Source organism: Streptomyces sp. NPDC047061, assembly GCF_040643955.1.
In the GTDB taxonomy this organism is placed as follows: Bacteria; Actinomycetota; Actinomycetes; order Streptomycetales; family Streptomycetaceae; genus Streptomyces.
This window is the reverse complement of the sequence record NZ_JBEYVI010000011.1, coordinates 168,557-224,986: the sequence shown is the minus strand read 5'-3', so window position 1 is coordinate 224,986 and position 56,430 is coordinate 168,557. Positions and strand designations below refer to the sequence as shown.

General features: G+C 70.3%; 55 protein-coding genes (2 of these 55 only partly in view). 29 read left to right on the top strand and 26 right to left on the bottom strand.

Annotated features, from left to right (window positions below; all coding sequences use genetic code 11):
* The 5 genes from ABZ887_RS18965 to ABZ887_RS18945 all read right to left on the bottom strand — a co-directional run.
* Window positions 1-1,990: the 5' portion of an ATP-dependent DNA helicase gene (locus ABZ887_RS18965; RefSeq protein ID WP_361290421.1), read on the bottom strand. The gene continues 251 nt to the left of window position 1, outside the view; 1,990 of the gene's 2,241 nt are visible here — the first part of the coding sequence; its start codon is at window positions 1,988-1,990; its stop codon lies off the left edge, out of view.
* Window positions 1,991-2,180: 190 nt separating this feature from the next.
* Complete coding sequence (locus ABZ887_RS18960) at window positions 2,181-2,540, bottom strand: thioredoxin family protein (protein WP_361290418.1); 360 nt, start codon at window positions 2,538-2,540, stop codon at window positions 2,181-2,183.
* Window positions 2,537-2,965, bottom strand: coding sequence for a MerR family transcriptional regulator (locus tag ABZ887_RS18955; protein WP_361290415.1), 429 nt, complete (start codon window positions 2,963-2,965; stop codon window positions 2,537-2,539). Before ABZ887_RS18955 ends, ABZ887_RS18960 begins: the two co-directional genes overlap by 4 nt.
* A 29-nt stretch (window positions 2,966-2,994) precedes the next feature.
* Window positions 2,995-3,768, bottom strand: a complete 774-nt coding sequence (locus ABZ887_RS18950) for a DUF2127 domain-containing protein (protein ID WP_361290412.1) — start codon at window positions 3,766-3,768, stop codon at window positions 2,995-2,997.
* Between the two features lie 214 nt (window positions 3,769-3,982).
* The gene (locus ABZ887_RS18945) at window positions 3,983-5,392 is read right to left on the bottom strand and encodes a cation:dicarboxylase symporter family transporter (protein ID WP_361290466.1); all 1,410 of its coding nucleotides are present in this window, start codon (window positions 5,390-5,392) and stop codon (window positions 3,983-3,985) included.
* A 121-nt stretch (window positions 5,393-5,513) separates the two neighbouring features.
* On the opposite strand from ABZ887_RS18945, the gene ABZ887_RS18940 reads away from it, so the two are divergent.
* Together ABZ887_RS18940 and ABZ887_RS18935 are read left to right on the top strand one after the other, a co-directional pair.
* The gene (locus ABZ887_RS18940) at window positions 5,514-7,139 is read left to right on the top strand and encodes a sensor histidine kinase (protein WP_361290409.1); all 1,626 of its coding nucleotides are present in this window, start codon (window positions 5,514-5,516) and stop codon (window positions 7,137-7,139) included.
* A complete protein-coding gene (locus ABZ887_RS18935; RefSeq protein WP_361290406.1) occupies window positions 7,136-7,819 on the top strand; it encodes a response regulator in 684 nt (227 codons plus the stop codon). Before ABZ887_RS18940 ends, ABZ887_RS18935 begins: the two co-directional genes overlap by 4 nt.
* Here the strand turns inward: ABZ887_RS18935 and ABZ887_RS18930 are convergent.
* Both ABZ887_RS18930 and ABZ887_RS18925 read right to left on the bottom strand, forming a co-directional pair.
* Window positions 7,704-10,106: a tetratricopeptide repeat protein gene (locus ABZ887_RS18930; protein WP_361290402.1), complete on the bottom strand. Its 2,403-nt coding sequence runs from the start codon at window positions 10,104-10,106 to the stop codon at window positions 7,704-7,706. The genes ABZ887_RS18935 and ABZ887_RS18930 overlap by 116 nt on opposite strands.
* 52 nt (window positions 10,107-10,158) lie before the next feature.
* Window positions 10,159-10,719, bottom strand: coding sequence for a hypothetical protein (locus tag ABZ887_RS18925; protein ID WP_361290399.1), 561 nt, complete (start codon window positions 10,717-10,719; stop codon window positions 10,159-10,161).
* 112 nt (window positions 10,720-10,831) lie between these two features.
* Here ABZ887_RS18925 and ABZ887_RS18920 point away from each other — a divergent pair, with 112 nt between their 5' ends.
* From ABZ887_RS18920 to ABZ887_RS18905, 4 genes are all read left to right on the top strand, one after another.
* Window positions 10,832-11,074, top strand: a complete 243-nt coding sequence (locus ABZ887_RS18920) for a hypothetical protein (protein WP_361290396.1) — start codon at window positions 10,832-10,834, stop codon at window positions 11,072-11,074.
* The gene (locus tag ABZ887_RS18915) at window positions 11,068-11,517 is read left to right on the top strand and encodes a DNA-binding protein (RefSeq protein WP_361290393.1); all 450 of its coding nucleotides are present in this window, start codon (window positions 11,068-11,070) and stop codon (window positions 11,515-11,517) included. Before ABZ887_RS18920 ends, ABZ887_RS18915 begins: the two co-directional genes overlap by 7 nt.
* Window positions 11,518-11,574: 57 nt before the next feature.
* Window positions 11,575-12,429 carry a 5'-methylthioadenosine/S-adenosylhomocysteine nucleosidase gene (locus ABZ887_RS18910; protein WP_361290390.1) on the top strand — a complete coding sequence of 285 codons (855 nt, stop codon included), beginning with the start codon at window positions 11,575-11,577 and terminating at the stop codon, window positions 12,427-12,429.
* 169 nt (window positions 12,430-12,598) lie between these two features.
* The gene (locus ABZ887_RS18905) at window positions 12,599-14,389 is read left to right on the top strand and encodes a tetratricopeptide repeat protein (RefSeq protein ID WP_361290463.1); all 1,791 of its coding nucleotides are present in this window, start codon (window positions 12,599-12,601) and stop codon (window positions 14,387-14,389) included.
* A gap of 5 nt (window positions 14,390-14,394) precedes the next feature.
* Here ABZ887_RS18905 and ABZ887_RS18900 read toward each other — a convergent pair whose 3' ends face one another.
* Window positions 14,395-14,871: an ATP-binding protein gene (locus ABZ887_RS18900; RefSeq protein ID WP_361290387.1), complete on the bottom strand. Its 477-nt coding sequence runs from the start codon at window positions 14,869-14,871 to the stop codon at window positions 14,395-14,397.
* A gap of 234 nt (window positions 14,872-15,105) precedes the next feature.
* Between ABZ887_RS18900 and ABZ887_RS18895 the strand changes: the two genes are divergently transcribed.
* Together ABZ887_RS18895 and ABZ887_RS18890 are read left to right on the top strand one after the other, a co-directional pair.
* Window positions 15,106-15,957: a helix-turn-helix transcriptional regulator gene (locus tag ABZ887_RS18895; protein WP_361290384.1), complete on the top strand. Its 852-nt coding sequence runs from the start codon at window positions 15,106-15,108 to the stop codon at window positions 15,955-15,957.
* Window positions 15,958-15,967: 10 nt separating this feature from the next.
* Entirely contained in the window at window positions 15,968-16,159 is a 192-nt protein-coding gene (locus ABZ887_RS18890; RefSeq protein ID WP_361290381.1) for a hypothetical protein, read from the top strand.
* Here ABZ887_RS18890 and ABZ887_RS18885 read toward each other — a convergent pair.
* Entirely contained in the window at window positions 16,156-16,608 is a 453-nt protein-coding gene (locus ABZ887_RS18885; RefSeq protein ID WP_361290378.1) for a PPOX class F420-dependent oxidoreductase, read from the bottom strand. The two genes, ABZ887_RS18890 and ABZ887_RS18885, sit on opposite strands and share 4 nt — an antisense overlap.
* A 148-nt stretch (window positions 16,609-16,756) precedes the next feature.
* Between ABZ887_RS18885 and ABZ887_RS18880 the strand changes: the two genes are divergently transcribed.
* The 4 genes from ABZ887_RS18880 to ABZ887_RS18865 all read left to right on the top strand — a co-directional run bounded on the left by ABZ887_RS18880 (window position 16,757) and on the right by ABZ887_RS18865 (window position 20,680).
* Entirely contained in the window at window positions 16,757-18,124 is a 1,368-nt protein-coding gene (locus ABZ887_RS18880; RefSeq protein WP_361290375.1) for an extracellular solute-binding protein, read from the top strand.
* Between the two features lie 20 nt (window positions 18,125-18,144).
* Window positions 18,145-19,029, top strand: coding sequence for a sugar ABC transporter permease (locus ABZ887_RS18875; protein ID WP_361290372.1), 885 nt, complete (start codon window positions 18,145-18,147; stop codon window positions 19,027-19,029).
* 9 nt (window positions 19,030-19,038) lie between these two features.
* Window positions 19,039-19,869, top strand: coding sequence for a carbohydrate ABC transporter permease (locus ABZ887_RS18870; RefSeq protein WP_361290369.1), 831 nt, complete (start codon window positions 19,039-19,041; stop codon window positions 19,867-19,869).
* A gap of 91 nt (window positions 19,870-19,960) precedes the next feature.
* Window positions 19,961-20,680: an XRE family transcriptional regulator gene (locus ABZ887_RS18865; RefSeq protein ID WP_361290460.1), complete on the top strand. Its 720-nt coding sequence runs from the start codon at window positions 19,961-19,963 to the stop codon at window positions 20,678-20,680.
* 66 nt (window positions 20,681-20,746) lie between these two features.
* Here ABZ887_RS18865 and ABZ887_RS18860 read toward each other — a convergent pair whose 3' ends face one another.
* On the bottom strand, window positions 20,747-21,772 hold the full coding sequence (locus ABZ887_RS18860; protein ID WP_361290366.1) for an ATP-dependent 6-phosphofructokinase: 1,026 nt from the start codon (window positions 21,770-21,772) through the stop codon (window positions 20,747-20,749).
* Window positions 21,773-21,986: 214 nt separating this feature from the next.
* Here ABZ887_RS18860 and pta point away from each other — a divergent pair, with 214 nt between their 5' ends.
* From pta to pyk, 3 genes are all read left to right on the top strand, one after another.
* Complete coding sequence (pta, locus tag ABZ887_RS18855) at window positions 21,987-24,149, top strand: phosphate acetyltransferase (RefSeq protein ID WP_361290363.1); 2,163 nt, start codon at window positions 21,987-21,989, stop codon at window positions 24,147-24,149.
* The gene (locus tag ABZ887_RS18850; protein WP_361290360.1) at window positions 24,146-25,381 is read left to right on the top strand and encodes an acetate kinase; all 1,236 of its coding nucleotides are present in this window, start codon (window positions 24,146-24,148) and stop codon (window positions 25,379-25,381) included. The genes pta and ABZ887_RS18850 overlap by 4 nt, the downstream gene beginning before the upstream one ends.
* Window positions 25,382-25,454: 73 nt before the next feature.
* Entirely contained in the window at window positions 25,455-26,882 is a 1,428-nt protein-coding gene (gene pyk, locus ABZ887_RS18845; RefSeq protein WP_361290357.1) for a pyruvate kinase, read from the top strand.
* Between the two features lie 76 nt (window positions 26,883-26,958).
* Here the strand turns inward: pyk and ABZ887_RS18840 are convergent, their stop codons facing one another.
* From ABZ887_RS18840 to ABZ887_RS18820, 5 genes are all read right to left on the bottom strand, one after another.
* The gene (locus ABZ887_RS18840) at window positions 26,959-27,516 is read right to left on the bottom strand and encodes a hypothetical protein (RefSeq protein ID WP_361290354.1); all 558 of its coding nucleotides are present in this window, start codon (window positions 27,514-27,516) and stop codon (window positions 26,959-26,961) included.
* A 128-nt stretch (window positions 27,517-27,644) separates the two neighbouring features.
* Window positions 27,645-29,006: a hypothetical protein gene (locus ABZ887_RS18835; protein WP_361290351.1), complete on the bottom strand. Its 1,362-nt coding sequence runs from the start codon at window positions 29,004-29,006 to the stop codon at window positions 27,645-27,647.
* On the bottom strand, window positions 28,996-29,574 hold the full coding sequence (locus tag ABZ887_RS18830) for a DUF6114 domain-containing protein (protein WP_361290348.1): 579 nt from the start codon (window positions 29,572-29,574) through the stop codon (window positions 28,996-28,998). Before ABZ887_RS18830 ends, ABZ887_RS18835 begins: the two co-directional genes overlap by 11 nt.
* A 143-nt stretch (window positions 29,575-29,717) precedes the next feature.
* Window positions 29,718-30,365: a DUF6230 family protein gene (locus tag ABZ887_RS18825; protein ID WP_361290345.1), complete on the bottom strand. Its 648-nt coding sequence runs from the start codon at window positions 30,363-30,365 to the stop codon at window positions 29,718-29,720.
* Window positions 30,366-31,011: 646 nt separating this feature from the next.
* On the bottom strand, window positions 31,012-31,983 hold the full coding sequence (locus tag ABZ887_RS18820) for a tetratricopeptide repeat protein (protein WP_361290343.1): 972 nt from the start codon (window positions 31,981-31,983) through the stop codon (window positions 31,012-31,014).
* Between the two features lie 232 nt (window positions 31,984-32,215).
* Here ABZ887_RS18820 and ABZ887_RS18815 point away from each other — a divergent pair, with 232 nt between their 5' ends.
* The gene (locus ABZ887_RS18815) at window positions 32,216-32,845 is read left to right on the top strand and encodes a TetR/AcrR family transcriptional regulator (RefSeq protein ID WP_361290340.1); all 630 of its coding nucleotides are present in this window, start codon (window positions 32,216-32,218) and stop codon (window positions 32,843-32,845) included.
* Between the two features lie 156 nt (window positions 32,846-33,001).
* On the opposite strand, the gene ABZ887_RS18810 is transcribed toward ABZ887_RS18815, so the two are convergent.
* From ABZ887_RS18810 to ABZ887_RS18795, 4 genes are all read right to left on the bottom strand, one after another.
* Window positions 33,002-34,702 (bottom strand): methylmalonyl-CoA mutase family protein, encoded by a 1,701-nt coding sequence (locus ABZ887_RS18810; protein WP_361290337.1) that lies wholly within the window; start codon window positions 34,700-34,702, stop codon window positions 33,002-33,004.
* A gap of 90 nt (window positions 34,703-34,792) precedes the next feature.
* Window positions 34,793-35,137, bottom strand: coding sequence for a DUF3817 domain-containing protein (locus ABZ887_RS18805; protein WP_093499022.1), 345 nt, complete (start codon window positions 35,135-35,137; stop codon window positions 34,793-34,795).
* A 66-nt stretch (window positions 35,138-35,203) separates the two neighbouring features.
* Window positions 35,204-35,713, bottom strand: coding sequence for a MarR family transcriptional regulator (locus ABZ887_RS18800; RefSeq protein WP_361290333.1), 510 nt, complete (start codon window positions 35,711-35,713; stop codon window positions 35,204-35,206).
* A 98-nt stretch (window positions 35,714-35,811) separates the two neighbouring features.
* Window positions 35,812-37,014 carry an MFS transporter gene (locus tag ABZ887_RS18795; protein ID WP_361290331.1) on the bottom strand — a complete coding sequence of 401 codons (1,203 nt, stop codon included), beginning with the start codon at window positions 37,012-37,014 and terminating at the stop codon, window positions 35,812-35,814.
* 79 nt (window positions 37,015-37,093) lie between these two features.
* Here ABZ887_RS18795 and ABZ887_RS18790 point away from each other — a divergent pair, with 79 nt between their 5' ends.
* On the top strand, window positions 37,094-38,083 hold the full coding sequence (locus ABZ887_RS18790) for a DUF5937 family protein (protein WP_361290328.1): 990 nt from the start codon (window positions 37,094-37,096) through the stop codon (window positions 38,081-38,083).
* Window positions 38,084-38,181: 98 nt separating this feature from the next.
* Here the strand turns inward: ABZ887_RS18790 and ABZ887_RS18785 are convergent, their stop codons facing one another.
* The 5 genes from ABZ887_RS18785 to ABZ887_RS18765 form a co-directional block, all read right to left on the bottom strand.
* Window positions 38,182-38,832 (bottom strand): TetR/AcrR family transcriptional regulator, encoded by a 651-nt coding sequence (locus ABZ887_RS18785; protein ID WP_361290325.1) that lies wholly within the window; start codon window positions 38,830-38,832, stop codon window positions 38,182-38,184.
* The gene (locus tag ABZ887_RS18780) at window positions 38,829-39,509 is read right to left on the bottom strand and encodes a DUF4166 domain-containing protein (protein ID WP_361290321.1); all 681 of its coding nucleotides are present in this window, start codon (window positions 39,507-39,509) and stop codon (window positions 38,829-38,831) included. The genes ABZ887_RS18785 and ABZ887_RS18780 overlap by 4 nt, the downstream gene beginning before the upstream one ends.
* Window positions 39,506-40,249 (bottom strand): hypothetical protein, encoded by a 744-nt coding sequence (locus ABZ887_RS18775; protein ID WP_361290318.1) that lies wholly within the window; start codon window positions 40,247-40,249, stop codon window positions 39,506-39,508. Before ABZ887_RS18775 ends, ABZ887_RS18780 begins: the two co-directional genes overlap by 4 nt.
* Window positions 40,250-40,408: 159 nt before the next feature.
* Complete coding sequence (locus ABZ887_RS18770) at window positions 40,409-40,702, bottom strand: MTH1187 family thiamine-binding protein (protein ID WP_361290315.1); 294 nt, start codon at window positions 40,700-40,702, stop codon at window positions 40,409-40,411.
* On the bottom strand, window positions 40,699-41,043 hold the full coding sequence (locus tag ABZ887_RS18765; protein WP_361290312.1) for a DUF3817 domain-containing protein: 345 nt from the start codon (window positions 41,041-41,043) through the stop codon (window positions 40,699-40,701). The genes ABZ887_RS18770 and ABZ887_RS18765 overlap by 4 nt, the downstream gene beginning before the upstream one ends.
* 294 nt (window positions 41,044-41,337) lie before the next feature.
* Here ABZ887_RS18765 and ABZ887_RS18760 point away from each other — a divergent pair, with 294 nt between their 5' ends.
* The 4 genes from ABZ887_RS18760 (at window position 41,338) to ABZ887_RS18745 (ending at window position 43,994) form a co-directional block, all read left to right on the top strand.
* Window positions 41,338-41,970 (top strand): AIM24 family protein, encoded by a 633-nt coding sequence (locus ABZ887_RS18760; protein WP_361290457.1) that lies wholly within the window; start codon window positions 41,338-41,340, stop codon window positions 41,968-41,970.
* 1 nt (window position 41,971) lies between these two features.
* A complete protein-coding gene (locus tag ABZ887_RS18755; RefSeq protein ID WP_361290309.1) occupies window positions 41,972-42,622 on the top strand; it encodes an AIM24 family protein in 651 nt (216 codons plus the stop codon).
* A 47-nt stretch (window positions 42,623-42,669) separates the two neighbouring features.
* Entirely contained in the window at window positions 42,670-43,425 is a 756-nt protein-coding gene (locus ABZ887_RS18750) for an AIM24 family protein (protein WP_361290306.1), read from the top strand.
* 92 nt (window positions 43,426-43,517) lie between these two features.
* Window positions 43,518-43,994, top strand: a complete 477-nt coding sequence (locus ABZ887_RS18745) for a MarR family transcriptional regulator (protein ID WP_361290303.1) — start codon at window positions 43,518-43,520, stop codon at window positions 43,992-43,994.
* Between the two features lie 261 nt (window positions 43,995-44,255).
* Here the strand turns inward: ABZ887_RS18745 and meaB are convergent, their stop codons facing one another.
* Window positions 44,256-45,212 (bottom strand): methylmalonyl Co-A mutase-associated GTPase MeaB, encoded by a 957-nt coding sequence (gene meaB / locus ABZ887_RS18740; protein WP_361290300.1) that lies wholly within the window; start codon window positions 45,210-45,212, stop codon window positions 44,256-44,258.
* A gap of 39 nt (window positions 45,213-45,251) precedes the next feature.
* Complete coding sequence (locus tag ABZ887_RS18735; RefSeq protein ID WP_361290297.1) at window positions 45,252-46,457, bottom strand: acetyl-CoA C-acetyltransferase; 1,206 nt, start codon at window positions 46,455-46,457, stop codon at window positions 45,252-45,254.
* Between the two features lie 149 nt (window positions 46,458-46,606).
* Between ABZ887_RS18735 and mce the strand changes: the two genes are divergently transcribed.
* The 8 genes from mce to ABZ887_RS18695 form a co-directional block, all read left to right on the top strand.
* Entirely contained in the window at window positions 46,607-47,047 is a 441-nt protein-coding gene (gene mce / locus ABZ887_RS18730; RefSeq protein ID WP_093499037.1) for a methylmalonyl-CoA epimerase, read from the top strand.
* A gap of 222 nt (window positions 47,048-47,269) precedes the next feature.
* A complete protein-coding gene (gene scy / locus ABZ887_RS18725) occupies window positions 47,270-51,118 on the top strand; it encodes a polarized growth protein Scy (protein ID WP_361290293.1) in 3,849 nt (1,282 codons plus the stop codon).
* Between the two features lie 195 nt (window positions 51,119-51,313).
* Window positions 51,314-52,249, top strand: coding sequence for a cellulose-binding protein (locus ABZ887_RS18720; RefSeq protein WP_089098739.1), 936 nt, complete (start codon window positions 51,314-51,316; stop codon window positions 52,247-52,249).
* Between the two features lie 161 nt (window positions 52,250-52,410).
* On the top strand, window positions 52,411-52,713 hold the full coding sequence (locus ABZ887_RS18715; protein WP_361290289.1) for a hypothetical protein: 303 nt from the start codon (window positions 52,411-52,413) through the stop codon (window positions 52,711-52,713).
* A 74-nt stretch (window positions 52,714-52,787) separates the two neighbouring features.
* A complete protein-coding gene (locus ABZ887_RS18710) occupies window positions 52,788-53,744 on the top strand; it encodes an ATP-binding cassette domain-containing protein (protein WP_361290286.1) in 957 nt (318 codons plus the stop codon).
* A 1-nt stretch (window position 53,745) separates the two neighbouring features.
* Window positions 53,746-54,522 carry an ABC transporter permease gene (locus ABZ887_RS18705; protein WP_361290283.1) on the top strand — a complete coding sequence of 259 codons (777 nt, stop codon included), beginning with the start codon at window positions 53,746-53,748 and terminating at the stop codon, window positions 54,520-54,522.
* A gap of 132 nt (window positions 54,523-54,654) precedes the next feature.
* Window positions 54,655-55,938 (top strand): ATP-binding cassette domain-containing protein, encoded by a 1,284-nt coding sequence (locus ABZ887_RS18700; protein ID WP_361290280.1) that lies wholly within the window; start codon window positions 54,655-54,657, stop codon window positions 55,936-55,938.
* Window positions 55,935-56,430, top strand: the 5' portion of a protein-coding gene (locus ABZ887_RS18695; RefSeq protein WP_361290277.1) for an ABC transporter permease subunit. It continues 389 nt past the right edge of the window; the window shows 496 of its 885 coding nt (coding positions 1-496); the start codon lies at window positions 55,935-55,937; the stop codon falls past the right edge of the window. The genes ABZ887_RS18700 and ABZ887_RS18695 overlap by 4 nt, the downstream gene beginning before the upstream one ends.

Below are 56,430 nucleotides of genomic sequence, written 5' to 3'. Positions count from 1 at the left end.
GGTCGCGGGGGGCGATCACGGCCAGCCGGCCTTCGGTGGGGGCCAGTTCGGCGACGGCCTTCTCGACGGCGCCGGGAAGGTCGTCGTGGACCTGGCGCACCCACGGCCGTACGCCCGTCGAGCGGACCGAGCTCGGCGGCTCGAAGTCCGGGTGCTCGGCGCGGACCACGGCCGCCGCGAGGTCCATGATCTCGGACGGGGTGCGGTAGTTGACGGCGAGGCGGGTGTGCTCCCAGCGGTCCTCGACGTACGGCCGGAGGATGTCCGCCCAGGAGCCGACGCCCGCCGCCTCCGCGGTCTGGGCCGGGTCGCCGACCAGGGTCATCGAGCGGGTCGGGCTGCGCCGCATGAGGAGCCGCCAGGCCATCGGGGAGAGCTCCTGCGCCTCGTCCACGATGATGTGGCCGAACGCCCAGGTGCGGTCGGCCGCCGCGCGCTCGGCCGCGCTGCGGAAGTCCTCCTCCTCCTGGCGCTCGGCGAACCGCTCGGCGTCGATGATGTCGTGCGCGGACAGCACCTCGGAGGAGTCGGGGTCGCTGTCCTCCTTGTCGTCGAACTCGTAGGTGCGGGAGGCGTAGGACACGTCGAGGACGCCCTGGGCGTAGGCGATCTGGGTCTCGCGCTCGCGCTCGGCGCGGGCCCGGGCGACCCGCTCGTCCACGCCGAGGATCTCCGCCGCCTCGTCGAGGAGGGGCACGTCGGAGACCGTCCAGGTCCGCGTCACCGGGCGGCGGATCGCGGCCGCGTCCTCGTCGCCCACGTAGCCCTCGGGACCGGCGAGGAAGTCGGCGACCAGGCGCTGCGGGGTGATCCGCGGCCACAGCTGGTCGATGGCGGACCAGACCTCGGGGTTCTCGGCGAGTTCGTCGCGGATCTGGGTGACGTCGGAGGGGTCGAGCAGGCTGCTGCCGTCGAAGGGGTCGGTGCCCACGCGTTCGGCGTACAGGTCGGTGAGGGTGTTGAGGATGTGTCCCTCGAAGTGCTCGCGGGCCACGTTGTGCGGGAGCCGGGCGGCGCGGGTGCGCTCGCGGGCCATGTTGACCAGGCCGTCGTCGAGCATCAGCACCTCACGGTCGTGCTCGATCGTGAGGACCGGGTCGGGCAGCGCCTGCCGGTCGCGTACGACGGCGGCCAGCACGTCGGCCATGTCGGAGCGGCCCTTCACGGCGGCCGCCTCGGGGGTGTCGGCCGCGGTCGCCTTCACGCCGGGGAACAGCTCGCCGACGGTCGCCAGGAGCACACCCGTCTCGCCCAGCGAGGGCAGCACCTCGCCGATGTAGCCGAGGAAGGCGGGGTTGGGGCCGACGATCAGCACGGCCCGCTTGGCGAGCAGTTCCCGGTATTCGTAGAGGAGAAATGCGGCGCGGTGCAGCGCGACCGCCGTCTTTCCGGTGCCCGGTCCGCCCTCGACCACCAGGACCCCGCGGTACGGCGCCCGGATGATCTCGTCCTGCTCGGCCTGGATGGTCTGCACGATGTCGTTCATCCGGCCGGTGCGGGCCGAGTCGAGCGCGGCGAGCAGCACCGCGTCGCCGGACGGGTCCTCGTGGCCGGTGCGCTCGCGGTCGCCGAGGTCGAGGATCTCGTCGTGCAGGGAGGCGACCCGGCGGCCGTCGGTGGCGATGTGCCGGCGGCGCCGCAGGCCCATCGGGGTGTGGCCGGTGGCCAGGTAGAAGGGGCGGGCGACCTCGGCACGCCAGTCGACGAGGACGGGGGTGCGCTCGGCGTCGTCCAGGCGCAGTCCGATCCGCCCGATGTGGTGCTTCGTACCGGAGGTCAGGTCGATGCGCCCGAAGCACAGCGACCCGTCCACGGCGTTCAGCGCGGCGAGCAGCCCGGAGCGCTCGGCGACCAGGATGTCCCGCTCCAGGCGGGCCTGCATCGGCTTGTCGCCGAGGGCGAGGGCGTCCGCGACCGAGTCCTCGGTGTCGCCGCGCAGGGCGTCCACCCGTGCGTACAGTCCGTCGATGAATTCCTGCTCGTGACGCAATTCATCGTCCGGAAATTCGGTGTTTGACAATTCCACTCCCGCCCGGATATACTGTGCCCACTGAACTTCTTCGTGACCTCGTCGACTTCGCCTCGACCTGAAGTCACGAACTCTTGAATATACGCAAAGAAATCCCCCGGACGCAATTGTCCGGGGGATTCTTCGTATTACCGGTCGGTTCGGCGTCGGTTCAGCGCAGTACGTCGGGCAGGACGTCCGGCAGCGCGTCGGCCAGTTCCTCGAGCAGCCGCCGCCTGGGCCGGGCGCCCACCATCGACCGCACCGGCTCGCCGTCCCGGAACACCATGAACGTCGGCATCGACAGCACCTTGTAGGCGTTCGTCGTCTCCGGATTGGTGTCCACGTCCAGCTGCACCACCTTCAGCCGCTCGCCCTCCTCCGCCGCGAGGGCCGTGAGCACCGGTCCCATCTGCCGGCACGGCGGGCACCAGTCGGCGGTGAACTCCACGAGCACCGGCCGCTCCGCCCCGATCACCTCCGCCGCGAAGTCCGCGTCCGTCACCTCGGCCACACCCGCAGCCTTGATCATTGCCCGGTCCCTCCCAGTTCGCAGGTCGGCTCCGGACCCCCCGGAGCCAGCGCCTCGACGGCCAGCGCGTCCCGGGCCCGCTCGGCCCGCTCCAGCTGGGCCCCGACCGTCGCCCGCACGGCCTGCAGCTCGCCGATGAGCGAGTCCAGCTCCGCCAGCTTGCGCCGGTAGACCGCGAGCGACGCCGGGCAGGTGTCGCCCTCCGGGTGCCCGGCCCGCAGGCACTCCACGAACGGCCGGGTCTCCTCCAGCTCGAACCCGACGTCCTGCAGCGTCCGGATCTGCGTGAGCAGCCGCAGATCGCTCTCGTCGTACGTCCGGTGCCCGTTCCCGGCCCGCCGTGCGGGCAGCAGCCCGCGCGCCTCGTAGTACCGCAGGGCGCGCGTGGTGGTCCCGGCCCGTGCGGCCAGCTCGCCGATTCGCATGCCTACGACGGTAGGACCTGACGCCGACGTCAAGGCAAGCTCGGCTCGACCCCCGCGGACTCCTCGACCTCGAGGAGCGAGGCGCTGTGCCGCTCCTCGTCGAAGGCCCTGCGCCCGCCCCGCAGCCCGAACAGCCGCTTGGCGAGGGCGATGTAGAGCACGGCGAGGATGTTCAGCGCGAGGGTCGCGATCTTCAGATAGCTGACCTTCTCGGTGAGCTCCCAGATCTCCAGCGGCAGGAAGGCGGCCGTGGCGACCACGGTCAGGTACTCCGCCCACCGCTTGGCGTACCAGAGCCCGACCGCCTCGACGAGTTCGATCAGCGCGTACGCCAGCAGCAGCCCGGCCACCAGCAGCAGCGTGGAGTGCTTGTACCCGAAGGCCTTCTGGATCGACCCGACGACCGGTGAGTGGTCGAGGTCGTAGTGGAAGTGCCTGAAGACCGGCCGGAACGTGTCCAGATACTCGTTGAACAGTCTGCGCACCGCGTCCTGGCTGTTGCTGAACTTCCACACCGCGACCGCGACCAGCACGATGAACACCCCGCGCACGGCCCGCTCGATCGCCAGGAAGCGCAGGATGAACAGGTCCCGCAGCACCTTCCCGCGCGGCACCAGCGGGGCGTCCGCGGCCGGTCCCGAGCCGTGCGGCTCGCCGAGCGCGAAGTCCCCGCAGCGCAGACAGCGCCAGGCCTCCCCGACCGCGGTCTGCGCGTGCAGCCGCACCCGCAGCCGCGGGTCGTCCGGGGCGTAGGTCACATGCCCCTTGCGTGCGCAGTGCCGTCGATCCCAGTCGATCGCCATCCCCCGTGCCTCCAAATGCCGATGTGCCGTTCCCGTTGAACAGGAACGGCACGTTAGTGGATACGTCTGACAGCCGTGGCCGAGGGGTCGGCGCACCTGTGGAGAACCGGGCGGCTGGGCAACGGGGGGAGTTCCCAGCCGCCCGGAGAGCGGTGGCCGGACGGCCGGCCCGGGTTCAGGCCGAGCCGGACGTCCGGCGGCTTCTCGCGAGGTGCTAGGCCTTGGCCAGTTCCTCGCGCTGCTCGGGCAGTTCCGGCGTACCGGCCGCGCCCTCGTCCAGCAGCGTGGTCTCGTCGAACGGCAGCTCACCGGCGAGCACCTGCTGCATCCGGCCCTTGTCGATGTCCTTGGTCCAGGTGCCGATCAGGACGGTGGCGACGGAGTTGCCCGCGAAGTTCGTCAGGGCACGGGCCTCGCTCATGAAGCGGTCGATGCCGACGATGAGGCCGACGCCGTCCACCAGCGCGGGCTTGTGCGACTGCAGGCCGCCGGCCAGCGTGGCGAGCCCCGCACCGCTGACGCCGGCCGCGCCCTTCGAGGCCAGCAGCAGGAAGAGCAGCAGCGGGATCTGCTCGCCGACCGACATCGGCGTGCCGAGGGCGTCGGCGATGTACAGCGACGCCATGGTCATGTAGATCATGGTGCCGTCGAGGTTGAAGGAGTAGCCGGTCGGGACGGTGATACCGACCACGGCCTTGCTGACACCCAGGTGCTCCATCTTCGCGATGAGCCGCGGCAGCGCGGACTCGGAGGAGGAGGTGGACAGGATCAGCAGGAACTCACGGGCGAGGTACTTGAACAGCGTGAGGATGTTCAGTCCGGCGACGATCCGCAGCAGTGCGCCGAGCACGACGAAGACGAACAGCACACAGGTCACGTAGAAGCCGAGCATCAGCACGGCGAGACTCTTGAGCGCGTCGAGCCCGGCGGAGCCGACGACCGCGGCGATCGCGCCGAACGCACCGATCGGCGCGGCCCACATGATCATGCCCAGGATGCGGAAGACGAGCCGCTGGATGTGCTCGACACCGCGCAGCACGGGCTGGCCGACCGACCCCATGGCCTGCAGCGCGAACCCGGCGAGCAGCGCGATGAGCAACGTCTGCAGCACCTGGCCCTCGGTGAAGGCGGAGACGAAGGTGGTCGGGATGATCGACAGCACGAAGTCGACCGGGCCGAGCGCCTCGGAGTCGACCTGGCTGTGTCCGGTGGCCTTGAGGGCGTTGGTGAGGTGCAGCCCGTCACCGGGGTGCAGGATGTTGCCGACGACGAGACCGATGCCCAGCGCGACCAGGGACATCACCAGGAAGTAGCCGAGCGCGATACCGCCGACGGCACCGACCTTGGCGGCCTTCCGCACGGACCCGATCCCGAGCACGATCGTGCAGAAGATGATCGGCGAGATCATCATCTTGATGAGGTTGACGAAGCCGGTACCGAGTGGCTTGAGCTCGACCCCGGCGTCGGGCCAGACCAGCCCCACGACGATGCCGAGCGCCACCGCGGCGATCACGGCGATGTACAGGTAATGAGTGCGGTCCCGCTTGACTGCGGGTGCGGCAGGTGCCGTTTCGGGGGTGCTTGCTGCGGCCACGGCTGCCCTCCTTGACGTCTTCGTCGGCATCACCGGCGTGCGGCTCACGTCCGGGGGTTGTGGGGGATGCCGTGACTATCTCCCGGTCTGTGAGGGCGGTCACGCTTCCGTTCATTTAGTTCACGCTTAACCCGCGGGGCACACTGCTGACATGCGCTTCCCGTCCATCCCCCGCCCTCGCAGCCTCGCCGGCCAGCTCTTCGCCATGCAGGCCGTGCTGATAGCGGTGGTGGTCGCCGGTTACGCGCTGTTCACGTACGTCAGCGACCGCCACCAGGCGGAGGAGGCGGCGACCCGGCAGGCGACGGCGGTGGCCCGGTCGGTCGCCGACTCCCCCTCCGTCCGCGCGGCGATCCACACCACGAACCCTTCTTCGGAGCTCCAGCCCTACGCCCTCCAGGTGATGCGCGCCACGGAGGTCGACTTCATCACGATCATGACCCCGAACGGAATCCGCTGGACCCACCCCGACCAGACCCAGATCGGCAAGCACTACCTCGGCCACATCGGGGCGGCCCAGCAGGGCCACACCTTCAGCGAGACCTACAAGGGCACCCTCGGCGCCTCCGTCCGCACGGTGACGCCGATCACGGACAACGGCCGGGTGATCGGCCTGGTGAGCGCCGGCATCAAGGTGGAGGCGATCAGCCAGCGGGTCCAGGAGCAGGTGACGGCACTGCTGGGGGTCGCGGCGGGCGCCCTGCTGCTGGGCGCGCTCGGCACGTACGTCGTCAACGCCCGCCTGCGCCGCCACACCCACGGCATGAACGCGGCGGAGCTGAGCCACATGCACGACTACCACCAGGCGGCGCTGCACGCGGTGCGCGAGGGCCTGCTGATGCTGGACGGCCAGTACCGGGTGGCGCTCATCAACGACGGGGGGCGGGAACTCCTGGGGGTGGGCGCCGAGCAGGACGTGGTCGGCCGGTCGGTGGCCGAGCTGGGCCTGCCTGCCCCGCTGACCGGCGCACTGCTGGCCTCCGAGCCCCGGGTGGACGAGGTCCACCTGACGGCGGACCGGGTGCTGGTGGTGAACACGTCGCCGGTGTCGGGCGGAGAGCGCCGAGGAACGGTGGTGACACTGCGAGACGTCACCGAACTCCAGTCCCTGATGGGCGAACTGGACTCGGAACGCGGCTTCACACAGGCGCTGCGCTCCCAGGCCCACGAGGCGGCGAACCGCCTGCACACGGTCGTGTCCCTGATCGAGCTGGGCAGGGCCTCGGAGGCCGTCGACTTCGCGACGGCGGAGCTGGAGCTGGCGCAGGCGCTGACCGACCAGGTGGTGGCGGCGGTCAGCGAACCGGTCCTCGCCGCCCTGCTGCTGGGCAAGACCGCGCAGGCGAACGAGCGGGGCGTGGAGCTGGTGGTCTCGGACGAGAGCCGGCTGGATGACGGTTTGCTACCGGAGAGCCTGTCGGCGCGCGATCTGGTCACCATCCTCGGCAACCTGATCGACAACGCGGTGGACGCGGCCCAGGGAACGGTACGGGCGCGCGTGACGGTGACCGCGTACGCGGAGGACGCCGAGTTGGTGATGCGGGTGACGGACACGGGTGCGGGGGTCGACCCCGCCCACGCCGAGCTGGTCTTCCAGCGCGGCTTCTCGACGAAGCCGGCGGGACCGGGCGGGCGGGGACTGGGGCTGGCCCTGGTACGGCAGGCGGTCGTACGGCTGGACGGGACCCTGACGGTCACGGAGGCGCCGGAGGGCGGAGCGGTGTTCGAGGTACGGCTGCCGTTGCGGTCGTCGGTGGCGGGGGGCGAGGCGCGATGACCGGCGAACCGATTCGGGTGCTGGTCGTGGAGGACGATCCGGTGGCCGCCGACGCCCACGTCATGTACGTGGGCCGGGTGCCGGGGTTCGTCGCCGTCGGGAAGGCGCATACGGGGGCGGAGGCGCGCCGGATCCTGGACCGTACCCCCGTGGACCTGCTCCTCCTGGACCTGCACCTGCCGGACGTGCACGGCCTGCAGTTCGCGCGCTCGCTGCGGGCGGCGGGGCATCAGGCGGACGTCATAGCGGTGACGTCGGCGCGGGACCTGGCGGTGGTGCGGGAGGGGGTCTCGCTGGGGGTCGTCCAGTACGTCCTGAAGCCGTTCACCTTCGCGACGCTCCGCGACCGGCTGACCCGGTACGCGGAGTTCCGGGCGGCGGCGGGCGAGGCGAGCGGCCAGGACGAGGTGGACCGAGCACTGGCGGCCCTCCGGGCACCGTCACCGGCAGCCTTGCCAAAGGGCTTGAGCGCACCGACGCTGGAGCGGGTGACGCTCGCCTTGCGGGAGTCGAAGGAGGGGCTCACCGCGGCGGGGCTGGCGGAGAGCGTGGGGATCTCCCGGATCACGGCCCGGCGGTACCTGGAGCACCTGGTCGAGGCGGGGCGGGCTGGGCGGAGTCCGTTGTATGGGCAGGTGGGGAGGCCGGAGTTGGTTTATCGGTGGGGGCGGGGGCGGTGAGCCTTTCGGCTTGGGCACGGGCTTGGGCGGCTTCGGTGGGGGCGTTGGCTCGGGTGTAGGCGTCGGCGGCTTGGAGGTAGTAGATACAGGCCTCGGCTCGTCTGCATGTGATCGCGTGGGTAAGGGCCATGTTGTGGAGAGCGGTGCCGACGCCGTACCAGTCTTCAAATTCTTGGTAGATCTTCAGGGCCTTGCCATGCGCCTCATTTGTCTCCTCCACCACGCCCGTCTCACCCAGGATGCCACCGAGGTTGTTCCAGGAGTTAGCCTCCCCAAGACGATCCCCAATGCCCTCGAACAGGTCGCGGGCTTGAGTGTGCGCTTCAATCGCCTCCTTCATCCGCCCGGCCTTCCTCAGAGCGATCCCGAGACTGTCCCACGCTCTGGCCGCGTAGTTTAGGTCTCGGATCGCCTGAAACAGCCGACAGGCCGTGACGTGAACGTCGATTGCTTCCTTCACCCGGCCCGCCTCGCGCAGGGCAACTCCGAGGTTGAGACATGCACCGGCTTCGCCGTGGCGGTTCCCAACGGCCCGAAACAGGTCGCGGGCCCGAGTATGCGCGTCAATGGCCTCCCTCGCCCTGCCCCCCTCGTCCAGGGCAATGCCGAGGCTGGTCCACATGCTGGCCTCGCCATCGCGGTCTCCGGAACAGTGCGCGGCCTCCTGGGCAGCACGCGTGATGGTGATCTTGTCGTCGAAATACCTCCGCCAGTCGAGATACTCCGCCAGGCACCGCGCCAGCAGCACCGCCTCACCTCTGAGCAGCTTCTCGCTGGCCCACAACACTGCCGCCACCAAACCCACCCGTTCCCCATCCAGCCATGCCAACGCTTGGCTGCGATTACTGAACCGCTCCGGCTCTGCTCTTCCCGGCAGCCACCGCAACCGCTGATCGGCCGCATATGCCCACCTCAGATAAAGCCTCAGTACTCGCTCCCGCGCCGCCTCCCCCTCCTCCCGCAGCCCTGCGTCCCCCGCCACCACACCCATCCCGTACGCCCGCACCAAGTCATGCAACCGCCACCACGCCCGCCCACTCCCCCGATCGACGAGATGCGCCCGAGTCAGTGCCCTCAGGTCCGCCAGCGGAGGAGGGTCAGTCCCTACCAGCGCGGCGACAACTTCGTCACTCACCTCGGGTCCGGGCGCGAGGGCGAGCAGACGCAGCAGTCGAGCCTGCTCAGGCGGCAGACGGCGATAGGACAGCTCGAAGGTTGCTCGGACGCTGCGCTCCCCGTCATCAAGGTGAACGAGCCGGTCATGGGAAGCCCCAAGCTCGCCGACAAGCTCGGCAATCGGCATCCTCGGATCCTCCGCCAGCAACGCTGCCGCGATCTGAAGAGCGAGCGGTAAATGTCCGCACAGATAAGCTAGTTGTCCGCAGGCTTCAGGGTCGTCCGCCACACGACTGTCCTCAGGGTCGGCGATCCTCAGGGCCAATTCGACCAGCCGCCGCGCCTCCTCGGGCGCAAGCTGATCCAACGGCACTAGCCGCGCACCGAGTTGAGGCAGCCGGTGGCGAGACGTCACCAGTACCCGGTGCCGTCCCTCCCCCGGCAGCAAAGGCCTCACCTGATCCGGCGACGAAGCATTGTCGGCCAGTACCAACACTGCCCCCCGCTGGGCGAGCAGCGACCGGTAGAGACCCGCCCGGTCATCGGCCGCAGCCGGGATGTGCTCCGGCGGCACCCCGAGCGCCCGCAGCAGCGCCTGAAGGGCCTGGTCGGCGCTGACCGGCTGCTCGTCGTACCCGTGCAGGTCGAGGAAGAGCACCCCGCCCGGGAACCATCCCTTCCCGCACGCCAGATGTGCGGCCTCGACAGCAAGCGCCGTCTTCCCGATACCACCAAGCCCGGACACGGCGGTGACCAGAACCGCGGCGGAGTCGTCGAGCGCCCCCAGCAGCTCAGCCGTCTCCCCCTCCCGCCCGGTGAACCCACCAGGCCGCGGCGGCAACGAGGACAACGCCTCTGGCGCCGCCCCACCCCCCTGGATCACGACCTGGACCCCGACCACCTCACGCAGAAAGACCCCACCACGGAAGTCGGAGTGATCACCCCCGTACCAGGCAGCAGCACTGCCCGGCGCATACCGCTCCATGGCAGCCGCAACAGCACCCGCAACCCCCGGATCACCGCCGAGCAGCTCCGCAACCCGGTCACCCCAGGTCCGCAACTCCTCCGGCCGCCGACCCGAGCCATCCACCGCCTCGGCCAGCACCCGCCCGGCATCCCCACCCGCGCCCTCGGCCAGGGCCGCCAGCAAAGCCGATAAAGCCGCTCTCATGCGCCGTTCCGTCCCCCGATGCCCCTGATGCGTAGGCATCAACGGTACGGCGTCAGGCCGAGGCCCGTGCCGGTCTCGCCGGCCTCATGTACAGCAGAACCTGCACCCCCAGCCCCACCACCGCGAGCGCCTCCAGCACCGACAGCCCGACCAGCAACCGACCACGGTCCCCGCCCGCCCAGAACACCGCCAGCGCCGCCAGCGGCACCGCGCAGAACGCCGTCAGGTCGATCACGGCCTGGATCGTCTTGCGGGTCCGCCGCCGGACGTCGGTCCGGTGGTACGCCTCCCAGCCGAAGGTGTTGAAATCCCCGTCTGAAGCGGTTAGTTGCGCCAGCCTCGGCCCCAACTCGTCCCGCACGTAGAGCCCGATCGCCGAGATCTTCTCGTCGTTGACCAGGTACGTCCACCCGAGCACGACGCACACCGGCGGCAACGCCAACAGCATCGACGCCTGCTTGGCCTGCGCCGCCGCGGCGATGACAGCAGCCACCACACCGAGCGTCACGTACAAGAGATTGTCCCGGAACCCGATCCGCGCCTTCTGCTCGTCCTTGATCGTCTGGTACTCGGCGAGCAGCAACTGCCCGACGGTGACGCCTTGCTCCGGCATACGGCTCTCCCCCACCCGACGGGCCGACTCACACCGGTCGACCATACCCCCTCCGACCTGCCCGTTCTCCACTTCGCTCGTTTTTTCCTACCACCGGTGTTACGTTCTATGAGTGAGCAGTCATGCCGTTTCCCCCACCCCGGAGCGGGCCGGCAAGCGGTCCGTGTCCCTCCCTCAGTCGTTGATAAAGGAAATCGAGGCCAGGACCGGCAGGACAGGCTTCTCAGCCGTCGTGTCCGAGGCCCTGGAACAGTGGCTGGCCATGGCCAAGCTGCGCGAGGTCATCGAGGCCGACGAGCAGGAGTTCGGTCCGGTCGGTGCAGACGCCCTGCGGCGCGCGGAGGACGAGTGGTAAGCAAGCGCCTCAAGGCCCTGGGCAAGGGCGGAGGGACGCTGGTCCTGGACGCTCAGGGGCTCTGCCTCCAGGTCGACGGCGATGAGCAGATGCGCGCCCGAATCAGGACGGCAGAGCTGAACGGCCGTCGAGTCGCCCTGTCCGCCCTCACACCGCTGGAAGTCCGCCGCTCAGGACAGGCCAACCGGCGCCTGGCTTTCCTGCTGTCCCGCTTCGACGTCAAACCTGTCGACGAGGTCGTCCTGCGCACCGCGGCCCTCCTCCTGGACGCGACCGGTCTGGACGGTCACGAATGTCTCGTCGACGCGATCGTGGTCGCCACCGCCGCTCTCTGCGTACCACCAGTCCGTCTGGTCACATCGGACAGCTCTCACATACCCAAACTGTGCGCCGCCGCCCATGAACTGCCACCGCAGCCCTCGATCGGCCTGATCACCGTCTGATCGTCAGCCTGAGCCAACGGGACGGTCCGACAGGAGACTTGGCGCTACCGTGGACGGATGCCCGCGAAACAGCCCATCGCTGTCATCCTCACGGCGCTCCCCCTGGAGTACGACGCCGTCCGCGCCCATCTGAGGGGCGACATCAAGGAACTCGTCCACGACGACGGGACCCGCGTGGAGGTGGGCTCGCTCGAAGGCTCACCCTGGGCTCTCGCGGTCGCGGAGTTGGGCGAGGGCGCTATGAACGCCGCCGCGCTCACCACTCAGATCGTGGGCTGGCTACGCCCGCAGGCGCTGTTCTTCGTCGGGGTCGCGGGCGGGCTCAAGGACGACGTCGAGATCGGTGACGTGGTGGTCGGGACATGGGTGTACGCCGTTCATGGCGGCAAGCACACCCCCGAGGGATTCAACGCGCGGCCCAAGAGCTGGCCCGGCTCCAACCGTCTGGTGCAGGCCGCACGCTCAGCCGTGCGCGACCTGCGGGAGCTACGGGCCCACCTCAAGCCGATCGCGTGCGCCGACGTCGTCCTTGCCGACGACAGGTCCACGTTCGCCGACGAGATCCGGCGCACCTACAACGACGCCTGCGCCATCGAGATGGAGGGCTCCGGCGCCGTCCACGCGGCCCATCTGAACGGCCAGCTGGACGCCCTCGTGATCCGCGGAATCAGCGACCGCGCGAACCGCGACAAGCACCAGGCGGACGCCTCCGGTTCGCAGGAGCGGGCCGCCGAACAGGCGGCCTCGGTCGCGGTGGCGGTGTTGCGGAAGCACCGGCCCCGTGGGGGCTCCGACGACGAGGAGGGTCCCCAACAACGCGGGGACAGCTCGGCAACCTACGGCGGCGACCACATCGACTTCAGGGGCGGCACCTTCCACGGCCCCGTCATCGGCAAGCAGACCGGACGCTAGCGGCAAGGGCACGGCCCACGGCCCGGTCCCCCACGCGACGGCGACCCTGCCGCCACGCCCGCTGGGCTTCACCGGCCGGTCGGCGGAGTTGGACCGCCTGCTCCCCCATCTGGCCCCGGACAAGGCCGACGGCGACGCCCTCCCACTCCTCATCTTCGCCGTCACCGGCATGGGTGGCATCGGCAAGACCGCGCTGGCGGTGGAGGCGGGGCATCGGGCATGTAAGAAGGGGTGGTTCCCGGGCAGCACTCTCTTCGTGGACCTGCGCGGCTACGACGCCGACCCGGTCACCGCGGACCAGGCGGTCCTGGCCCTCCTCGACGCGCTCGGTGTCCGGGGGACGGATCTGCCGCCGACCGCAGAACGTCAGTACGACACGTACCGCGCGCTCCTCGCCGATCAGCAGCACCGGATCCTGCTGATCCTGGACAACGCCTCGGATCCGTCCCAGTACCTGCCACTACTACCAGGCACGGACCACCACCAAGTACTGATCACCTCCCGGGACCGTCCCGACTCCCTTCCGGTACGCCTCATCGACCTTGAGACCCTCGGCCCGGACGACTCCGTCGCCCTGGTCAGCCGCGCACTGCACGACGCCGACGAGCGCGACGACCGTCCCACCCGCGAACCGGAGGCCCTACGCGAACTGATTGTCCTCTGCGGCCACTTGCCGCTGGCCCTCCAGATCGCGGCCGCGATGCTGCGCCGACGTCGGCACCGGAGCATCGCCTCGCTGGTCGCCGAGATCCAGGAAACCGGGGACCCGACCACCGTCCTGGACAACGGCAGTCGCGGTACGGATCAGTACGGCCGTCCGCTGGTCCTCCGGCCTGTGCTGGAGAGCTCGTATCGTCGACTGCCGCACGATCAGGCTCGGTTGCTGCGGCTGCTGGCCCTCGCTCCGGGCGCGGAAACCGGCACGGAGGTGGTGGCCGCACTGGCCGGCCTCGACGAGCAGACCGTGCTGTCCTTGCTGGAGGACTTGGCCGCCACACATCTCGTCACGCCGGTCCGGGACGGCGAGGGGGCGGACTCGGTGGTGCGGTGGCGGTTGCATGACTTGGTGCGGGCGTATGGGGTGGGCGTGGTGGCGGGGGACGTGGGGTTGAGGGAGGAGGGGGAGGCGGCACGGGAGCGGGTGCTGGGGTTCTACTGCCGGTGGGCAGAGGCGGCGGACGCCCGGTTGCGTTGGCTGCCGGGGATGGGGAAGCCGGAGCGGTTCGAACGCCAGGGGGACGCGTTGGTGTGGTTTGACGCGGAGCGGGCGGGGCTGGTTGCGACGGTGGGATGGGCACGCGAGGAGCGGTACGCGGGCGCGTCGGTGCAGCTGGCTCTGCATCTGGGGGAGTATTTGCGCTGGCGACGGTATTTCGAAGACGCGATCACCGTCGCCGGCGTGGCGCGGGATGCCGCCCACCGTGCCAGGGACCGCCCTCGCGAAGGCATAGCGTGGAACGATCTTGGCATCGTTCTGGGACAGGTGGGCCAGGTAGAGAAGGCGATCGAGGCCCACACCCGCGCCCGCAACCTGCACCAGGGCGCCGGAGACCGCCACCGCGAGGCCGGCGCGTGGTCCAACCTCGGCCTCGCCCTGCGGGAGGCGGGCCAGGTGGAGGAGGCGATCGAGGCGCACACTCACGCCCGCGACCTTTACCGGGGTGCCGACGACCGCCGTCGCGAGGCAATGGCGTGGAACGGCCTCGGCCTCGCCCTGCGGAAGGCGGGCCGGGCGGAGGAGGCGATCGAGGCGTACGCCGAGGCGTTGAAGGGCCATCAGGAGTCCGAGGACTGGTACGGGGCCGGCCAGACCCTCCAGAACCTGGCCTTCGCCCACGAGACCGCCCAACGCCCGACCGACGCCCGCACCTACTGGCTCCAGGCCGCCGACGCCTACACCCGCGCCAACGCCCCCGCCAAAGCCGCCCAAGCCCGCGCCCGGGCCGCCGAACTCGACTAACCCCTTCACCACCCCCGAACCCCCCACCCCGGCAACACCGCCCACATCCGCGTCCCACCCCCAGGCTCCCGCCCCTCCCCGAACCCCCACTCCCCCTCGCACGCCCGCACCACGCACCCCAGCACCCGCAGCGCGGCCCGCCTCCGCACCTCGCAGGCCTCCGCCACCCGTGGGTGACGATGCCGGGGATGCCCGTCGTAGAGGATCACCCGCAGCGCGTCCTCCCGGTACCGCAGCGACACGTACACGTCCTCCCCCGGAGTGAACTTGCAAGCACACGCGGCCAGTTCACTCACCACCTGAACAGCCGCATCCGTGAGCCCCTCCAGCCCGTGCGTCTTCAGGACAACCCGGGTGGCAGCTCGCGCGACCCGGCAACTGGCCGCTCCCGCAGGCAACGTGAAGCTGTAGGCGAGCGCGTCCGGGGAGGGTGCCGCCAGCTCCGAGACCTCGCCGGTGACGATGGGACAGGGCATGGCCATGAGTGACTCCTTTTCAGCAGACGGGACTTGCTGCAGCCGGTGGCCTGTCGCGCGAACCAGGGCAGGCTCGCGCGATGCACTTCCCGCGACGTCGATCCGTAACCGATCTGTCACCGACTGTAGAGAAGTCAGGGGGCTCTTTGCCACCTACTCTCCGAGATTGCCACTATCGAGGTGGACCAAGCCCTCGCTCGGGAGGCAGACTTGCGCCACCACCAACGGAGGAACTGACACATGCCACCGAGGTCAACGCCCACGGAGCGCCAGAGGCGGCTGGGCGCCGAGTTGCGCAAGATGCGGCTCGCGGCGGACGTGACCACCGACTACGCCGCCGGACTGCTCGGGCTCGACCGCACCAAGGTGTCCAACATGGAAGCGGGGGCCCGAGCCATCTCCCCCGAGCGCGTACGAGTCCTCGCCTGTAACTACGCCTGCCACGACGAGGCCTACGTCGACGCGCTGGCCGAGATGGCGAGCGACCGCAAGCGGGCCTGGTGGGATGCGTACCGGGGGCAGCTCCCCGCAGGGCTCCTCGACATCGCGGAGCTGGAGTGGCATGCCAAGAGCGTGCGCGTCGGCCTGTCCCTGATCATGCCCGGTCTGCTCCAGACCGACGGCTACGCCCGCACGATGTTCTCCGCCGCGCTACCGCCCCTCTCGGCGGCCGAGGTCGAACTGCGCGTGGCCCTGCGCATGCAGCGACAGCAGGTGCTCTTCCGCGAAGACCCCGTCACGTACACGGGATATGTGCACGAGGCCGCCCTGCGCATGGAGTTCGGCGGCGCCAAGGTGACGCGGGGACAACTGGACCACCTGTGCGACGCATCCGAGCGTGACAACGTCAACGTGCGCGTGATCCCCTTCAAAGTCGGGGTGTTCCCCGGGGCCGGCCAGGCGGTGACCTACGCCGAGGGGCCGGTTCCCCAGCTCGACACCGTGGAACTGGACTCCGCCCACGGCCCCGAGTTCACCCACGGTCAGTCACAACTCGACAAGTACCGGGCCCACTTGGACTGGATGGAGGCCGCGTCACTGTCGCCCGAGGCCTCACGCGACTTCATCCAGGGCATCGCCCGCAGCCTCTGAGGAGCCAACCATGCCTGACATCACCTGGGAAGACCCCTTCTGCACCGAGGGCGCCAACTGCTTCCGCCTCGGCACCGACCCCCAAGGCAACGCCTACATAGCCGTCGCCGGCCAGGAGGACACCTACCTCACCGACACCCGCGAAGCCCTCCGCACGCTCATCCGGGACATCAAGGCCGGCAGAGCCGACCACCTCCTCTAGGGCTCCAGTACGCCTCGCCGGAACGGCTCCACGCCGACCACCCGCCGTACCTTCACCGGCTCGATGAGCAGCATCACCCGCCGCTCCCCCGGCAGCAGCCACGGATACCGGTCCTCCCCGATGTACTTCCGGGTCAGCCGGTCCATCGACCGCTCCGCCTCCTCCCCCTCCACGAACCGCACCACCCGCCCCCGGATCTCCACCCGGTCGTAGGGGTTGCCGGGGTCGTGGTGCGAGAGCGAGACGGCGGGGTTGCGCCGCAGGTTCTCCTCCTTCACGCGGCCGATCGCCGTGTTGACCATGACGTGGTCGCCCTCGATGTCCACCCACATGGGCGACACCTGGGGCGCACCGTCCGGCCCGACGGTCGCGAGATGCCAGAAGTTCGGCGCCATCAGCCGCTCACGTACGTGCTCGTCCAACCCGCCTGTACGGTCCACGGAATACATGAGGGGATCCTCACCCCCTCCCTGCCCCAGCAAACCAGCAAACCCCCGCAGACGCATTGACCTGACTAGACCACTCCACTTACCTTCACACGGCAAGAGAGACGAACCCCCAGGCCACAGCGCAGTGGCCGCCGAGGAGGTCGTGCCCGTGCGCCCCACCGCCGTCAGCATCCTTGCCCTCTCCCTCGTCACCGCCGCCGCTTCCCTCACCGCGTGCGGCAGCGGGTCCGGGAGCAGTCCCGACACCGTGAAGATCTCTTTCAAGCAGTCCACGGACAACTCCATCAAGGTGATGGACACGTATCTCGCCGACATCAAGAAGCAGTTCGAGAAGGAGTACCCGGGGAAGAAGGTCGAGCTCGTTCCCATCAAGGCCCCGGACTCCGAGTACTACACGAAGCTCCAGCAGATGCTCCGGTCGCCGCGGACCGCTCCCGACCTGGTCTACGAGGACACCTTCCTCATCAACTCCGACATCACCAGCGGGTACTTGAAGCCCCTCGACTCCTACCTCGGCAAGTGGGACGACTGGGGGCAGTTCATCGACACCGCCAAGGCGGCCGCCCAGGGCGAGGACGGGAAGACGTACGGCGTCCCGGACGGGACCGACACCCGTGGGCTCTGGTTCGACAAGCGGGTGTTCAAGAAGGCCGGACTGCCCACCGACTGGCAGCCGAAGACCTGGGACGACGTGCTCGCCGCCGCCCGGACCATCAAGCAGAAGGTCCCCGGCGTCACGCCGCTGAACGTCTACACGGGCAAGCCCGTCGGCGAGGGCGCCACCATGCAGGGCTTCGAGATGCTGCTGTACGGGACGAACGACGGGACCAGCGACCCGCTCTACGACAGGACGAGCAAGAAGTGGATCGCCGGGAGTCAGGGGTTCAAGGACGCGCTGTCCTTCGTCGAGACCGTGTACAAGGAGAAGCTCGGGCCCGACGTCTCCGACGCCCTCGACCCCAACTTCGGCACCGCCGTCCGCGGTGAACTCCTCCCCCAGGGCAAGCTCGGCATCGACCTCGACGGGTCCTGGCTGCCGCAGGACTGGAACCAGGGCAGCGGGCACGAGTGGCCCGACTGGTCCAGGCAACTGGGGCTGGCCTACATGCCGACCCAGCACGGCCAGGCCCCCGGCAAGGTCAGCATGTCCGGTGGCTGGACCTGGGCCATACCCAGCAAGGCGGCCAACCCCGACCTCGCCTTCGACTTCGTCAAGACCATGCAGACCAAGGCGAACGCCCAGAAGTGGTACATCGCCAACTCGGGGATCGCGGTGCGGAAGGACGTCGCGAGCGATCCGTCGTACACGTCCGCCCAGCCCGGCATCAAGTTCTTCACCGATCTGGTCGCCAGCACCCACTACCGGCCCGCCTACCCGGCCTATCCGAAGGTCTCCACCGCCATCCAGGAGGCCATGGAGAGCGTGACGACCGGTGACGCGTCGGTCGACAAGGCGGCGAGTACCTACGACTCGACGCTCAAGGACGTCACCGACGGCCAAGTGGTCACCCAGTGAGTCGGTCGGCCAGTCACCCGGTGAGTCCGTCGGCCGGTCACCCCGCGATCAGCCGGCGGCTGTTCCGCGGCCTCCCCCTCACCCCCGCCCTGGTCCTGCTCCTCCTCTTCCTCGGCGGGCCCATCGTCTACTGCGCCTGGATCGCCTTCACCGACCTCCAGCTCACGGGCCAGGCGCACTCCTCCTTCGTCGGTTTCGCCAACTTCCGCAGGGCGTTCCACGACGACGCCTTCCTGAACGCCGTCTGGCTGACCCTCGTCTTCACCGTGCTGTCCGCGCTCGTCGGGCAGAACACGCTGGGGCTGGCGCTCGCCGCGCTGATGCGGCGGGCGTCGAAGCCGGTGCGGACGCTCACCGGCGGAATCGTGATCACGGCGTGGGTGCTGCCGGAGGTCGTCGCCGGGTTTCTGCTGTACGCCTTCTTCCGAAGGGAAGGCACTCTCAACGCCATCCTGGACTTTCTCCATCTGCCGTCCCAGAACTGGCTGTTCACGCTGCCGATCCTGGCGGTGTCGTTCGCCAACGTGTGGCGGGGGACGGCCTTCTCGATGCTCGTGTACTCCGCCGCCCTCGACGAGATCCCGAACGAGATCGAGGAGTCGGCAGAGGTCGACGGCGCCGGCGGCTGGCGGCGGATGTGGCACATCACGCTGCCGATGATCCGCCGGTCCATCGGGACGAACCTGATGCTCAACACGCTCCAGACGCTCTCCGTCTTCGGACTGATCTGGGTGATGACCAGGGGCGGCCCGGGGGACAGGAGCCAGACCCTGCCCCTCTTCATGTACGAACAGGCCTTCCAGAACAGCATGATCGGGTACGGCACCGCCGTCGCCCTGCTGCTGCTCCTCGTCGGCTCGCTCTTCTCCGTCGTCTACATGCGGCTGCTGCGTACGGAGGTGTGAGAGAGACCGATGCCCCGCAACAGACACCGCTCCCGCCGGCTCGCCGCCGACCTCGGCCTGCTCGTCGTGGCCGCCGCCTTCGTGCTGCCGCTCGCCTGGGTGCTGCTCTCCGCCGTCGACCCGCACGCCGATCTCCGGGTGCGGATCCCGGACGGGTTCACCTTCGCCAACTTCGACGCGATCCTCACCCCCGACATCACCTACACCCCGCTGCTCAACAGCCTGATCCTGTGCGGGGGCGCCACCGCGCTCACCGTGGCGTGCGCCGCCCTCGCCGCGTACCCGCTCTCCCGCTACCGTTCCCGGCTCAACCGGCCGTTCCTGCTCTCCGTCCTCTTCGCGACCAGCCTGCCCATCACCGCGATCATGGTGCCGGTGTACGCGCTGTTCGTGCGGATCAACCTCATCGACACCATGCAGGGCACCATCCTGTTCTTCGCCGCCTCCCAACTCCCGTTCGCCATCTGGCTGATGAAGAACTTCATGGACGGTGTCCCGAAGGAGCTGGAGGAGGCCGCGTGGACGGACGGCGCCAACTCCGCCCAGTCGCTGGTTCGGATCGTGCTGCCGCTCATGGGACCCGGTCTCGCCGTCGTCACCGTGTTCGCCTTCGTGATGATGTGGGGCAACTTCTTCGTCCCGTTCATGCTGCTGCTCTCGCCGGACCAGATGCCCGCATCCGTCAGCATCAACGACTTCTTCGGCAACCGCGGCACCGTCGCCTACGGCCAGCTCGCCGCCTTCTCCGTCATCTACTCGACACCGGTGATCCTGCTGTACGTCCTGGTCGCGCGGCGGTTGGGAGGCGGGTTCGCGCTGGGCGGCGCCGTCAAGGGATGAACAGGCCACACGTACGGGGGAAACCGTACGTTCGTACAATCCGTGTTCCTGGCCGAACGGACCGTAGCCACCGTCCTTGATCACCCCTACCTTGTCGGCTGTGCGCCGACCCCCAGCTCTGCCGAACCAGCCAGGCCCCCCTTTCAACGCCCCCGCCGCCCGCAGACTCCGTGCCGCTCTCGGCATGGGGCCCGAGCACGTGGCCCACGATCTGCGGGCCTCGTTCGGGCTGCCGTACGCCACGCCCGATCTCGTCCTCGCCTGGGAGCGCGGCGCGGTGATCCCCAGCAGTCCCGAACTCACCGCGCTGGCGGGCGTGTTGTGGTGTGCCCCGGGCGAACTGATCGGCCGGCCGCGGACGCTGCGCGAACACCGGATCGCGCGCGGGCTGGCTCCGGAGGACGTGGCGCTGGCGGTCGGCGTCGACCTTCTCGGCTATCTCGCGATGGAGGAGGACGAGGAGTGGCAGGGCACGGAACGGCAGTCCGCCGCCCTGGCCGAGGCCCTCCGGCTCTCCCTGCCGGACTTCATCACCGTCACCGGCAAGGAGGAGAAGCTGGCGGAACTGCTGCGGGGCGCGGTCACCACCCGCTGGCAGGCCTATGTCCGCCAGGTGGGCAAGGTCGTCCCCCTGGAAAAACGCCTGATCGAGGGCACCCTCCGCGAACTGCACGAGAGCTACCAGGGCCAGATGACGGCAACCCTGGCCTGGGGCAACATTCCGGCAGCGGATTCAGCAGAGGACAGGGGAAAGGACTTCCTGGCCGACATCGTCGCCCGTTTCTGGGAGCGGATGGACAGCGCCCCGTAAGGGGCGCGGGGAACTGCGCGCTCAACCCCCACCGGGCCCGCGGCTCCCCCACCACCGAACCGCCCCTTAAAAAACGGACTCCGCCTCGTCCATCCGATCCTTCGGCACCGTCTTCAACTCGGTCACCGCCTCCGCGAGCGGCACCATCGCGATGTCCGTCCCCCGCAGCGCGGTCATCCTCCCGAAGTCGCCCCGGTGCGCCGCCTCCACCGCGTGCCACCCGAACCGCGTCGCGAGGACGCGGTCGTAGGCCGTCGGCGTGCCGCCGCGCTGGACGTGGCCGAGGATGACCGGCTTGGCCTCCTTGCCGAGCCGCCGCTCCAGCTCGTACGCCAGGGCCGTGCCGATGCCCTGGAAGCGCTCGTGGCCGTACTGGTCGATCTCACCCTTGCCGTAGTCCATCGTGCCCTCGGCGGGGTGCGCGCCCTCCGCCACGCAGACCACGGCGAACTTCTTGCCGCGGGCGAACCGCTCCTCGACCATCTTGACCAGGTCGGCGGGGTCGAAGGGCCGCTCGGGGAGGCAGATGCCGTGGGCGCCGGCGGCCATCCCGGACTCCAGGGCGATCCAGCCGGCGTGCCGGCCCATCACCTCGACGACCATCACCCGCTGGTGGGACTCGGCGGTGGTCTTCAGGCGGTCCATCGCCTCCGTGGCGACCCCCACCGCGGTGTCGAAACCGAAGGTGCGGTCCGTGGACGAGATGTCGTTGTCGATGGTCTTCGGGACGCCGACGACCGGCAGGCCCGCGTCGGACAGCATGCGCGCCGCGGTCAGCGTGCCCTCGCCGCCGATCGGGATCAGCGCGTCGATGCCGAACTCCTCGACCATGTCGGTGGCCCGGTCGCAGGCCTCGCGCAGCCGGTCCCGCTCCAGTCGCGACGAGCCCAGGATGGTGCCGCCGAGGGCGAGGATGCCGCTGACGGCGTCCAGGTCGAGGGTGCGGTAGTGGCCGTCGAGCAGACCCCGGAAGCCGTCCTCGAAACCGATGACCTCGTCGTCGTACTGTGCGACAGCCCGGTGTACCACCGATCGGATGACGGCGTTCAGGCCGGGGCAGTCGCCGCCTGCGGTGAGAACTCCGATGCGCATGGTGGTGTGTCTCCTGCTCGCTGTCGTGACCGGTGAGCCGATCCGATTGTTTCATGCCGGACGGGTGGGCGAAGTCCTGACGGGCGCCTTATCCGGCGCCGGGGGTATTGTCAAGAGGGTTCCGCTCACCCCGGTGGGCGATTTTTGTGTGGCTATGCAGAGCCCATAGCGGCAGAGACCCATAGAGAGACCCATAGAGAGACGGAGTGCACACGTGACGCGCAGCGTGTACGTGACCGGGATCGACCGGGGCGACGGCCGCCAGGTCGTCGAGCTGGGCGTGATGGAGCTGCTGACCCGGCAGGTCGACCGGGTCGGTGTCTTCCGTCCGCTCGTCCATGACAATCCCGACCGCCTGTTCGAGCTGCTGCGTGCCCGGTACCGCCTCTCCCAGGACCCGGCGACCGTCTACGGCATGGACTACCACGCGGCCTCCGCCCTCCAGGCCGAGCGCGGCGCCGACGAGCTGGTCTCCACCCTCGTCGACCGCTTCCACCTGGTCGCCCGCGACTACGACGTCGTCCTGGTCCTCGGCACCGACTTCGCCGACACCCAGTTCCCGGACGAGCTGTCCCTGAACGCCCGGCTCGCCAACGAGTTCGGCGCCTCGGTGATCCCGGTGGTCGGCGGCCGCGACCAGAACGCGGAGTCCGTGCTGGCGGAGACCCGGAACGCGTTCCGGGCGTACGACGGTCTCGGCTGCGACGTGCTGGCGATGATCGCCAACCGGGTCGTCCGCGAGGAGCGGGAGGAGATAGCCCGGCGGATCGACGGGCGGCTGCCGGTGCCGGTGTACGTGCTGCCGGACGAGCCCGCGCTGTCCGCGCCGACGGTCGCCCAGATCGCGCACGCGCTCGAAGCGAAGGTGCTGCTGGGCGACGACTCGGGGCTGGCCCGGGACACCCTGGACTTCGTGTTCGGCGGCGCGATGCTGCCGAACTTCCTGCCCGCCCTGACCCCGGGCTGCCTGGTCGTGACCCCCGGCGACCGCGCCGACCTGGTCGTCGGCTCGCTGGCCGCGCACAGCGCCGGCACCCCGCCGATAGCCGGCGTGCTGCTCACCCTCGGCGAGCGGCCCAGCGACGAGATCCTCACCCTCGCCGCCCGGCTCGCCCCCGGCACCCCGGTGCTGTCCGTGCCCGGCAACAGCTTCCCGACCGCCGCCCAGCTGTTCTCCCTGGAGGGCAGACTGAACGCGGCCACCCCGCGCAAGGCGGAGACCGCGCTCGGCCTGTTCGAGCGGTACGTCGACACCGCCGGCCTCAACAAGCGGGTCTCGGCGCCGAGCACCGGCCGGCTCACCCCGATGATGTTCGAGCACAAGCTCCTGGAGCAGGCGCGTTCCGACAAGCGGCGGGTGGTGCTGCCGGAGGGGACCGAGGCGCGGGTGCTGCACGCGGCGGAGGTGCTGCTGCGCCGGGGGGTATGTGACATATCACTGCTCGGACCCGTCGACCAGATCCGCAAGAAGGCCGCCGACCTCGGCATCGACCTCGGCGACGCCCAGCTGATCGACCCGGCCACCTCCGAGCTGCGCGACGCCTTCGCCGAGCAGTACGCGCTGCTCCGCGCCCACAAGGGCGTGACGGTGGAGCTGGCGTACGACGTGGTCGCCGACGTCAACTACTTCGGCACCCTGATGGTGCAGGAGGGGCTGGCGGACGGCATGGTCTCCGGTTCCGTGCACTCGACGGCGGCGACCATCCGGCCGGCCTTCGAGATCATCAAGACCAGGCCGGGGTCGTCGATCGTCTCGTCCGTCTTCTTCATGTGCCTCGCCGACAAGGTGCTGGTCTACGGCGACTGCGCGGTGAACCCGGACCCGAACGCCGAGCAGCTCGCCGACATCGCCGTCCAGGCGGCCGGTACCGCCGCCCAGTTCGGGGTGGAGCCGCGGATCGCGATGCTGTCGTACTCCACGGGCACGTCGGGTTCGGGGGCGGACGTGGACAAGGTGCGGGAGGCGACCGAGCTGGCGCGCTCGCGCAGGCCCGACCTGAAGATCGAGGGGCCGATCCAGTACGACGCGGCGGTGGAGCCGTCGGTGGCCGCCACCAAGCTGCCGGGCTCCGAGGTCGCCGGGCAGGCCAGCGTGCTGATCTTCCCGGACCTCAACACCGGCAACAACACCTACAAGGCCGTGCAGCGGTCGGCCGGCGCGATCGCGGTCGGGCCGGTGCTCCAGGGGCTGCGCAAGCCCGTCAACGACCTGTCCCGCGGTGCCCTCGTCCAGGACATCGTCAACACCGTCGCCATCACGGCGATCCAGGCCCAGAACCCGGCCCAGAATTCGGCCCAGAGTTCGGCCCAGAGTTCGGCCCAGTACCCGGCCGCGCCCCAGGCCGCGTTCCCGAGCGAGAAGGCAACCGCCCAGTGAGCCACCGTCCGACCCGTGTCCTCGTCCTCAACTCCGGCTCCTCGTCGGTGAAGTACCAGCTGCTGGACATGCAGGACAGCAGCCGGCTGGCGGTGGGTCTCGTCGAGCGGATCGGCGAGCAGACCTCACGACTGAAGCACTCCTGCCTCGGCACCGGTGACACCCGCGAGGCGGTCGGTCCGATCGCCGACCACGAGGCCGCGCTGAAGGCCGTCGCGGAGGAACTGGCCAAGGACGGCCTCGGCCTTGACTCGCCGGAGCTGGCCGCGATCGGGCACCGGGTGGTGCACGGCGGGATGTTCTTCACCGAACCGACGGTGATCGACGACGCGGTGCTCGACGAGATCGAGCGGCTGATCCCGGTCGCCCCGCTGCACAACCCGGCCAACCTGACCGGGATCCGCACCGCGCAGGCGCTGCGCCCGGACCTGCCGCAGGTCGCCGTCTTCGACACGGCGTTCCACACCACCATGCCGGAGTCCGCGGCGCGGTACGCGATCGACCCGCGGATCGCCGACCGGTACCGGATCCGGCGCTACGGCTTCCACGGCACCTCGCACGCGTACGTGTCCCGGGCGACCGCGAGGCTGCTGGGAAAGACACCGGAAGAGGTGAACGTCATCGTGCTGCACCTCGGCAACGGGGCCTCGGCGTCGGCCGTCCGGGGTGGCCGGTGCGTGGACACCTCGATGGGCATGACGCCTTTGGAGGGACTGGTGATGGGAACCCGTTCCGGCGATCTGGACCCGGCCGTCATTTTCCATTTGGCACGGGTTGGCGGAATGTCCATGGACGAGATCGACACTCTTCTCAACAAGAGGAGTGGTTTGTTCGGTCTGTGCGGTGACAACGACATGCGGGAGATCCGGCGCCGGATCGACGAGGGCGACGAAGAGGCAGAACTCGCCTTCGACATCTACGTCCACCGCCTGAAGAAGTACATCGGCGCGTACTGCGCCGTCCTCGGCCGGGTCGACGCGGTGGCCTTCACCGCGGGCGTCGGCGAGAACGCGGCCGCGGTGCGGGAGGCGGCCGTGGCAGGTCTGGAGGGGCTGGGGCTCGCGGTCGACCCGGAGCTGAACGGCGCCCGAGGGGACGAGCCGCGGCTGATATCGCCGGCCGGTGCGCGCGTCGCCGTCGCGGTGGTGCCGACGGACGAGGAGCTGGAGATCGCGACGCAGACGTACGCGCTCGTCGGCACCGGATCGACACCGGTCGGAAATAACAGCTGAGCACATTAGCGCCCATTTGTATCTTCCACCAGACGGAATATTCCGTAGCGAAACAAACCGATAGGATCGCCCCATGCGCCGTTCGAAAATCGTCTGTACTCTCGGCCCCGCGGTCGACACCCACGAAATGCTCGTCGCCATGATCGAGGCCGGCATGAACGTGGCCCGGTTCAACTTCAGCCACGGCTCGCACGCCGAGCACCAGGGGCGGTACGACCGCGTCCGGGCCGCCGCCAAGGAGACCGGCCGCGCCATCGGCGTCCTGGCCGACCTCCAGGGCCCGAAGATCCGTCTGGAGACCTTCGCCGAGGGACCGGTGGAGCTGGAGCGCGGTGACGAGTTCGTCATCACGACCGAGGACGTCCCGGGCGACAAGACCATCTGCGGTACGACCTACAAGGGCCTGCCGGGCGACGTCTCGCGCGGCGACCAGATCCTCATCAACGACGGCAACGTCGAGCTGAAGGTCCTGGACGTCGAGGGCCCGCGGGTGCGGACGATCGTCATCGAGGGCGGTGTCGTCTCCGACCACAAGGGCATCAACCTGCCCGGTGCGGCCGTCAATGTGCCCGCGCTGAGCGACAAGGACATCGAGGACCTGCGGTTCGCGCTGCGCATGGGCTGCGACATGGTCGCGCTGTCCTTCGTGCGGGACGCGAAGGACGTCAACGACGTCCACCGGGTGATGGACGAGGAGGGCCGCCGGGTCCCCGTCATCGCCAAGGTGGAGAAGCCGCAGGCGGTCGAGAACATGGAGGGCGTCGTGCTGGCGTTCGACGCCGTGATGGTCGCCCGTGGCGACCTCGCCGTCGAGTACCCGCTCGAGAAGGTCCCCATGGTGCAGAAGCGGCTCATCGAGCTGTGCCGCCGCAACGCCAAGCCGGTGATCGTGGCGACCCAGATGATGGAGTCGATGATCACCAACTCCCGTCCGACCCGCGCCGAGGCCTCCGACGTGGCCAACGCGATCCTGGACGGCGCCGACGCGGTCATGCTGTCCGCCGAGTCCAGCGTGGGCGCGTACCCGGTCGAGACCGTGAAGACGATGTCGAAGATCGTCACCGCGGCCGAGCAGGAGCTGCTGAGCAAGGGCCTGCAGCCGCTGGTGCCGGGCAAGAAGCCGCGCACCCAGGGCGGTTCGGTGGCCCGTGCCGCCTGCGAGATCGCCGACTTCCTCGGCGGCCGCGGCCTGGTCGCCTTCACCCAGTCCGGCGACACCGCCCGCCGCCTCTCGCGCTACCGCGCGCAGCAGCCGATCATCGCCTTCACCACCGACGAGAACACCCGCAACCAGCTCACCCTCAGCTGGGGCGTGGAGTCGCACGTGGTGCCGTTCGTGAACACCACGGACGAGATGGTCGACATGGTCGACCAGGAGCTCGCCAAGATCAACCGCTTCAACCCGGGCGACACCGTCATCATCACGGCCGGTTCGCCCCCCGGCGTCTCCGGCACCACCAACATGCTCCGCGTCCACCACATCGGCGGCATCAACAAGTGACGCCCCGCTGAAGGGCCTTGTACGGCACCGAGGGCGCCCCCTGTGGCAGAGGGCGCCCTCGGTTCCTGTCTCCGGGCTACGGCAGGCTGTCGGCGATCCGGTCCCACTCCTCGAACTCGCCCCTGCGCGGGTGGTCCGGGAGCAGCGGGGCGACGGCGCGGGCGGGGCCGAGCAGCCCGCGGGCCCTGCGCAGGGACAGCATCCGGGCGCGGTCCAGCTCACGCCACCGCGGGGCGAGCGCGGCGGCCGTGTCCGGGGTCATCGGCATGGCGTCGAGGGCGCGGTCGAGCACCGGGCCCGGATCCAGCAGCGGAACGTCCGGCACCGCGCCCGCCTCCGTCAGCTCCTTCAGCAGGGAGGCCCGGAGCCAGAGGTCGCGCAGCAGCCACTCGTTGCGCTGCGCGCCGGTCGCCCGCTCCGCGGCCGCCAGCAGGGCCGGCCACGCCTCGGCGACCGCCCGCCACTGCGCACCGGTCAGCCGGGCCGGGTCCTGCTGGATACGGGCGGCGAACATCTGCGCGGCACCGATCCACTCGCTCACCGCGCCGTCGGTCCGCAGCACCTCCGGTGCCGACCAGCGGCGTGCGTGCGCGTCCAGGTCCAGCCCGTCGAGGTCGTCGAAGAGACCACTCACCCGAAGTACACCCCAGTCGTCACGGACATCTCCTTCACGCGGGACAGCACTGTGGCCCGGTCACCGCGCGAGGCGGACGACCGGGCCACAGCTCTTTGCGCGGCTCCCGAACGGGTCTGTGGCGGCGGTCAGCCGGTTCCGTCGGTCGTGTAGACGTGCATCCCGGGGATGTGCAGGGTGCCGCCGAACTGCGCGGCCTGGGTGACCTTCACGTTGGTGAAGTAGATCAGCGGGATGTTCAGCGGCGGCGGGTTGTCCACGTCGAACGTGATCGGGATCAGGCCGAAGAGGTTGCCCGAGATGGACTCCGTGTACATCGTCGTGGCGCCGTCGCGGATCGTGGACGTGGAACCCGACGCGGCCTGCACGTGGTAGGTCTTGTCGATGTTCGTGTCCTTGACCGTCTGGTGCAGGTTACCGATGTCGGTGCCGCCCGAGATGACGTACTTCAGCACCTTCTTCGTCTTGCCGCTGGCCGTCCTCACCGTGACGATGCCCTGGTAGTCGGCGCTCTTCAGCGTCAGCGAGCTGGCGTTCAGGTACCAGGGGTCGTCCGCCACCGGCACCTTGTTGTCGACACCGCTCACGTCGTCGGTGGCGACCTCGCAGTCGTCGGCCGACGTGGTGGAGCTCGCGGAGGCGCTCGGCGAGGCACTGCTGGTGGCGTCCGCGGCCGCCTTGGTGGCGTCGTCCGCCGCCTTGGTCGCCGTGTCGGTGGTGTCCTTCACGGTGTCCGTGACCGTCTTGACGGTCTTGGAGACGGTGTCCGAGCCGCTGTCGTCGCTCGTCGAGGAGGACGAGTCCGACTTCTCCGTGGACGACGACGAGGAGGAGTCCGAGGACGCGGACGCCGACGGCGAGGGGGTGGCGCTCGCGGTGGAGTCCGACGAGGACGAGCTCGTCGTGCTGCCGCCGCTGAGGATGCTGCCGATCGCGTCCCCGATCGAGTCCAGCAGACTGCCGCCGCTGCTGCTGCTCTCGGAGGCGGACGGCGACGGGGTCGCCGTGCTGCCGGAGTCCGAGGACCCCGAATCGCCGGAGGAGGACGACGACTTGGACGCGGACGGCGTCGGCGTGGCCGTGTCCTCGGAACCTGAATCCGACGAGGACGACTTGTCCGACGACGACGTCGAGTCCTTGGCGTCGTCCGACGCGGTGGCGGACGGCGTGGCCGAGTCAGTGGCGTCGTCGCTCGCGCTCGCCGAGGCGGAGGGCGAGGCCGAGTCCAGGGCCGCGACACAGTCCTTGTAGTCCTCGGCGAGGCTCTTCGAGGACGCCGACGACGTGCTGTTGGTGTCGGCGATCGCGAGCGTCGACGTGAACCCGAAGCCCATGAGCACGGCCGTCGGCATCGCCACGGACGCTATCGCCTTGCCCGCGGGCATGTGGAACCTGGTGAACAGCGGCTTCTTGGGTGCCGCATGGCGGGGCCCGGTTCTCACACGGGACTCGTCCACATCAGTCCCGTGGGTCACCTCGTCAGCCGGCACTGTGCCTCCCGTTCGCCCCGTTCACCGGGCTCGTTCCTGACAGGTCGTTCTCCCCCAGCGCCTTGGGGTCCTGGGAGTCAGCGTCCACGCCGTCCGGACCCGTGTAGTAGGCGGCCTCTTCCGGGGCGTCGTCCCCGGCCGGCGGGATCTCGCCCTCCGGCTGCGGCTTCGGGGGCGCACCCGGGGACCAGGCCACGGCCATCGCACCGCCGACGAGGGCGAGCAGGAAGCCCATGATGAAGCCACCGAAGTTGGACACGGGGAGGGACACCAGCGCCAGCAGGATCGCGGCGATACCCGCGAACGTGCGGATGTGCTTCTGGTACCAGAGGCTGATGCCCAGGACGACGAGCAGCACGCCGATGATCAGGGATCCGGCACCCGCGGTGGTGGCCATGGCCACCGTGAGGTTGCCGATCTGGAGGTGCGCGTACGGGAAGTACATGATCGGGAAACCGGCGAGCAGGATGTACAGACCGGCCCAGAAAGGCCGTGTGCCCCGCCAGGAGCGGAACTGCAGCCTCCGGCGGGTGAACTGGCCGGGTGCGGCAGGAGTCTCGGCGCTCATGGAAAACAGCTCCCTGGTGCGGCGTTGCTGTGGTGGTGATGCTGTGTGTGGTGCGGTGGTGGTTCCTTGTACCGCGCGTGAAGACCGTGGGGAGAAGATGGAGGGCGGGGGTGCCGTCGGCTCCCCCGCCCGTCACAGAGTGCCTAGTAGCACTCCGCTCCCGACGTCGAGATCGACATGTGCAGCCCGCTGAGCTTGAAGGTTCCGGCGGTGGTGGCCCACGCCGTCTGCTTCACGCCGGACAGCGAGGCGTGGTCCGCCTCCTGCGCGAACCCGTAGGGGTTCGTCTGCTGGTTGCTGACCTCGCTCGACTTGACGCCCGGACCCTTGGTCGAGCTGCTGGCCGCGACACCGATGTTGATGTTGGTGAACGTCGCGTCGGCACTCAGGTCGTCAAGGTCGATGTACAGCTTGCTGGCCTCGACCGGCTTGCTGGCATCGGTGCCCGCGTGCAGGATCAGGCTGACGTTCCCGAAGATCGGGACGTTCGGCGTGACCACGGACTGGCACAGGTTGTTGATCTTCGCCGTGTTGAACGCCGAGACCGCGACCGGGTGGATCGTGCTCTTACCCGCAAGGGTGTAGCCCGAGTCGACCGCGCCGTACTGGACGAAGCCGTCGCCTTCGAGCTGGTCGGCCGTGACCTTGAACTGCTGGCCCGACACGCTGAACGACGCGGCCAGAGCACCCTGCGCGAGGGCGACACCTATACACGCCGTAGCGGCAACGCTGGGCACCATGACCACAGCGAACCGCTTCCATCTGGTCCCGCCACGCACCTGGGACTCCATATTTCCTCCTTCTCGGACGTACATCTCCTGGCCCGGTATCGCCCCCAACGGCGGCTCGGCCGGGCAGGGATGGGAGAAGTGCTACGTCCTCGGAAGGGGAGCGCCCGCACTCGGAGGCACGAAACGCACCTCGATCACCGGCGATCACCCCCGAGCGACAACCACTGGTCGCGCCTGACACGCATCACGCACAACCTTGCTGGACAGGCTTCGCCACGAGAGCGAAGACCCCCCTGCCCAAGAGCCGGCGTCACTGCCGCCGACTCTGCTCGGTGGGGACCCACATGAACCCTTGGCCCGACCGGCTGTCGGGGTACGGGAATGGACCGAGCGTCGCCGATCGTGGTGCATTCTCGCCGCCCGCACAAGGGGCTTCGTTACTCGGTAGTAACGGGCGGATAACCGAAGGACGACCCGCCGGTCTCGGAGAGCAACCCTGGGTGGCAACCAGGGGCAGAGCAAAGCAGTTGATGAACGGACAGAACCAGACAGACCAACAGCCCTGATTTACTCCGAGTAACAGCGGCCGCGATTACCAAGATTTGGTAAAGAGCGGCCGCTGTGGCCCCGCGTCGGCAAATCTTTCACTCGGGCATCACAGGACGTGACGTTTAGCGACTGGTCAGAACCGTGTTCAGACCGTTGTCTAGAACAGCGCGCGCGCCAGCGCCCTGCGCGCTCCCACGACCCGTGGATCGTCGGTGCCCACGACCTCGAAGAGCTCAAGAAGCCGCCGCCGTACGGCATCCCGGTCGTCCCCGGCCGTCCGCTGCACGGTCTCGATCAGCCGCCCGAAGGCGTCCTCGACATGCCCGCCCACCAGGTCCAGGTCGGCGGCCGCGATCTGCGCCTCGGCGTCGGCCGGCTTCTCGGCCGCGTCCTTGCGCACCGCCTGCGGGTCCATCCCCTGCACCCGCTGGAGCAACTCGGCCTGCGCGAGCCCCAGCTTGGCCTCGCTGTTGGCGGGGTCGTCGGTCAGCACGTTCTTGTACGCCTGGACCGCACCGCCGAAGTCACCCGCGTCCAGCGCCTGGACGGCGGCCTCGAGAAGCGCGTCGTAGGGACCCGCAGGCAGCGCGGCCTCCGGCTGGGCACCCGGCTCCGCGTCGGGGTCGACGACGAGTCCGGTCAGCCCGAACCGCTGCTCGGCGACCTGCACCAGCTGATCCAGCGTCTCGCGGATCTGCTGCTCGGGGGCCGCCCCCTGGAAGAGCGGCAGTGCCTGCCCGGCGACGACGGCGAACACCGCCGGGATCCCCTGGACCCCGAACTGCTGCATCAGCATCTGGTTGGCGTCGACGTCGATCTTCGCCAGCAGGAAGCGGCCGTCGTACTCGACGGCGAGGCGCTCGAGGACCGGGCTCAGCTGCTTGCAGGGCTGACACCACTCGGCCCAGAAGTCGATGACGACGGGCACTTCGGCGGACCGCTGCAGGACATCGCGCTCGAAGCCGGCTTCGTCGACGTCGATGACCAGGTCGGCCGGGGAGACGGTACCGGCCCCACCCTGCCGGACCGCTTCGGCGCGCGCCTGCTCGGCTTTGGTCTTGGCCTCCTGGGCCGCCTTGACCGCGGCGAGGTCGACGACGCCGCTCATGGACATGTTCCGTGGCTGCATGCGTCTATCCTCCCCCGTTCCCGCGCGCAAGTGAAAAGCGTTGTGGAAGCTGGCCGAACGTGTGTTCCGCAACGGCGCCGGGTCCCCACCCCACGCCCGTGGTCGTCGCCCGTGCGGTCACCCACGAGCTTTCGCTACGACCCGTAGCGTAATGCCATCGGGGGCCTGCGCGACACCACATTCCGGTGATCTCCCTCACGGCATCACATGAACCGCCGGTTATGGTCGTGGCATGCAGAGCCGCACCCCCGCAGGCCGTACCGGCCGCCCGCGCAGCGCCGCCGCCGACGCCGCGATCCTGGAGGCGACGCGGCAGGCGCTGGTCGAACTGGGCTGGTCCAAGCTCACCCTGGGAGACGTGGCCACGCGGGCCGGGGTTGCAAAAACGACCCTCTACCGCCGCTGGGCAGGCAAGAACGAGCTCGTCGTCGACGCGGTGGCAGAACTGTTCGACGAACTCGAGCTCCCCGACCGCGGCAGCCTGGCGAACGACATCGAGGGTGTGGTGCTGCAGTTCGCGGCGATCCTGGACCGCCCCGAGGCCCGCAGCGGCCTGATGGCGGCGGTCGCCGAGTCGACCCGGGACGACGCGCTGCGGGAACGTATCCGCTCCTCGATCGTGGACCGCCAGAAGCGGCTGGTCCTGGAGGGCCGGGCCCGGGCGCAGTGCCGAGGCGAACTCCCCTCCGAGCCGGACCCGGAGGAGGCCGCCCGCACGGTGGACCTGATCTTCGACATGGTGGCGGGTGCGGTGGTCCACCGCACCCTGATGAGCGGCAAGCCGGCGGACGAGGAATGGGTACGCGACTTCACCCGGGTCCTGCTCCTGGGCCTGTCCGCCGAACCGCCCGAGCTCCCCTAGCCACGCCGAGCCGACCGGACACCCCGCCGCGCCGACCGGACAGCCCCTTCTCAACCCGCCGAGCCGGCCGAGGCGGTCACTTCTCGGTGGACCGAGTCGGGTGGTGGGTGGGCACAGGTCTCGGGGGTCCAGGGGGCGGAGCCCCCTGGTACGCCGCTAGAAACCCGCCGGCTCCGTGTACACCCCCCACTCGTCCCGCAGCACCCCGCAGATCTCGCCCAGGCTCGCCTCGGCCCGTACCGCGTCCAGCATCGGCACGATCATGTTGGCCCCGCCCCGCGCAGCGGCCAGCATCGCGTCCAGGGCGGCGCGCACCGCGCCCTCGTCCCGCGCCGCCCGCCGTGCGCCCAGCACCCGTACCTGCTCCCGCTCGACCTCGTGCGAGACCCGCAGGATCTCCAGGTCGCCGGTGACGGACCCGGTGTGGACGTTCACGCCCACGACCCGCTTGTCGCCCTTCTCCAGCGACCGCTGGTACTGGAAGGCGGACTCGGCGATCTCACCGGTGAACCAGCCGTCCTCGATGCCCCGCAGGATCCCGGACGTGACCGGCCCGATCGGGTGCCGCCCGTCCGGGTGGGCGCGCAGCCCCCGCTCCTTGATCTGGTCGAAGATCTTCTCGGCGTCGGCCTCGATCCGGTCGGTGAGCTGCTCGACGTACCAGGAACCGCCCAGCGGGTCCGCCACGTTGGCGACCCCGGTCTCCTCCATGAGCACCTGCTGGGTGCGCAGCGCGATCTCGGCGGCCTGCTCGCTCGGCAGGGCGAGGGTCTCGTCGAGGGCGTTGGTGTGCAGCGAGTTGGTCCCGCCGAGCACGGCCGCGAGCGCCTCCACGGCCGTACGCACCACGTTGTTGTACGGCTGCTGGGCGGTCAGCGAGACACCGGCGGTCTGCGTGTGGAAGCGCAGCCACTGCGACTTGTCCGACCGGGAGCCGTAGACGTCCCGCATCCAGCGCGCCCAGATCCGGCGCGCGGCGCGGAACTTGGCGACCTCCTCGAAGAAGTCGACGTGCGCGTCGAAGAAGAAGGAGAGTCCGGGCGCGAACACGTCCACGTCGAGCCCGCGGCTGAGCCCCAGCTCCACGTACCCGAAGCCGTCCGCGAGCGTGTAGGCCAGCTCCTGCGCGGCCGTCGCACCGGCCTCCCGGATGTGGTAGCCGGACACGGACAGCGGCTTGTACGCGGGGATGCCGGCCGCGCAGTACTCCATCAGGTCGCCGATCAGCCGCAGATGGGGTTCGGGCTGGAACAGCCACTCCTTCTGGGCGATGTACTCCTTGAAGATGTCGGTCTGCAGCGTGCCGTTGAGCACCCGCGGATCCACGCCCTGCCGTTCGGCGGCGACGAGGTACATGCAGAAGACGGGCACGGCGGGCCCGCTGATCGTCATGGACGTCGTGACGTCGCCCAGCGGGATGTCCTTGAACAGGACCTCCATGTCGGCGGCGGAGTCGATGGCGACCCCGCAGTGCCCGACCTCGCCGAGCGAGCGCGGGTCGTCGGAGTCCCGTCCCATGAGCGTCGGCATGTCGAAGGCGACCGACAGGCCGCCGCCGCCGTTGGCGAGGATCATCTTGTAGCGCTCGTTGGTCTGCTCGGCGTTGCCGAACCCGGCGAACTGGCGGATGGTCCAGGTCCGGCCGCGGTAGCCGGTCGGATACAGCCCGCGGGTGAAGGGGTACTCGCCCGGCCAGCCGATCCGCTCGAATCCCTCGTAAGTGTCCCCCGGTCGGGGCCCGTACACCGGCTCCACGGGGTCACCCGAGAGCGTGGTGAAGTCCGCGTCCCGCTTGCGGGCCGCGTCGTAGCGGGCCTGCCAGCGTCGGCGGCCCTCCTCGATGGCTTCAGCGTCCATACCCTCGAATTTACTAGGACGTCCAAGTAAATGTCGATGGAGAACCGCCGCACGGGTGTCCGTACGGCGGTACGGCCCGGAGGCTGCGGTCTAGGCCTGGACCTTGGCGGCCACCGGAGAGCCCTCGGTGACCTTGGCGTCGAGCTCGCGGGTGACCTTGCGCTCCACGAAGAAGGCGGCGGTCGGGATGGTCCCCGCCAGCAGCACCCACAGCTGCTTGCCGACCGGCCACTTCGCCTTGGAGCCCAGGTCGAAGGCGAAGACCAGGTAGACGACGTAGAGCCAGCCGTGCGCGATGGCGACGACGCGCGTGACGTCGGCCGCACCGTCGATGTCCAGCCCGTACTTGGCGATCATGCTCAGGCACAGCAGCACCAGCAGCACACCGGTGACGTAGGCCAGGACGCGGTAGCGGGTCAGCACGCTCTTTTTCATGGGGACGAGCGTAACCACCCGTTCCGGGAGATCTTGCCGCGGGTCACCGCTGCGCCGACGGCGGGTTCAGTCCTCGTCGAAGTCGTTCGCGGAGACCCGCAGCGGCCGCAGCATCGCGAAGATCTCCCCGCACTCCTCGGCGTCGTACACCCCGAGCCCGAAGTCCATCGCCATCAGGTCGCGGGTGGCCGCCTCGACGACCTCGCGGCCCTTCTCGGTGATCGTGGCGAGCGTGCCGCGCCCGTCGTTGGGGTTGGGCCGCTTGTCGACCAGACCGGACCTCACCAGCCGGTCGACCGTGTTCGTCACCGAGGTCGGGTGCACCATCAGCCGCTCGCCGATCTTCGACATCGGCAGCTCGCCGGCCTTGGAGAAGGTGAGCAGCACCAAAGCCTCGTAGCGCGCGAACGTCAGCCCGTACGGCTTGACCACCGCGTCCACCTCGGCCAGCAGGATCTGCTGGGCCCGCATGATCGAGGTGATCGCGGCCATCGACGGGACGTTCCCCCAGCGCTGCTTCCAGAGGTCGTCGGCTCGGGCGATGGGGTCGAAGGGAAGACTGAGAGGCTTGGACACGTCACCGACCCTACCGGCCGGTCATATAGCGGTCAGCCGTGTCTCGGCTTTCGGTCACCTTTGCCGCATCACGGACGACCCGCGCTTCAACGGGGCCGTTACGGCACCGGCCGCACCGCCCGCCGGGCCGCCGCCGCGAGCCCGCAGCAGCACACCGCCCCCACCACCCCGGCCCCCGCCACCGTGGCCCGCACCCCCACCGCCTCCGCGGCCACCCCCGCCAGCGTCATGCCGACGCCCTGCAGGGTCATCAGCCCGGCGCTGAGCACGGTCATGGCGCGGCCGCGCAACTCCTCGGGGACGGCCCGCACGAACCACTGGTCCAGGCCCAGCGTGTACGCCGATCCCGCCCCCGCCGTCACCAGGAGCAGCAGCGAGAGGGCGAGGGGCGGGTGCAGGGCGTAGCCCAGGTACGGCAGCAGGGTGAGGCAGACCAGCGGCAGAGCGATCCGCTCCCGGGCGGCCGGGCCGAGCCGGGCTCCGGCGTACAGCTCCCCGGCGACCGTGCCGACCGGCAGCGCGCACATCAGCAGGCCGAGCCCCGGGGACCCGGTGCCGAGCGCGTCGGCGTAGGGGGCGGCGAGTGCCTCGGGGACGACGGCGAACATCGCCGGGATCCAGAAGAGCAGGAGCAGGAGGCGGATCCGGCGGTCGGCGAACAGCTGCCGGGTGCCGCCGTGCTCCCGGGTCCGGGCGCGGGCGGGGCGGCGCCGGGTGCCGAGGCGCAGCAGCGCGGCCGAGGCGAGGAAGGTGCCGACGGTGATCAGCAGGGCGTGGCGCGGGGCGAGGACGGCGAGGAGCAGTCCGCCGAGGCCGTAGCCGGCCAGCAGCGCGCTCTGCGCGACGATCCGCAGCAGGGAGCGGCCGAGCACGAACAGCTCGCCGCCGCCGAGGACGTCGGAGAGGGTCGCCATCCGGGTGCCGGCGAACACCGGCGAGACGACGGCGAGCGCGCAGCGCAGTCCGAGCAGCAGGCCGATGCCGGTTCCGGGTACCGCCATCACGGCGACGCACCCCGCGCACACCAGGTCGCACACGACCAGCACCCGGCGGGCCGGGAACCGGTCCGCGACCGGGGCCAGCAGGGTGCCGCCGACCAGGTAGGGCAGAAAGCCCAGCGCGAAGGTCAGCGCGCTGAGCAGCGGTGATCCCGTGAGGTCGTACACCAGCACGGACAGCGCGATCTCGCTGACGATCACGCCGAGCATGGACAGCACATGGGCGGCGAAGACGGCACGGAACTCGGGTACGGCGAGGACCCGGCCGTAGCCGGCGGGTCGCTCCAGGGCAGGCGCGGACATGGACGGCAGCGTGCCCGCGCGCCGGCCGGACGCTTAGAGTTTCGGCACCAGCCGAATCTTCACCCGGAACGGTTTCGCCATGCCCTCCCACCTCCACTTCGACGAGGACGACTTCCTCCGGTGCCGGTTCGCGCTGTCGCCGCTGTGGGAGACGCAGGAGGCGGTGCGTACGCTGCGGCGTCCGGACCGGCACGGCTATCACGCGCCCTGGCTGCGGCGGATCAGGGCGGTGGCGGCCGGTCTCGACCTGGCCCCGCTGTGGCTGCTGATGCCCTGGCGCGGTCACTCCCCCGACTGGCTGGTGCCGCCGCCGACCGGTCCGGCGGCCTCCGTCGAGGAGGAGCTGGCGGCCCTGCGGGCGGTGGATCCGGAGACGGCCCGGGCGGACACCGCGCGGTCGCTCGCGGACACGCCGGGCGCGTCGGAGTCGGTGACCGGCCGGGCCTGGCTGGCGGATCCGCCGCGCATGGTCCGGGAGGTGACGGACGCGCTGGAGGCGGCCTGGCGGGTCCTGGTGGCCCCGGACTGGCCCCGGCTGCGCGCCCTGCTGGAGGCGGACATCGCCTTCCATTCGCGGCGGCTGGCGGAGGTCGGCCTGGGCGGGCTGCTGCCGGAGATCCACCGCCGCTGCGGCTGGCGGTCCGGGACGCTGACGGTGGAGTCGCCCGGGGCGTACGAGCGGCGCCTCGGCGGGCAGGGCCTGGTGCTGATGCCCAGCGTGTTCACCTGGCCGGACGTGATCAGCACCTTCGACCCGCCGGCCCGGCCCACGCTGGTCTACCCGGCCCGGGGCATCGGCGGTCTGTGGACCGACCCGGCCGACACCACGCCCGACGCCCTGGTACGGCTGGTGGGCCGGGGCCGTGCCGCCGTCCTGGCCGCCCTGACCGAACCGGCCACGACCACCGCCCTCGCCCACCGGCTGCGCCTCGCCCCCTCCTCGGTCTCCGCGCACCTGGCGGTCCTGCGCGACGCGGGACTGCTGACCTCGCGCCGCTACGGCCACCAGGTGCTGTACGAACGAACCCCGCTGGGCATCGCACTGACGTCCGGGACACCGGGCGGCTGACCCGTGCCACGATGAGGCCCATGCCGGAAGCACCCGACGCGGCCACCGCCTGGCGGGCGACCGCCGGTCCGACACCCGCCGCCCGGGACGCGGCGCCGCTAAGGGCGGCCGACGCGGCGTAGCCGGTGCCGGACCGCGCGCTGGGCCACCGGGCCGAGTTCCTCCAACGCGGCCACCAGTGCGCCGAGTTGCTCCAGGGCATCCAGGGCCGCATGGGCGCCGGTCGCGTCGACGCCCTCGTACAGCTCGATGCCGACGAACGACGCGGCGACCGTGCGGGCGAGCCCGGCCGGGTCGGTGAACTCCCCGAAGGGCGTGGCCGCGAGGACCCGGACGAGCACCTCCTCTATCTCGGCGATCCACAGGTCGAGCCCGGCCGCCGTGGCGGGTCCGAGCGCCTCGTGGGTCTGCGCACCGGCCAGCAGCTGCCCGAGCAGGGCGACATGGCCGCCCGCGCGCGCCTCCTCGTGGATCTGCCGCCCCACCGTGAGCAGTTCGGAGAACGAGCCGACGGCGGCGAGCCGGGGGCGGAAGCGGGCCACGGCCTGCTCGGCGCCGTACCGGCAGGCCGCGGCGAGGAGTTCGTCCATGGATCCGAAGTGGTAGAAGACCAGCGCCTGGTTGACCCCGGCGGCCGCCGCCACCGTGCGGGCCGAGGTCTTGGCGATCCCCTGCTCGGTGAGCGTGCGCAGCGCGCCCTCCAGCAGCTTGTGCTTCGTCTCCAGGGACTTGGCGGTCTCCGGGCTCACGCGCGCGGCTCCTCACGGACGGGCCGCAGCCCGGGCCGCACCCCGCGGCCGCGGACGCCGGTGTACGACGCCTCGAAGGAGCCCTGGTAGCCGAAGAGCGGCCCGAAGTACCGGTTCACCACCCGGACCTGGATACGGAAGCGGCCGGCCCGGTCGTCGTAGGACTCGCGCACCTCGGCGGTGGCGCCGACGAGTTCGGGGACGCGGACGTCCACCGGGCCCTCCCTGAAGCGGTGTTCGCCGGAGCGGATCAGCAGGGAGCCGTCGGACTCGGCGTGGAAGTGCAGTTCGCTGGCGAGGTGCTGGTGGGTGCCGAGGTAGTCGAGGATGCGGTCGCCCTTGGGACTGAGCACCATCTGGGCGTCGAAGCGGCGGGGGCGGCCGGGCAGGTCGAAGGTGCGCACGAAGCTCACCGTCTCACGGCCGTAGCCGTCCGCGTAGGGCACATTCTCGATCTTGAAGGGGACGTTCCTGGCGGCCCTGGGGACCAGGATGTTGCGGGTGCTGCCCAGCGCCAGGAACGGTTTCACGAAGGCCCCGCCGTGCCAGATCCGGTCCATCACGCCGTGGCCGGTGCAGGCCTCGCCGCTCGCCAGGCCGACCGAGAAGCGGCGCTGGAGCTGCGGGTGCAGCCGGTCGAAGTCGGGGCCGAGCACGGTGCGGAACATCGAGGTCACGGCTGCTTCTCCAGGGTGCGCAGGACGCGCGGGGCGGCCGTTCGGGCGGGCGGGGTGCGCAGGCAGCGGCGGGCGGCCGGGGTGGTGGCGAGGGGCGACGTGACGACGGCCAGGAAGAGGGCGACGACGAGGACGAGCGGGACCAGGAAGGCGACGGTGGGGGCGAGGGCGCCGAGGACCGGACCCCGGCTCAGGCCGGTGCCGCAGCCGGCGATCGTCAGCGCCCGGACCGCCATCTCGGCCAGCCAGTTCCACCGCGCCCGTTCCGGGGTGATCCCGCGCTCCAGCCACAGCCGCAGCCGGTCGAAGGACCAGGCGGTCGCCCAGCCCATCAGGGGACGGAGGACCAGGCGGTCGGCGAGTGCGCCGACGACGCCCCACCGGGGCCGGTAGTCGTAGCCGGTGAGGAAGCGGACGCCGTCGGCGACCGGTACGTACCGCCAGTAGCCGCTGCCCTCGGCGAGCAGCGAGAGCCGGTCCGGGGAGGCGAAGCGCAGGGCGGAGGTGCGGGTGCCGTCGGGGCGTTCCTTCTCCCCCGCGGAGACGCCGGTGCCGGCGACGGTGAGGAAGGGCAGCACGCGCGTGGCGTACCGGAAGCGCTGCGGCTCGCCCTCCGTGCGCGGGAGGTAGGTGATCTCGGTGAACCTCAGGTCCCAGCGCTGGTGCTGCGCGGGGTCCTGGGTGCGTGCCCACAGTTCGTCGAGGTCGGCGCGGATGCGCGCCTCTATGTAGAGCCCCACTGGTGTCGTACCCCCGTCACCTGGTCTTCTGAACTCATTTTGAGCGATCGCTCAAAACCGCCGAAGTGAAGGTACCCTTTTTTGAGCGATCGCTCAATCACGGGACAGAAGAAAGCCCCGGCCCTGGAGGACCGGGGTTCCGCCGGGTAGCCGATTCGACTACTCGGCGAGGTGCCGCTCGACCGTCGCCACCTTGCTGGTGAGCCCGTCGCTGACACCGGGCCTGATGTCCGCCTTGAGGACCAGGGAGACGCGCGGGGCGCGCTCCTCGACGGCGGCGACGGCGCGCCTGACGACGTCCATGACCTCGTCCCACTCTCCCTCGATCGAGGTGAACATGGCGTCGGTGCGGTTGGGCAGCCCCGACTCGCGGACCACCCGCACCGCGTCGGCGACGTACTCCCCCACGTCCTCGCCGACGCCGAGCGGCGTGACGGAGAAGGCGACGATCATGCCTTCACCGCCCCTTCCTGACGGGCGCGGGCCGCGATCACCGCGTCCTCGGACGCGCGGCGCAGCTTGCGCTCGGCGAAGAAGCCGCCGGTCGGCAGGACGGAGAGGACGAAGTAGAGGAGCCCGGTCCCCACCGGCCACTTGGCACGGTTCCAGGCGTCCGCCCAGAAGATCACGTACAGGATGAACAGGACGCCGTGGACCGCGCCCATCACGGGTACCGCGTTGAAGTCCGTGGTCCGCTTCAGCACCGAGCAGACGAGGAGGATCAGGAAGGACACGGCCTCCGGGGCGGAGACCAGGCGGAGGCGTCGGATGGCGGTGGCGGTCTTGATGTCCACGAGTCACCTTCGGTGGGAGAGACGTCCACTCTTTGTGAACGCGAGCACAAACGTTCAGCCATTGTGGCAAAGGAGCCTCCCGGTCCCCGCGCGGGGGTGGGAGGCCGGGCCGGGCGACGAGGGGGCAGGTATGCCGTTCGTGTTCTTCAGGACCCCGTGATACGCCTCCCCGCTGAGCGGCGGCACCCCTGACCACCCTCTGACGGCCGCACCCCTAGGGGACGGATCCGGGGTGACGTCCACCCACGGGACCTGTCGCCGCCGTCTGCCTGCGGCTACCTTCGCAGCGTGGCGATGTTCCGACTCCAGGGCAGCAAGGTGCTCGCCGTCGAGATGACCGGGGACGCCGTGAAGGCGAAGAACGGCTCGATGGTCGCGTACGACGGGCAGATGGCGTTCAAGAAACTGAGCGGCGGCGGCGAGGGGCTGCGCGGGATGGTGACCCGGCGGCTCACCGGCGAGCAGATGACGGTGATGGAGGTGAAAGGGCACGGGACGTGCTGGTTCGCGGACCGGGCGTCCGAGATCAACCTGGTCGGCCTGCAGGGCGACAAGCTGTACGTCGAGTCGAGCAACCTGCTCGCGACCGACGCCGGCCTGCGCACCGGCACGACCTTCACGGGCCTGCGCGGCGCCTCCCAGGGCAACGGCCTGTTCACCACCACGGTCGAGGGCCACGGCCAGGCGGCGATCACGTCGGACGGCCCGGCGGTGGTGCTGAGAGTCAGCGCGCAGTACCCGCTGACCGTCGACCCGGGCGCCTATATCGCCCACCAGGGCAACCTCCGCCAGTCCTTCCAGTCGGGTGTGACCTTCCGCACGTTGTTCGGAGAGGGCGGCGGCGAGGCCTTCCAGATCCGGTTCGAGGGGGACGGTCTGGTGTACGTACAGCCGAGCGAGCGGAACACGATCGCGGGGGACGTCTGACATGGCCCTGCGCGAGGTGAACCCGAAGATGGTCGAGGCGACCGTCGTCCCCGGGCAGCGGCTGTACAGCCAGCGTGGGGCGATGCTCGCGTACAAGGGCGAGGTGTCCTTCACCCCCAACATCCAGGGCGGCCAGGGCGGCCTGATGTCCATGCTCGGCCGCCGGGTGGCCGGGGAGTCCACCCCCCTGATGACGGTCGAGGGCAGCGGCACGGTCTTCTTCGGGCACGGCGGCCACCACGTCCAGGTCATCACCCTCACCGGTGACACCCTCTACGTCGAGGCGGACCGGCTGCTCGCCTTCGAGGGCACGCTGCAGCAGGGGACGATGTTCATGGGCTCCCAGGGCGGCGTGATGGGCATGGTGCGCGGCCAGGTCACCGGCCAGGGCCTGTTCACCACCACCCTCAAGGGCCACGGCGCGGTCGCCGTGATGGCCCACGGCGGGGTCTTCGAGATCCCGGTCACTCCGCAGCGCCCGGTCCATGTCGACCCGCAGGCCTACGTCGCCCACCACGGCGACGTGCGCAACAAGCTGTCGTCCGCGCTCGGCTGGCGGGAGATGGTGGGCCGCGGCTCCGGCGAGGCGTTCCAGCTGGAGCTCAGCGGCAACGGCATGGTGTACGTGCAGGCGTCCGAGGAGAAGCTGTGAGCGCATACGGAGCCGCCGGAGCGGCCGGGCCGGTCGTGCACGACCCCATGACCCTCCCCGTCGACGACAACGTCAACAAGTACACCTTCTGCGTGGAGCTCAAGAGCGGCCAGTGGTTCCTGCAGAAGGGGAAGATGATCGCCTACTACGGCTCGATCGACTTCAACGGCATCGGACACGGCCGCCTCGACCGTCTGGTCCGCACTTCCTTCCATTCGCCACTGCACGCGAGCGACTGGGTGGTGGCGGAGGGCTCGGGCAAGATGCTCCTCGCCGACCGGGCGTTCGATGTGAACTCGTACGACCTCGAAGACGGCAACCTGACCATTCGCTCCGGCAACCTGCTCGCTTTTCAGCCAACTCTGGCACTGAAGCAATCAATCGTTCCCGGTTTTCTGACCCTTATCGGAACCGGAAAGTTTGTGGCGGCATCTAACGGTCCGGTGGTGTTCATGGAACCCCCCGTCCGGGTGGACCCGCAGGCACTGGTGGGATGGGCCGACTGCCCCTCCCCGTGCCACCACTACGACCATGGGTACATGACCGGCGTGATGGGCGGTCTACGTGCACTGACAGGCCTCGGCGGGGCCTCTGGAGAGGAGCACCAGTTCGAGTTCGTAGGGGCCGGCACGGTCCTGCTCCAGTCCACCGAGACCCTGATGGCCGAGCAGGCCACGGGAGCGGTTCCGCACGAGCCCGGGGTACCCGGCGGAGGGGCCCCCTCCACAGGTCGTCCACAGCAACCGGGCGCACCGCGCCTTCCCGGACAGCTGGGGGACCTCCAGCGTCGCTTCGGGCTGTGAGCGGTAGTCTGCGGAGTGTGACATCGAACGCGTGCGCACAGTCACACCACCCTCACTAGTTCGCCTTTCAACATTTTAGGTAGACTTCATTCATGGAGACCGAGACGGCCACGCGCTGGCTGACCGATGCGGAGCAGTGCGCCTGGCGCACCCACCTGGAGGTCAACAGGCTGTTGACGTACCAGCTCGAAAAGGATCTGCAGCCGTTCGGCCTGACAATGAACGACTACGAGATCCTGGTGAACCTGTCCGAGTCGGAGGACTACCGGATGCGGATGAGCGACCTCGCCTCCGCCACCCTCCAGTCCAAGAGCCGACTGTCCCACCAGATCACCCGCATGGAGAACGCGAACCTGGTCCGCCGCGAGAACTGCGAGTCGGACCGCCGCGGACTGTTCGCCGTCCTCACCGAGCACGGCATGGAGACGATGAAGAAGGTGGCGCCACATCATGTCGCCTCCGTGCGACGGCACTTCATCGACCTGCTGTCGCCGGAGACCCTCATAGAGCTGGACAAGGGCCTGAAGCCCATCGCGGAACACCTGCGGGGGCAGCGCGGGCGCCCGTGACAACGGGCAGCACCTGACGGCGGCGGACGGGGGTCCAGGTCCCGTCCGCCGCTTGCTGTCTGTGGGCGGGGGGTGGGGACGCTTACCGGCGCTGGCCGGGTGCCTCCCCCAGCCTTCGGCCGGGGGACCCCCAGCGCCCACCCGTGCCGCCCTGCGGCACGCCTGCCCGCAGCTAGGACGTGCCCCGTAAGGGGCGCGGGGAACTGCGCGATCAGCCCCCACCGGCCCGCACCCGACCCGCGACGTCGGCCAGGCCAGGCGTCAGCCTTCCGTCAGCCCCGCCACCAGTTCGTCCGCTGCCCGGTACGGGTCCAGTTCGCCGGCCACGATGCGGTCCGCGAGTGCGTCGATGTGGCGGTCGCCGTGGAGGTCGCCGATGCGGGCGCGCAGGGCCGTCACCGCGATGGTCTCGACCTCGCGGGCGGCACGGGCCACGCGGCGTTCCGTCAGGACGCCCCGCTCCTCCATCCAGGCCCGGTGCTTCTCCAGGGCCTCCACCAGCTCGTCGATACCCTCCGAGCGCGCGGCGACCGTCTTGACGATCGGGGGACGCCAGTCGCCCGGGCCGCGGGACTCACCGAGGCCCAGCATGTGGTTCAGTTCGCGGGCCGTGGCGTCCGCCCCGTCGCGGTCTGCCTTGTTGACGACGTACACGTCGCCGATTTCGAGGATGCCGGCCTTCGCCGCCTGGATGCCGTCGCCCATGCCGGGGGCCAGCAGCACCACGCTGGTGTCCGCCTGGGAGGCGATCTCCACCTCCGACTGGCCGACGCCGACCGTCTCCACCAGGATCACCTCGCAGCCCGCCGCATCCAGGACGCGGATCGCCTGGGGCGCCGACCAGGCGAGGCCGCCCAGATGGCCCCGCGTCGCCATCGAGCGGATGTAGACGCCGGGGTCGGAGGCGTGGTCGGACATCCGGACGCGGTCACCCAGGAGCGCTCCGCCGGAGAAGGGGGAGGACGGGTCGACGGCCAGCACGCCGACCCGTTTGCCCTGTTTGCGATAGGCCGTCACGAGCGCGGACGTGGAAGTGGACTTTCCGACGCCCGGGGAGCCGGTCAGGCCCACCACGTAGGCGTTGCCGGTCAGCGGCGCCAGCGTCGCCATGACCTCCCTGAGCTGCGGGGACGCCCCCTCCACCAGGGAGATCAGGCGGGCCACCGCACGGGGGCGGCCCTCCCTGGCCTGGGCCACCAGTGAGGAGACGTCCTGCATCACAGCTCCGTTCGCTTCCGTTCGCGCAGAGAAACTTGCTCAGGCCTTCGGCACCCGCACGATCAGCGCGTCGCCCTGGCCGCCGCCACCGCACAGCGCGGCCGCGCCGACCCCGCCGCCCCGGCGCTTGAGCTCCAGGGCCAGGTGCAGGACGAGCCGGGCACCGGACATGCCGATGGGGTGGCCCAGGGCGATCGCACCACCGTTGACGTTCACCGTTTCGGTGGACACGCCGAGGTCCTTCATTGACTGGACGGCGACGGCGGCGAAGGCCTCGTTGATCTCGATGAGGTCCAGGTCGCCGACCTCCAGGCCCTCCTTCTTCAGGGCGTGCAGGATGGCGTTGGACGGCTGGGACTGGAGGGAGTTGTCCGGTCCGGCCACGTTGCCGTGGGCGCCGATCTCGGCGAGCCACGTGAGGCCCAGTTCCTCGGCCTTGGCCTTGCTCATCACGACCACGGCCGCCGCACCGTCCGAGATCTGCGAGGAGGTACCGGCCGTGATCGTGCCCTCGCGGGTGAACGCCGGCCGCAGCCTGCCCAGCGACTCCACCGTGGTGTCGCCGCGGATGCCCTCGTCCTTGCTGAAGACGACGGGCTCGCCCTTGCGCTGCGGGATCTCGACCGGGGTGATCTCGGCCTCGAAGATCCCGTTCTTCTGCGCGGCCGCGGCCCGCTGGTGGGACAGGGCGGCGATCTCGTCCTGCTCGGGGCGCAGGATGCCCAGGCGGGTGTTGTGCTTCTCGGTCGACTCGCCCATCGGGATGTTCTCCCAGGCGTCGGTCAGGCCGTCGTACGCCATCGCGTCGAGCATCTCGATCGCGCCGTACTTGAAGCCCTCGCGGGACTTCGGGAGCAGGTGCGGGGCGTTGGTCATGGACTCCTGGCCGCCCGCGACCACGATGTCGAACTCACCCGCGCGGATCAGCTGGTCGGCCAGCGCGATGGCGTCGAGGCCGGAGAGGCACACCTTGTTGATCGTGAGCGCCGGGACGCTCATCGGGATGCCGGCCTTGACGGCGGCCTGGCGTGCCGGGATCTGCCCGGCGCCGGCCTGGAGCACCTGCCCCATGATCACGTACTGCACCTGGTCGCCCCCGATCCCCGCACGGTCGAGGGCGGCCTTGATCGCGAAGCCGCCGAGGTCGGCTCCGGAGAAGGACTTCAGCGAGCCCAGCAGTCGTCCCATGGGCGTCCGCGCGCCCGCGACGATCACCGAGGTGGTTCCAGAGGTTCCAGAGGTCATGAGCTGCGAATCCCCTTACCGGCTGCACTGCCGAGGAGTGAACGAGGGTTTACTTTGAATGTATTGCGTGGCACTCCGTGCCGTCATCGGGCCGTCAGTGTGATCGCTGGCACGTTGCGTAACCATCTCCGTAGCGCTGCACTGAATCCATGCTGACGCGAATCGACCACATCGGGATCGCCTGCCACGACCTCGACGCGACCGTCGAGTTCTACCGGGCCACGTACGGCTTCGAGGTGTTCCACACCGAGGTCAACGAGGAACAGGGCGTGCGCGAGGCCATGCTCAAGATCAACGAGACGTCCGACGGCGGCGCCTCCTACCTGCAGCTCCTCGAACCGACCCGGGAGGACTCGGCGGTCGGCAAGTGGCTCGCGAAGAACGGCGAGGGGGTCCACCACATCGCCTTCGGTACGGCGGATGTGGACGGGGATGCGGCCGACATCCGGTCCAAGGGCGTACGCGTTCTGTACGAGGAGCCACGGATCGGCTCCATGGGGTCGCGGATCACCTTCCTGCACCCGAAGGATTGCCACGGCGTACTGACAGAACTGGTCACTTCGGCGGCTGTTGAGTCACCTGAGCACTGACCCTCGTACATATGGGCCGGTAGGGTTGGGGGCGGTCGTCCCTTCGCAGGTTCGCAGGGCCGGGGCGGCCGCATGCCGGGGTCCGGGTTTCGGGGGACGAGCGTCGGGGCAGCAGCCCGTGCTCCGCCGTTGATCTGACACCATTCCCCGGGGGCCCCGTTCGGCGGATGGACGGAGCTCGTTCGGAAAAGGTTGCGACCAGGGGACGGATGGGACCGCGCAGTGCGGGGCTACGAGAGCCAGGAGCGAGAGCCGGCGGCTGACGTCGACCACCTCACTCGTTTCGAAGCCGAGATGAAACGGCTGAAGACCGAGCGGGAAAAGGCGATCCAGCATGCCGAGGACCTCGGCTACCAGGTCGAGGTGCTGCGCGCCAAGTTGCACGAGGCGCGCCGCACCATCATGTCCCGGCCCGCGTACGACGGCGGTGACATCGGCTATCACACCGAGCAGCTGCTCCGTAACGCCCAGATGCAGGCCGACCAGATCCGCCAGGAGGCGGAGCGGGTCGCCGCGGAGGCCCGGGCGCAGACCCAGCGGATCCTCCAGGAGCACGCCGAGCAGGCCTCACGGCTCCAGGCCGAGCTGCACCAGGAGGCGGTGACCCGCCGCCAGCAGCTGGACCAGGAGCTGGCCGAGCGCCGCCAGACCGTCGAGTCGCACGTCAACGAGAACGTGTCGTGGGCCGAGCAGCTGCGGGCACGCAGTGAGTCGCAGGCCCGGCGGCTGCTCGACGAGTCGCGGGCCGAGGCCGAGCAGGCCATGTCCGCCGCCCGGGCCGAGGCCCAGCGGCTGACCGACGAGGCCCGGCAGCGGCTGGCCGGCGACACCGAGACGGCCCGCGGGGAGGCGGAGCAGATCCTGCTGCGCGCCCGCCGGGACGCCGAGCGGCTGCTGAACGCCGCGTCCACACAGGCCCAGGAGGCCACCGACCACGCGGAGCAGCTGCGCAACTCCACCGCGACGGAGTCGGACTCGGCCCGTCGGCAGGCGGGCGAGCTGAGCCGGGCCGCCGAGGAGCGGATGGCGCAGGCCGAGGAGGCGCTGCGCAAGGCGCAGTCCGAGGCCGAGAAGCTGGTCACCGAGGCCGAGGCGAGCGCCACGAAGGCGCTCTCCAGCGCCGAGGCCAGCAACCAGCAGCGCACCCAGACCGCCAAGGAGCAGGTCGCCCGGCTGGTCAGCGAGGCCACCAAGGAGGCGGAGGCCACCAAGGCGAGCGCCGAGCAGATCGTCGCGGACGCGCGCGCCGAGGCCGAGAAGATCACCGCGGAGGCCTCCGAGAAGGCCCGCAGCCTCACCGCCGAGGAGAGCGCCTCCCAGCTGGCGAAGGCCGCCAAGACCGCCGAGGACGTCCTGAACAGGGCGGCCGAGGAGGCCAGGCAGACCACCAAGGGCGCCGTCGAGGAGGCCGAGCGGATCCGCACCGAGGCGGAGACCGAGGCGGACCGGCTGCGCGCCGAGGCGCACGACATCGCCGAGCAGCTCAAGGGCACGGCGAAGGACGACACCAAGGAGTACCGCGCCAAGACGGTCGAGCTGCAGGAGGAGGCCCGCCGGCTGCGCGGCGAGGCCGAGCAGCTGCGCGCCGACTCGGTCGCCGAGGGCGAGTCGATCCGCGCCGAGGCCCGGCGCGAGACCGTGCAGACGATCGAGGAGGCGGCCAGGTCCGCCGAGGAGCTGCTCGCCAAGGCCAAGGCCGACGCCGACGAGCTGCGGCAGACCGCGACCACGGACAGCGAGAAGGTCCGCACCGAGGCCATCGAGCGCGCGACCGCGCTGCGCCGGCAGGCCGAGGAGACCCTGGAGCGCTCCCGGCAGGAGGCCGACCGGCACCGCGAGGAGGTCCTGGAGCAGTCCGAGGGGCTCAAGGCGGATGCCGAGCGGGCCGCGGCGGAGCTGCGCGCGGAGACCGAGCGGGGCGTCGAGGCCCGGCGCGCGGAGGCCGCCGACGAGCTGAGCCGGCTGCACACCGAGGCCGAGGACCGGCTGACGAGTGCCGAGCAGTCGCTGACCGAGGCGCGCGAGGAGGCCGGGCGGATCCGCCGGGAGGCCGCCGAGGAGACCGACCGGCTGCGCTCCGAGGCCGCCGAGCGGATCCGTACGCTCCAGCAGCAGGCCGAGACCGAGGCCGAGCGGCTGCGCGACGAGGCCGCCGCGGACGCGTCGGCATCGCGTGCGGAGGGCGAGACCATCGCCGTACGGCTGCGGTCGGAGGCCGCGGCCGAGGCGGAGCGGCTCAAGCAGGAGGCCCAGGACACCGCCGACCGGGTGCGTGCCGAGGCGCAGGCGGCCGCCGAGCGGCTGTCCACGGAGGCGTCCGAGACGCTGGCCGCCGCGCAGGAGGAGGCCGCCCGCCGCCGCCGGGAGGCCGAGGAGCTGCTCGGTTCGGCGCGCGAGGAGGCGGGCCAGGAGCGGGAGCGGGCCCGCGAGCAGAGCGAGGACCTGCTGGCTCAGGCGCGCAACCGCGTCGAGGAGGCGCAGGCCGAGGCCGTACGCCTGGTCGAGGAGGCGGACCGGCGGGCCACCGAGATGGTGTCGGCCGCCGAACTCCACGCCCAGCAGGTGCGGGACTCGGTCTCCGGTCTGCACGAGCAGGCGCAGGAGGAGATCACCGGGCTGCGCTCGGCCGCCGAGCACGCCGCGGACCGTACCCGGCGGGAGGCCGAGGAGGAGTCCGACCGGGTCCGCGCCGACGCGTACGCCGAGCGGGAGCGGGCCAGCGAGGACGCGACCCGGATCCGGCGCGAGGCGGCCGAGGCGTCCGAGGCGGCGAAGGCGCTCGCCGAGCGGACCGTCGCCGACGCGATGGCCGAGTCGGAGCGGCTGCGGTCCGAGGCGGCAGCCCATGCCCAGCGGGTGCGCACCGAGGTCTCCGACGCCGTCGCCCAGGCCGACCAGGACGCGACACGCACGCGTGCCGAGGCCCGCGAGGACGCCAACCGGATGCGTTCGGACGCGGCGACCCAGGCCGACACCCTCATCACCGAGGCGCGCAACGAGGCCGAGCGGCTCCAGAACGAGACCATCGCCGAGGCCGACCGGGTCCGCGCCGACGCCATCGCCAAGGCGGAGAAGCTGATCTCGGACGCCACCGGCGACGCGGAGCGGCTGCGCGCCGAGGCCGCCGAGACGGTGGGCTCCGCCCAGCTGCACGCCGACCGGACCCGCGCCGACGCCGAGCGGCTCAAGGCCGACGCGGAGGCGGAGGCCGAGCGCATGGTCAACGCCGCGCGCGAGGAGTCCGACCGCACCCTCGACGAGGCCCGCAGGGACGCCAACAGGCGGCGCCAGGACGTGGCCGAGCAGGTCGACACGCTCATCAACGAGACGACCGCCGAGGCCGACAAGCTGCTCACCGAGGCGCAGCAGCAGGCGATGAAGACCACCGCGGACGCCGAGTCGCAGGCCGACACCATGGTGGGTGCGGCCCGCAGCGAGGCCGACCGGCTGGTCTCCGAGGCCACGGTCGAGGGCAACTCGATGGTGGAGAAGGCCCGTACGGATGCGGACGAGCTGCTCGTCGGCGCCCGCCGGGACGCCACCGCCATAAGGGAGCGCGCGGAGGAGCTGCGCGAGCGCATCACCACCGAGATCGAGGGGCTGCACGACCGGGCCCGCCGCGAGGCCGCCGAGACCATGAAGTCCACCGGCGACCGCTGCGACGCGCTCATCAAGGCCGCCGAGGAGCAGCTCGCCAAGGCTCAGGCCAAGGCCAAGGACCTGGTCTCGGAGGCCAGCTCCGAGGCGGGCAAGGTCCGGATCGCCGCCGTCAAGAAGGCCGAGGGTCTGCTCAAGGAGGCCGAGCAGAAGAAGGCCACGCTGGTCCGGGAGGCCGAGGAGCTCAAGGCCGAGGCGATCCGCGAGGCCCGCCGCACGGTCGAGGAAGGAAAGCGCGAACTGGAGATCCTGGAGCGCCGGCGGGAGAACATCAACGGCGAGATCTCCCGTGTCCAGGACGTCCTGGAGGCGTTGGAATCCTTCGAGGCCCCGTCGTCCGGCAAGGACGGCGGAGTCAAGGCGGGCAGCACGGTGGGGGCACCCCGATCGGGTGGCAAGTCGTCAGAAGGCTAGAGTCCGAAGTCCGGTCTGTAGTCTTCTGGGGCTTTTGTGTGAACCTTTGGCAGAGGCTTTGGCAAGCGATCTCACAGCCAGCCACCCAAAAGTGGTGTCATTCTCCAGATCAAACACGCATCCGCTCGATGACACACCGCATCGGCCCCTAGGATTCCACCTATCACCTCACCGGTCTCACTCGACAGGAAACCCATGAGCGACACTTCCCCCTACGGCTTCGAGCTAGTGCGGCGTGGGTACGACCGCGCTCAGGTGGACGAACGGATCTCCAAGCTCGTCTCCGACCGTGACAGCGCTCTCGCCCGCATCACCGCTCTGGAAAAGCGCATCGAGGAGCTCCACCTCGAGACGCAGAACGCCCAGGCTCAGGTAACCGACGCGGAGCCGTCGTACGCCGGTCTCGGCGCGCGTGTCGAGAAGATCCTCCGCCTCGCCGAGGAGGAGGCGAAGGACCTGCGCGAGGAGGCCCGTCGCGCCGCCGAGCAGCACCGTGAGCTCGCCGAGTCGGCGGCCCAGCAGGTGCGCAACGACGCAGAATCGTTCGCTGCGGAGCGCAAGGCCAAGGCCGAGGACGAGGGCGTCCGGATCGTCGAGAAGGCCAAGAGCGACGCGTCGCAGCTGCGCTCCGAGGCCCAGAAGGACGCGCAGTCCAAGCGCGAGGAGGCGGACGCCCTCTTCGAGGAGACCCGCGCGAAGGCCGCCCAGGCCGCCGCCGACTTCGAGACGAACCTCGCCAAGCGCCGCGAGCAGTCCGAGCGTGACCTGGCGTCCCGCCAGCAGAAGGCCGAGAAGCGCCTCGCGGAGATCGAGCACCGCGCGGAGCAGCTGCGCCTGGAGGCCGAGAAGCTGCGCACCGACGCCGAGCGCCGCGCCCGCCAGACGGTCGAGACGGCTCAGCGTCAGGCCGAGGACATCGTCGCGGACGCGAACGCCAAGGCCGACCGGATCCGTTCGGAATCCGAGCGCGAGCTCGCCGCGCTGACGAACCGCCGCGACAGCATCAACGCCCAGCTGACCAACGTCCGCGAGATGCTGGCCACGCTGACCGGTGCCGCGGTGGCCGCCGCCAGCTCCCCGGCGGAGGACGAGCCGATCTCCCGCGGGGTCCCGGCTCAGCAGTCCCGGTAAGCGTTAGCGACATCGAAGGCCCGCATCCCCTTCGGGGGGTGCGGGCCTCCGTCGTGCGGGTGCACGCCTCTGAAAGGGGCGTGCACCCGGCCCCCCTTCAGGGGCGCGTCGGCCGGGAAACCCGCTGTCCGGCCGCCGGAGCCGGGTGATGGAGATCCGGGGTGGAAACGACTCCGGCGACTCCGGACTCCTCCGACCTGCTGCGCCTGACAGACGAACGCTCGGCCGCCGTCGACTACCACGCCGCCGAGGGCCGCTCCTGGCGCGTCACGCTCTCCGCCGACGGCGCCCGGGCCGCCCGCCTCACGACGCCTGACACGGCGCCCGCGGCCGACGCGTCCCTGCGCGGCACGGCCGGGGAGCTGTTCCTCGCCCTGTACGACCGGGTCCCGGTGGACGCCCTGAAACTCGGCGGGGACCGACGGTTGTTCGACCAGCTGCCGGCCTGGGAGCCGGAGGAGTAGGGGACATGGGCCCCCTGAGGTGACGTCGGCCCTCTCGGGTGGCAGCCCCCGCAGGCCGGTCTTAGCGTGGCCGCATGATCGAGCTGGCGGGCCTGACCAAGCGCTACGGCGACAAGACGGCGGTCGACGACCTCACGTTCACCGTCAGACCCGGCATCGTCACCGGGTTCCTCGGGCCCAACGGTGCCGGGAAGTCCACCACCATGCGGATGATCCTCGGGCTCGACCACCCCACGGGCGGCCGGGTCCGGATCGACGGCAGGCGGTACGAGCAGCTCAAGGACCCGCTGACGTACATCGGGGCGCTGCTCGACGCGAAGGCCGTGCACGGCGGGCGCAGCGCCTTCAACCACCTGCTCTGCCTCGCGCAGAGCAACGGGATCCCGACGGCGCGGGTGGCCGAGGTCCTCGACACCGTCGGACTGACGGCGGTGGCGAAGAAGAAGGCCAAGGGGTTCTCGCTCGGGATGGGGCAGCGGCTCGGGATCGCGGGGGCGCTGCTCGGCGACCCGCGGATCCTGATGTTCGACGAGCCGGTGAACGGGCTCGACCCCGAGGGCATCCACTGGATCCGGACCCTGATGAAGTCGCTGGCCGCCCAGGGCCGGACCGTGTTCGTCTCCTCCCACCTCATGAGCGAGATGGCGCTGACCGCCGACCACCTGGTCGTCATCGGGCAGGGGCGGCTGCTCGCCGACACCTCGATGGCGGACTTCATCCGGACGAACTCGCGGTCGTACGTCCGGGTCCGCTCCCCGCAGCGCGAGCGCCTGCTCGACGTGCTGCACGGGGCCGGGATCACCGTCGTCGAGACGGGGACCGGAGCCCTGGAGGTGGAGGGCGGGAAGGCCGAACCGATCGGGGAGCTGGCCGCGCAGAACGGGATCGTGCTGCACGAGCTGAGCATCCAGCAGGCCTCCCTGGAGGAGGCGTTCATGCAACTGACGGCGGAGTCTGTGGAGTACCACGCGCACGCCGACTCGCCCCCGCTGCCACAGGCCTGGGGCGCCGGCTGGGACAAGGGAGCGTGACATGGCCGTCGTCACCCAGGTCGTACGGTCCGAGTGGACCAAGATCCGGTCCGTCGCGTCGACGGTGTGGACGCTGTCCCTGGCCGTGGTGGTCACCGTGGCCCTCGGGATGCTGATCTCCGGGCTCGCGAACAGGCAGTTCGGCAACATGCCCGCGCGGGAACGGCTCTCCTTCGACCCGACGAACATCAGCTTCGCCGGGATGACCCTCGGTCAGCTGGCGATGATCGTGTTCGGGGTGCTCGTGGTCTCCAACGAGTACAGCACCGGGATGATCAGGGTCTCGCTGGCCGCCGTGCCGCAGCGGGCCACCTTCCTGTTCAGCAAGATCGCGGTGGCGGCGGCCCTGGTACTGGTGGTCGGCATGGTCACCAGCTTCGCCGCCTTCTTCCTCGGGCAGGCCATGCTCGGCTCCCACCGGGCGTACCTCGGCGACCCCGGGGTGCTGCGCGCGGTCGTCGGCGGCGGGCTCTACATGACGCTCATCGCGATGTTCTCCATGGGCGTGGCCGCGATGCTGCGCTCGCCGATGCTGTCGCTGGGCATCCTGATGCCGTTCTTCTTCCTGATCTCCAACATCCTCGGCAACGTCGACGCGACGAAGAAGATCGGCCGGTTCCTGCCGGACCAGGCGGGCAGCCACATCATGCAGGTGGTCCCGAGGGCCGGCGACGACGTCCCGTACGGGCCCTGGGGCGGGCTCGGCATCATGGGGCTGTGGGTGATCGCCGCGCTGGCCGGCGGGTACGTCCTGCTGAAGCGGCGCGACGCCCAGTGACGAATCCGTGACCGGTTCTGTCGCCGGAAGTCTTTACATGCTCTTGGGCGGAACCGTCAGCTCCCCGATATCCTCCTAACCCTTACGGGGGGCGTCTGCCCCATGTCCTGATCCTTTCGATGGGTGCGGAGCATGATCGAGGCTGTCGGCCTGACCAAGCGCTACGGCGACAAGACCGCCGTCTACAACCTTTCCTTCCAGGTACGACCCGGAGCCGTCACCGGCTTCCTCGGGCCGAACGGCTCGGGCAAGTCGACGACCATGCGGATGATCCTGGGTCTGGACAACCCGACCGCCGGTTCGGTGACGATCGGCGGCTTCCCGTACCGCAAGCTGCCGAACGCCGCCCGCCAGGTCGGCGCGCTGCTCGACGCCAAGGCGGTGCACGGCGGCCGGTCCGCCCGCAACCACCTGCTCTCGCTGGCCCAGCTGTCCGCCATCCCGGCCCGCCGGGTCGACGAGGTGCTCGGGGTGGTGGGCCTCCAGGGCGTGGCCGGAAAGCGCTCCAAGGGCTTCTCGCTCGGCATGGGCCAGCGCCTCGGCATCGCCGCCGCGCTCCTCGGCGACCCCCAGGTGCTGCTCTTCGACGAGCCGGTCAACGGCCTCGACCCCGAGGGCATCCTCTGGGTGCGCAACCTGATGAAGTCCCTGGCCGCCGAAGGCCGGACGGTCTTCGTCTCCTCCCACCTGATGAGCGAGATGGCGCTGACCGCCGACCACCTCATCGTCATCGGCCGGGGCCAGCTGCTCGCCGACATGAGCGTGACCGACTTCATTTCGGCCAACTCCGCGGACTTCGCGCGGGTCCGCACCCCGGACACCGAGCCGCAGCTGCGCGAGAAGCTCAGCTCGGCGCTGACCGAGGCCGGCGGCCATGTCCTGCCGGAGCAGGACGGGGCGCTCAGAGTGACCGGGCTGCCGCTGCCCCGGATCAGCGACCTCGCGCACGAGGCGGACGTACGGCTGTGGGAGCTGTCCCCGCACCAGGCCTCGCTGGAGGAGGCGTACATGCGGATGACGCAGGGCGCCGTCGACTACCGGTCCTCGATCGACCAGAAGGCCGGCCTCCAGCAGCCCCTGCCGCCGGGCGCCCAGCCGCCGATGCCGGTGCCCGGGCAGGGCCAGCCGGGCTGGTACGCCCCACCGGCGCCGCAGCAGGGCGGCCAGCCGTTCACGGGGCCGTACGGTGCACCCGGTGCGCCCGCAGGCGGGTACGGCGCCCCGCAGGGCCCGTACGGGGCTCCCCAGGCGGCTCCCAACCCCTACGCCCAGCCGACGCCCGCTCCGGCTCCCGGGCCCGCTGCGGCAGCCGCCGAACCGGCCCGGCCGGCCCCCGCCGCCGCGCCCACCGCCCCCGCCGCCCCTGCTGCTCCTGCTGCCCCCGCCGACCTGACCAAGCCCGAGGACGCCCGATGAGCACCCACCAGCCTCCGCTGCCGCAGACGACCCCGGCCGCACCCGACTGGCAGGCGGCGCCCGGCGGTTCGTACCCCGGCTACGTCTCGCCGATCCCGGTGGTGCGCACCAACCTCGGGCACGCGATCACCTCCGAGTGGACGAAGATCAGGTCGGTGCGTTCGACGATCTGGACGCTCGGCGTCTTCGTCCTCCTGGTGATCGGCATCGGCCTGCTCGCCGGTGCCGTGGTCAGCAACTCCACCTCCTCGTCCGACGACCTGTCCGGCAGCAACGCGCTCTCGCTCGGCTTCTTCGGGCTGCTGCTCGGCAGCATGTGCATCATCACGCTCGGCGTGCTGACGACCGCCTCGGAGTACGGCACGGGCATGATCCGTACGACGATGGTCGCCTGCCCCTCCCGCGCGCGCGTGCTCGCTGCGAAGGCGATCGTCTTCTTCGCGGTCGCGTTCGTGATCACCCTCGCGGCCAGCGCGTTCGTGGCCATGACGC

Coding starts and splice junctions, on each gene's coding strand:
- ABZ887_RS18750 (WP_361290306.1), top strand. CDS start 42,670: ATGACCCTCCCCGTCGACGACAACGTCAACAAGTACACCTTCTGCGTG.
- ABZ887_RS18795 (WP_361290331.1), bottom strand. CDS start 37,014: ATGTCCGCGCCTGCCCTGGAGCGACCCGCCGGCTACGGCCGGGTCCTC.
- ABZ887_RS18910 (WP_361290390.1), top strand. CDS start 11,575: ATGCCCGCGAAACAGCCCATCGCTGTCATCCTCACGGCGCTCCCCCTG.
- ABZ887_RS18755 (WP_361290309.1), top strand. CDS start 41,972: ATGGCCCTGCGCGAGGTGAACCCGAAGATGGTCGAGGCGACCGTCGTC.
- pyk (WP_361290357.1), top strand. CDS start 25,455: ATGCGCCGTTCGAAAATCGTCTGTACTCTCGGCCCCGCGGTCGACACC.
- ABZ887_RS18790 (WP_361290328.1), top strand. CDS start 37,094: ATGCCCTCCCACCTCCACTTCGACGAGGACGACTTCCTCCGGTGCCGG.
- mce (WP_093499037.1), top strand. CDS start 46,607: ATGCTGACGCGAATCGACCACATCGGGATCGCCTGCCACGACCTCGAC.
- ABZ887_RS18860 (WP_361290366.1), bottom strand. CDS start 21,772: ATGCGCATCGGAGTTCTCACCGCAGGCGGCGACTGCCCCGGCCTGAAC.
- ABZ887_RS18930 (WP_361290402.1), bottom strand. CDS start 10,106: ATGAGAGCGGCTTTATCGGCTTTGCTGGCGGCCCTGGCCGAGGGCGCG.
- ABZ887_RS18705 (WP_361290283.1), top strand. CDS start 53,746: ATGGCCGTCGTCACCCAGGTCGTACGGTCCGAGTGGACCAAGATCCGG.
- ABZ887_RS18745 (WP_361290303.1), top strand. CDS start 43,518: ATGGAGACCGAGACGGCCACGCGCTGGCTGACCGATGCGGAGCAGTGC.
- meaB (WP_361290300.1), bottom strand. CDS start 45,212: ATGCAGGACGTCTCCTCACTGGTGGCCCAGGCCAGGGAGGGCCGCCCC.
- ABZ887_RS18720 (WP_089098739.1), top strand. CDS start 51,314: ATGAGCGACACTTCCCCCTACGGCTTCGAGCTAGTGCGGCGTGGGTAC.
- ABZ887_RS18815 (WP_361290340.1), top strand. CDS start 32,216: ATGCAGAGCCGCACCCCCGCAGGCCGTACCGGCCGCCCGCGCAGCGCC.
- ABZ887_RS18895 (WP_361290384.1), top strand. CDS start 15,106: ATGCCACCGAGGTCAACGCCCACGGAGCGCCAGAGGCGGCTGGGCGCC.
- ABZ887_RS18890 (WP_361290381.1), top strand. CDS start 15,968: ATGCCTGACATCACCTGGGAAGACCCCTTCTGCACCGAGGGCGCCAAC.
- ABZ887_RS18820 (WP_361290343.1), bottom strand. CDS start 31,983: ATGCAGCCACGGAACATGTCCATGAGCGGCGTCGTCGACCTCGCCGCG.
- ABZ887_RS18960 (WP_361290418.1), bottom strand. CDS start 2,540: ATGATCAAGGCTGCGGGTGTGGCCGAGGTGACGGACGCGGACTTCGCG.
- ABZ887_RS18950 (WP_361290412.1), bottom strand. CDS start 3,768: ATGGCGATCGACTGGGATCGACGGCACTGCGCACGCAAGGGGCATGTG.
- ABZ887_RS18955 (WP_361290415.1), bottom strand. CDS start 2,965: ATGCGAATCGGCGAGCTGGCCGCACGGGCCGGGACCACCACGCGCGCC.
- ABZ887_RS18700 (WP_361290280.1), top strand. CDS start 54,655: ATGATCGAGGCTGTCGGCCTGACCAAGCGCTACGGCGACAAGACCGCC.
- ABZ887_RS18810 (WP_361290337.1), bottom strand. CDS start 34,702: ATGGACGCTGAAGCCATCGAGGAGGGCCGCCGACGCTGGCAGGCCCGC.
- ABZ887_RS18885 (WP_361290378.1), bottom strand. CDS start 16,608: ATGTATTCCGTGGACCGTACAGGCGGGTTGGACGAGCACGTACGTGAG.
- ABZ887_RS18805 (WP_093499022.1), bottom strand. CDS start 35,137: ATGAAAAAGAGCGTGCTGACCCGCTACCGCGTCCTGGCCTACGTCACC.
- ABZ887_RS18945 (WP_361290466.1), bottom strand. CDS start 5,392: ATGCCGACGAAGACGTCAAGGAGGGCAGCCGTGGCCGCAGCAAGCACC.
- ABZ887_RS18900 (WP_361290387.1), bottom strand. CDS start 14,871: ATGGCCATGCCCTGTCCCATCGTCACCGGCGAGGTCTCGGAGCTGGCG.
- ABZ887_RS18830 (WP_361290348.1), bottom strand. CDS start 29,574: ATGAGCGCCGAGACTCCTGCCGCACCCGGCCAGTTCACCCGCCGGAGG.
- ABZ887_RS18940 (WP_361290409.1), top strand. CDS start 5,514: ATGCGCTTCCCGTCCATCCCCCGCCCTCGCAGCCTCGCCGGCCAGCTC.
- ABZ887_RS18770 (WP_361290315.1), bottom strand. CDS start 40,702: ATGATCGTCGCCTTCTCCGTCACGCCGCTCGGCGTCGGCGAGGACGTG.
- ABZ887_RS18710 (WP_361290286.1), top strand. CDS start 52,788: ATGATCGAGCTGGCGGGCCTGACCAAGCGCTACGGCGACAAGACGGCG.
- ABZ887_RS18905 (WP_361290463.1), top strand. CDS start 12,599: ATGGGTGGCATCGGCAAGACCGCGCTGGCGGTGGAGGCGGGGCATCGG.
- ABZ887_RS18735 (WP_361290297.1), bottom strand. CDS start 46,457: ATGACCTCTGGAACCTCTGGAACCACCTCGGTGATCGTCGCGGGCGCG.
- ABZ887_RS18935 (WP_361290406.1), top strand. CDS start 7,136: ATGACCGGCGAACCGATTCGGGTGCTGGTCGTGGAGGACGATCCGGTG.
- ABZ887_RS18760 (WP_361290457.1), top strand. CDS start 41,338: ATGTTCCGACTCCAGGGCAGCAAGGTGCTCGCCGTCGAGATGACCGGG.
- ABZ887_RS18825 (WP_361290345.1), bottom strand. CDS start 30,365: ATGGAGTCCCAGGTGCGTGGCGGGACCAGATGGAAGCGGTTCGCTGTG.
- ABZ887_RS18870 (WP_361290369.1), top strand. CDS start 19,039: ATGCCCCGCAACAGACACCGCTCCCGCCGGCTCGCCGCCGACCTCGGC.
- ABZ887_RS18925 (WP_361290399.1), bottom strand. CDS start 10,719: ATGCCGGAGCAAGGCGTCACCGTCGGGCAGTTGCTGCTCGCCGAGTAC.